Here is a 57,671-nt window from a genome sequence, read left to right as displayed (position 1 = left end):
ATCACATTAATTTTAATTTGTCCTGGATATTCAAGTTCTTCCTCGACACTCTTAGCTAAATTATGTGCTAATTCAATTGTCCCAGCATCATCAATTTTATCTGGTTTAACAATAATTCTAATTTCTCTACCAGCTTGAATGGCATATGACTTTTCTACACCTTCATGTGAATTTGCAATTTCCTCTAACTTTTCCAATCTCTTAATATATGCTTCCAATGTTTCTCTTCTAGCCCCTGGCCTAGCCGCTGATATTGCATCTGCTGCTTGAACTAGCACGGCTTCTAAAGATTGCATTTCTACATCTGAATGATGCGCTGCTATTGCATTTATTACTAATGGTGATTCGTGATACTTTTTAGCTAGATCTCCACCGATTAAAGCGTGAGGCCCCTCTTGCTCTTGATCAACAGCTTTACCAATATCATGTAGCAATCCTGCCCTTTTAGCTAAAGTAACATCTAAACCTAGCTCTGAAGCCATTAAACCAGCTAAGTATGAAACTTCTATGGAATGTTTTAAAACATTTTGCCCATAACTTGTTCTATACTTTAATCTACCAAGAAGTCTTATAATTTCTGGGTGTAGTCCATGTACACTAGTTTCAAGGGCTGCTTGTTCCCCTTCTTCTTTTATACTATTCTCTACATCCTTAGTTGCTTTTTCAACCATCTCTTCGATTCTTGCTGGATGTATTCTGCCATCCACTATTAACTTTTCTAGTGCCATTCTTGCAACTTCTCTTCTAATTGGATCGAAGCTAGAAAGAATGACTGCTTCTGGAGTATCATCTATAATTAAATCCACCCCTGTTAAAGTTTCTAAGGTTCTAATGTTTCTTCCTTCTCTACCTATTATTCTACCCTTCATCTCATCATTCGGTAGTGCAACAACGTGTACAGTTGTTTCAGACACATGATCAGCAGCACATCTTTGGATCGCAGTTGTAATTATTTCCCTTGATCTTTTGTCTGCTTCTTCCTTTGCCTTACTTTCAATATCTTTTATCATTAAAGCAGCATCATGTGTAATTTCTTTTCTAATTTCATCTAAAAGAATTTCACGAGCTTCTTCACCAGAAAGGGCCGATACTCTCTCAAGTTCTGCTCTTCTTTCCTCATAAAGTTTCTGTACCTTTGCTTCTACTTGATCTATTTCAAGCATTCTTTCATTGATTGTTTCGTCTTTCTTTTCAAGAAGTTCACTTTTTTTATCAAGTGATTCTTCCTTTTGGATTACTCTTCTTTCAAGCCTTTGAATCTCACTTCTTCTTTCACGAGATTCCTTATCAAAATCATTTCTCAATTTATGAAGTTCTTCTTTTGCCTCAAGGATTGATTCTTTTTTAGCTGATTCTGCATCCTTTTTAGCTCTAATTAAAACCTCTTCTGCTTCTTTTTCAAGCGATTCAATTTTAGCTTTTGAAACGTTTTGAATCGTTTTATAAACCACTATTCCTAATATTAATAAAATTATTACATCTATTAATATCATTACCGCTAGTTCCACATAAACACCTCCCAATTTATTATTTTCTCATTATATACTAACAAGAAAGTATAGTAGGTGTCATATTCTTCTCACTGCATTTTGGAATATGATAAACCAGTATTCCTTTTTATTCTATATTAAAAATAAAATTATGTCAAGTTTGCTCATATAATGGTTATATCATGCATTATACTATATAATACTTAATTTTAAATATAGCTATATAATGCGAATTAACACAAATGTAGTTATATTCTTCATTGCATTTATTAGTATATTAATGCAATAATATTATATTTCTTTTTACGTCCATAATTTCTATTTTTTTATATCCTTAGTATCAGTTTTAGCTGTATCATTTTTAATTTCATTAGTTTTCTCATCTTTAGTTTTGTTTAATATATTTTCTTTAACTAATTCTGCTAATGGAAGATTATATTTCTCTCTAATTTGATTTTCTATATCTAATGCTACTTCTGGATTTTCTTTCAAATATATCTTAGCATTTTCTCTGCCTTGCCCTAATCTTATATCACCATATGAAAACCAAGCTCCACTTTTTTGAACTATTTCTTCTTTGACTCCAACATCTACTATATTACCATTTCTAGAAATCCCTTCATTGTACATAATATCAAATTCTGCTTGCTTAAATGGTGGTGCCACTTTATTTTTTGTCACCTTTATTCTTGTTCTATTACCAATAATAGCATCACCTTGTTTTATAGAATCAATTCTTCTAATATCAAGTCTTACTGATGCATAAAACTTTAATGCTCTTCCTCCAGTTGTTGTTTCTGGTGAACCAAACATAACTCCAACCTTTTCTCTTAACTGATTAATAAATATAGCAACACAATTAGTCTTATTTATTGTTCCTGCAAGTTTTCTCAAAGCTTGTGACATAAGTCTTGCTTGAAGACCAATATGTGAATCACCCATTTCACCTTCGATTTCAGCCTTAGGAACTAATGCTGCAACAGAATCTACTACTAAAACGTCTATTGCTCCTGAACGAACTAAAGCTTCTGCTATTTCAAGACCTTGTTCTCCTGTATCAGGTTGAGAAATTATTAAACTTTCTACATCAACACCAAGTTTTTGAGCATAACTAGGATCTAAAGCATGTTCTGCATCAATATATCCTACTGCTCCGCCTTTTTTTTGTGATTCAGCAGCTATTTGAAGCGCAACTGTAGTTTTACCTGAACTTTCAGGTCCATAAATTTCAATGATTCTTCCCTTAGGAACTCCGCCAATTCCTAAAGCTATATCTAAATCTAAACAACCTGTTGATATGGCTTCCATATTTGTAGTGCTATGATCGCCAAGCATCATTACTGATCCCTTTCCAAATTGTTTTTCTATATGACTCATTGCACTTTCAATTGCTTTTAATTTTTCTGAATCTATATTTCTCATAATACTAAACTCCTCCTGTCGAACTTATGTTCTGTATTTATTATAAATTAATTATAAACTGTAGTCAATAATTAATTCTAATAAAAATCCCTTCTTTAATTTATTCAAAGAAGGAATCTTTTTATTTATATCCACTTTTTTCAATTTCCAAACATAAAACTTTTATTTATCAATTGAAACAGCTTCTTTATTCTTTTTAAAGTAATCATATCCTGATATTAACGTTACAACAACTGCAACCATAAGCATTATATTTGGTGCTATTCTGAAAAATTCTTTCACATAATAATTATTTATTACAAAAATTTTTAATAATTTTGCATCATGTATATTTATTTTTAATAATAATAAAATTATTGCTATTATTTGTATAACAGTTTTAATTTTTCCCCACCAGCTAGCTGCTATAACTCTTCCTTGTGCTGCTGCTATTGATCTTAATCCAGAAACAGCAAATTCTCGTGCAAGTATAACTACAGCTGCCCATCCTGGTACTACCTGTAATTCAACTAAAGAAATTAAAGCTGCAGTAACTAACAATTTATCCGCTAAAGGATCCATAAACTTTCCAAAGTTAGTTATTTGATTTCTACTTCTAGCAACATATCCATCTAATTTATCAGTTAATGATGCTAAAATAAATATAAATGTAGCTATAAAACTTCCATAAGGTATATCTTTCACAGCTATAAAAACTAAAAAAACAGGAACTAAAAATATCCTACCTAAGGTTAACTTATTTGCAAGATTCATAATCGACAACTCCCACTAAATCATAATCCATATTTTTAACTATTTTGACCTTTATAAATTCACCAATTTTTATATTCTTCGATGATTTAAACAACACATTTGCATCTATCTCTGGAGCCATTTCATAGCTTCTTCCATAATAATACTCTCCATTATATCCCTCAACAAGAATATAATATAACTTTCCGATTTTCAATTTATTTATCTCTTCTGAAACATCTTTTTGAATCAACATTAATTCTTCTGCTCTTTTCTTCTTAATGTCTTCTTCGATTTGCCCGTCCATTTTGGCAGCTGAAGTATCTTCTTCTTGAGAATATGTGAATACCCCTACTTTATCAAGCTTATATTCCTTAAGGAAGTCAATAATTTCATTAAAATCCTCTCTTGTTTCTTTTGGGAATCCAACTATAAAAGTAGTTCTTAAAACAATATCTGAAATTTTCTCTCTTAATTTTTTTATTTTATTTATTATATCTTGTTTACTAGTTCTTCTTCCCATAAGTTTAAGAATCTTATCACTTATATGTTGAATTGGCAAATCTAAGTATTTTACAACTTTATCATTACTTGCAATTTCATCAATAAGTTCATCATATATTTCTTCTGGATAACAATAAAGTACTCTAATCCACTTAATCCCATCAATTTTAGCTAATTCTTTTATTAATAAATGGAGACTTTTCTTTCCATATATATCACTACCATACAAAGTAGTATCTTGAGCTATAAGTATTATTTCCTTAGCTCCGTTTTCACTTAAATCTTTTGCTTCATTTATAATGTTTTCCATTTTTCTGCTTCTAAATTTTCCTCTTATTTTAGGAATTATACAATATGTACAAAAATTGTTACAACCCTCTGCAATTCTAATATATGCACTTTCTTTTTGAGTTGTAAGAATTCTCTTTCCTTCATTAATATTTTCATCTGAATAATTTAGAAGTTCTAATGCTTTTTTATTTCCTTCTATAAAATCTGTTATAAACTCGTTTATTTTATTATAGTCATTTACTCCAAGCATTATATCTATCTCAGGTATCAATTTACCTAGTTCTTCTCCATATCTTTGAGTAAGACATCCCGTTGCAATAAGAAGTTTACATTTATAATTAATTTTATAGTTTGCCATTTCTAATATTGTATCAATAGATTCCTGCTTTGCACTTTCTATAAATCCACACGTATTTACAATAATTATATCTGCAATTTTAGGATCACTTGTTATTTCATACTCATTACTCATCTTTCCTAGTATTATTTCTGAATCAACTCTGTTTTTATCACATCCTAAACTAACCATTCCTACTTTATACTTATTTGAAGTATAATTTACTTTTTCTGATATGTTTGCTGTTTCCATTTTTATTTCACTCAAGTCTTTATATCCTCCTGTGTTTTAATAGTTTTAATTATAACAAATAGAAACTATATTTTACAAGCTACTACCTAATTATATATATTACTATACTGACTTAAAATCCTTTAATAATCTCATTTTAATACTATATGAAAGAAAAAGTTAACATAAAATTAAATTTTATTTAATAATTTAGTTCAATTTCTAATAAGAAAATTTAAACTTTGCGCATATTTTATTCATCATTATTTTCATCTGAAAGTTGTTGCCTTGTAATAAGTATTTGCCTTGGTCTGCTTCCATCCTTTTCTGAAATTATACCTCTTTCCTCTAATTGATCCATAATTCTAGAAGCCCTATTAAATCCTATTCTAAATTTTCTTTGAATGAATGAAGTTGATGCTTGACCATACTCTACTACTGCATTTATTACTTCATTAAGTAATTCATCTATATCATAACTCTTTTCACTTGAATCTGATGATTTTGAATCTGTTGCACTATTAATATGATCAATTATATCTTCTTCATAATTAGTATCACCCTGTTCACTCTTAATAAATGAAACTACGTGTTCAACTTCTTCCTCAGATATAAAACATCCTTGTACTCTAAGTGGCTTACTTTCTCCTACAGGATAATATAACATATCCCCTTTTCCAAGAAGTTTTTCTGCACCTGATCCATCTAAAATAGTTCTAGAATCTATTTGAGATGATACTGCAAAAGATATTCTAGATGGTATATTAGCTTTAATTACTCCTGTTATTACATCTACAGATGGTCTTTGAGTTGCTATAACTAAATGCATACCAGCCGCTCTTGCCATTTGAGCTAATCTTCCAATATAATCTTCTACATCATTTGGACACACCATCATAAGGTCAGCAAGCTCATCTACAATTATAACTATATAAGGAAGCTTTTGTTCTATAACTCCTTTATTAAATAATTCATTATAAGACTCCATATTTCTAACTCCACAGTCTGCAAAAAGCTTATATCTATTTGTCATTTCATTTACTGCCCAATTCAAAGCTGCTGCAGCCTTTTTAGGATCTGTAACAACTGGAATCAAAAGGTGTGGTATTCCATTATAAACATTTAATTCAACAACCTTAGGATCAACCATAAGAAGCTTAACTTCATCAGGATTATATTTATATAATAAACTTATTATAAGTGAATTTATACATACACTTTTACCTGAACCTGTTGCCCCTGCAATTAGCGTGTGTGGCATTTTATTTAAATCTCCTACCACACATTTACCTGAAATATCTTTTCCTAATGCAAAAGCCAATTTTTTCTTAGAATTAATAAATTCATCATTTTCTAACACTTCTCTTAAAAATACTGGTGTTTGTTTTCCATTTGGTACTTCTATGCCAACTGCTGCTTTTCCTGGAATCGGAGCTTCTATTCTTATTCCTGAAGCTGCAAGTCCGAGTGCTATATCATCTGATAAATTTACTATCTTACTAACTTTAACTCCCGGACTTGGTTGAAGTTCAAATCTTGTAACAGATGGACCTTTAGTTACTTGAGTCACTTTTGCATCAACCCCAAAGTTAGATAATATTTCTTCAAGTTTATTTGCATTTTCTATTAACTCTTTTTTATCACTACTATTTAGCTTTGTATTAGCATTTAATTTTAATAATCCTAAGTTTGGATGTTTATATTCTTTTAATTCCTTGCATTCAGAAATTTGCTCTTGTATTTCTTTATTAACCACATTTTTAACATCATTATCTAAATTTTCTTTTTTTCGAGCATGATTTTGCACATTTTTACCTAAGAAATTATCTATATGAATATCTGATGAAATTTCAGATTTTAATTGTGGTGAGGCTTCTTCCTCTTCCCTTTCATTTGAATCCTTCATAAAATCTAAAATCTTTATTTTTTTATTAACTCCTGATAAAAAAGCTTCTTTTTCATTATGTCTCTTTTGTTCATTTTCATTTTTTTCTACTATGTTTATAAAATTTTCACGAGTTTTTCTCTCTTCATTTTTTTCTTTTACCTTTTTATTTCTATTTTTTCTATTATTTCTTATTTTTTCTCCTTTATTATATGCCTTTATACCTAAATCATATAATGTAATATCAAATATTAAAATAACAGCTATTATTGAAAAAGCAAGAAGTATAATATATGTTCCTAAAACCCCTACAATTTTATAAAGTGGATAACATATAAGATATGATATTATTCCTCCATGCATAGTTTTAGTATTATCACCAATTATTAATTTAATATTTTCAAAAAAATCACTTTGATTATCTAAGCTTTGAATATTTATAATTCCAAAGGTTAACATAATAATGACTACTAATATTGTCATCCCAAAAAATTTCTTATTAAATTTAATGTTTCCCCTTGTTTTTATATATTGAAAACCAAAATACATTAAATAAGCAGGTAACGCATTTGCACCTATTCCAATTACTACATATGATATTCTTTGTGCTAAAGATGATAATATTCCAGCTAATGAAGTATATATTGCTATTCCAAGTATTATACCTGTTGCAATATATACTATTCCTACTATATCAGGATTTATTGTAATTTCATCTTTTTTGCTTTTAGTCCTACCCAACTTAAATCACCTCATGTTTTTTATTCAATGTCTTATTTGCTCAAAAATTTAACAAATCTTTTTAAACTTGACAATACTACTATTTTACAACAATATGACTAAATTTAAAACTCAAATATTTTTTAATTTTTAAATCTATGTTTTAATCTTTGTCCTTTTAGGTAAATTATAAGTGAGTATACCAAAATATATCTAAATATAATTTAGAGAATTCTAGAAATCAAATCTCATCCAAACCTATATAATAAAATAATGCTATTCTGTATTATTTCTATATTCTTATAAATTAAATGAAGCTTACCATATTAATTTTTATATGGTAAGCTATTTTATTAATTAGTCCTTAGAGTATTCTCATTATTAATATTCTTATTTTCTATAAGTTCATTAAGTTTATCTAAAGCCTCATGTATTCCTCCAACTTCATCAATAAGTCCACAGTCTACTGCCTGCTTTCCAATTAGCATTGTTCCTACATCATTTAGCAATTCATCTGTTTGCAACATAAACTTTTCTAAAACTTCTTGTTTTATATTAGAGGTTCTTACTATAAATTCATTTACTCTCTCTTGCATTTTTTTAAAATATTCGAAGGTTTGCGATACGCCTATGACAAAACCATTCATTCTTACTGGATGAACTATCATTGTTGCAGATGGAGTTATAAATGAATAGTTTGAAGATGTTGCAAGAGGAACTCCTATTGAATGTCCGCCCCCAATCACTATGGATACAGTGGTTTTAGACATACTACTAATCATTTCAGATATTGCAAGTCCTGCCTCTACATCTCCCCCAACAGTATTTAATACTATAAGCAACCCCTTAACTTCTTTATTTTGTTCAATATCTATTAATTGTGGAATAATGTGCTCATATTTTGTTGCTTTTGTTTGTGGTGGAAGAACTGAATGTCCTTCAATTTGACCAATTATAGATAAAACTTGTATTCTTTTATTCGGATTTGCTAACGCTGTATTTCCAAGTTCCTTTACATCTTCTATTTTATCTTTTACTTCCGATTTATTACTTTCATTCTCTATATCTTCGCCATTAAAAATATTTTTATACATAAAATAATCCCTCCTATACTATTTTTATTTTGTACATTAAGAATTATTTTATTCATAACTAAGGCAGATGAAAAAAAATAATACACCAAAGATGTTATTTATATTTTTCATCATACAAGGAAATAAATTTGCTCATAGTGGACTATTCGAGCAACTTACTGATGCAGTATGACGTAAAACTGATAATCATACTGGATAATCATACTGGTCTATTATCTTTTTGAATGTGATTAAAGCTTAAAAGCCTTATGTAAAACATTTATTGCCTCTTTTTCATTTTTAGAGTGGACCAAGCACCAAATCGTCATATGTGAATCTGCTGTTTGCAATACTTCTATATTATTATCACTTAACGCCTTTATAATCCTTGCCATAACACCTGGTATCCCTTTCATTCTTGATCCTATAACAGCTACCTTACTGCAATCTTCTATTAAAGTATATTTTAATTTAGCATTATTTAAAATATCGTCTAAAACATTTCTATCTTTTTGATTTATAGTGAAAATTTGTTCACTTGGAAATATATTTATTAAATCTAAACTGATTTTATTTGCAGCAACTAAGTCTAAGACATTTTTATATTTAATATTTCCTGCATTTTCAGAAGCTTTAATAGAAACTTGAATTCTATTTTTTTGGCTAGTAATTCCAGTCATAATTCTATCCTTACCTTTATCACCAAAATTATTTATTAACGTTCCTTTAGAGTTACTCATAGTATTTTTAATTAGTATGGGAATATTACCTTCCATAGCAACTTCCACAGCTTTTGGGTGAATTACAGTAGCTCCTTTATCTGCCAATTGAAATACTTCATTATAACTTATGACATCAATTAAATTAGCATTTTCAACTATTCTTGGATCAGCTGTCATGATTCCATCTACATCAGTATATATTTCAATAGCTGAAGCTTTAAGTGCAACTCCTAAGATAGAAGCTGTAGTATCACTTCCACCTCTACCTAAGGTAGTCAAATATCCACTTTCACTAATTCCTTGAAATCCTGTTATTACTGGAACTCTTCCTTGAGATACTAATTCTAAAATCTTTTTTGGCTTAACTTCAGTGCAAGTAGCATCTGTAAAATTATTATCTGTAAATATTCCTGCTTGCCCACCAGTAAGTGGCATAGCATCAATCCCAGCACTATATAAATCACTACTCATAACAACTGAACTTATAGTTTCTCCACAACACATAAGTAAATCTTGAGCTAATTTATTTGTGTTTTTAAATTTATCATCTACTAAGGATAACAATGTATCTGTAGCATAAGGTTCACCCTTTCTTCCCATGGCAGACACCACTAGAACAGGACTATATCCTTCCTTAATAGCATTTTTAACTTTTTCAATTACTTGCTTTCTATTCTTATCAGTTGACACTGAAGTTCCTCCAAATTTTTGTACAACTATTTTCATTGCATTTCCTCCTAATTATAGTTTTACCTTTTTAATTACTTCATCATCTGCATCTAATATGATAGTTTTAGCTCCAATCTTTTTTACGCATTCCCATGGAATTTCCAAAAAATCTTTACTACTAAAAAAATTAAACTTCCCACCACTTAAATTAACAATTAAATATTTAAAATTTCCTTCTTCATCGATTATCAAATCATTATTTATTAAGTAGTCATATTTTTCCCCATCGTTGATATTTATAAGTTCATATCTTTCTATATCACTTAAATACTTAATTATATTTTCTTCACTCATAATAAAAACCTCCTTTTGTACTCATAAAATAATATGAGAAAAGGAGGGGTATTATTACAGTATTTTTATAACTTAAGCTTATTATAATCCGAATTATCATAAGCTTTAGCATTCTTTAAAATTATAGAGTCTAATTTATTATATTCAACATCCTGCCCAACATAAGCAGTATTTAGAACTCCTTTTTTAAAGCATTTATCTAATACATATTGAATGCTCTCTTTGTTTATATTATCTATCTTTTTAATAACTTCTTCTTGAGTTTTTATCTGATTTCTAAAAAGATATGCCTTTGCATTTGCAAACATTCTTGAACTAGTACTTTCTAGTCCTAAAATATAATTAGCTTTAATTTTTTCCTTATTTATTTCAAGTTGCTTATCAGTTATTCCAATTTTACTAAATAAAGCAATTTCCCTATCTATAACTTCTAATGCTTTTTCTCCATAATTTCTATTTAAACCTGAATATATATTCAATATACCAATCCCTTGAAACGGTTGCAAATATGATGTTATTGAATAACATAATCCTAATTCTTCTCTTACCTTTTGAAAAAGAATTGATGAAGCTCCACTTCCAAAAATATTATTAAGAAGTACTAATGCATAATTATTTTCGTCTCCATAGGGTAATCCTTCTAATCCTAAAGAAATATGAAGTTGTTCAATTTCTTTTTTCGCATATGCAGAATCAACTTGTATTATTGCTTTACCATATTGGGGTTTATACTCATTTTTGCTTTCCCAAGAACCAAAGTATTTATTAATTAAATCTTCAAGTTCTTTATCATCAAATTTACCACAAACTGATATCACAGAATTATAAGGAGTATATTTTTCATTAATAAATTTTAATATTTTTTCTCTAGTGAATGATTTTACTAAAGGTATTGTTCCAAGTATAGGATATCCGAGTGGTTCTTCTCCAAAGCAAACTTTAGAATGTACATCATCTAATACATCTTCTGGTGAATCCTCACTCATATTAATTTCTTCAATTACTACACCTTTTTCTTTTTCTATTTCTTCTGGATCAAATTTTGCATTTAATATTATGTCTGAAAGTACATCTAATGATAAATCTAAATGAGTATTTAATGCTTTAATATAATAACAAGTTGATTCTTTACTTGTAAAAGCATTAATTTGCCCCCCTACATTTTCTACTTCTTCCATAATTCCTTTTGAAGTTCTTTTATCAGTTCCCTTAAAAAACATATGCTCAATGAAATGGGATATTCCATTAACCTCTAAACTTTCATTTCTCGAACCGTTTTGAACCATAACTCCAACACTAATGGAATTTAAATGTTCTATTTTTTCTGTCACCACTCTTAATCCATTTTTAAGGGTATATGTATTATACATGTTTTATTTGCCCTCCTTCATAGTAAAAAAAGGCAATTAATTGCCCTTTATTTATCTTCTTTATTTTCTTGATCTTGTAATGCATCTTTTCTTGAAAGATTTATTCTACCTTGGCTATCAATTTCTGTAACCTTAACTAGAATTTCATCTCCAATAGATACTACATCTTCTACTTTGTTTACTCTTTCATTAGATAACTTAGAAATATGAACTAAGCCTTCTTTACCTGGTAAAATTTCAACAAATGCTCCAAAAGTAGTTATTTTCGTAACTTTTCCTAAATAAACTTCTCCAGACTTAAATTCTTTAGTTAAACCTTCAATTATTTTAATCGCTTCTGTAACGCCTTCATGATTAGGTGAACTTACAAATACAGTTCCATCTTCTTTTATGTCAATTTTAACACCTGTATCTTGTATTATCTTATTTATAATCTTACCACCGGCTCCGATTACATCTCTAATCTTATCTGGGTTTATGCTAATTGTTTCAGTCTTTGGTGCATATAACGAAACATCTTCTCTCGGAGTAGCCATACATTCATTTATTTTATCAATTATAGTAAGTCTTGCTTTTCTAGCGTCTCTAATAGCATTTTCTACTACATTAAAACTGAAACCTTGAAGCTTAGTATCAACTTGAATTGATGTTATACCTTCTGTTGTTCCGGCTACCTTAAAGTCCATATCTCCAAAGAAATCTTCTATTCCTTGAATATCAGTTATTACTGCTTCTTCTGATAAGTCTTCTGATGTTATTAATCCCATTGCAATACCAGCTGCTGGTCTTTTAATTGGTACACCTGCGTCTAATAATGCTAGTGTTGAACCACAAACTGATGCTTGTGAAGTTGAACCATTTGAGCTTAAAACTTCTGATACTAATCTAATTGTATATGGGAATTCTTCTTCTGACGGAATTAATGGTTCAAGAGCTCTTTCTGCTAATGCTCCATGACCAATTTCTCGTCTTCCAGGTCCTCTTAAAGGTTTTACTTCTCCAACACTATATCCTGGGAAGTTGTAATGATGCATATATCTTTTTGATTGTGCTTCATCTATTCCATCTAATATTTGAATTTCACTAATTGATCCAAGTGTTGCAACAGTCATTACTTGAGTTAATCCTCTTGTAAATAATCCTGTACCATGTGTTCTAGGTAAAATACCTACTTCACAACCTAAAGGTCTAATTTGATCAAATGCTCTTCCATCAGGTCTTCTCTTCTCCTTTAAAAGCATGTTTCTTACAACTTTCTTTTGCATTGTGTAAAGAACTTCTTTTATTTCACCTGATTTATCAGCATATTTTTCACTAAATTCTTCATTAACTTTTTTATTTACTTCATCTATAGCAGCATTTCTTTCATCTTTTTCCATGATATACATTGCTTCTTTAACCATATCTTGAGCAAATTCTTTAATATCTTTTTCAATTTCTGGATTTACAGCATATAGTACTGGTGAATCCTTTGTCTTTCCAAACTTAGCTACAGCTTCTTCTTGGAATGCAATAATCTTTTGACACTCATTAAAACCATATTTAATAGCATCAATCATAGTATCTTCTGGTATTTCGTCTCCACCAGCTTCAATCATCATTACTTTTTCTTTTGTAGCGCATACTGTTAGAAAAAGAGTACTTTGCTCACGACCTTTAGCATCTGGGTTTGTAACGAATTTGCCATTGATAATTCCTACTTGCACTGCTGCAGTTGGAATCGTATATGGGATACTTGAAAGGCATAATGCAAGTGATGCTGCATTAACAGCTAAGATTTCTGGTAAGTTATCCTTTTCAACTGATACTACTGTAGTTACTACTTGAACATCGTTTCTGTATCCTTTAGGAAATAGAGGTCTTAGAGTTCTATCAACAGCTCTTCCATTTAATATAGCTCTTTCTGATGGTCTTCCTTCTCTCTTGATAAATCCACCTGGAATTTTACCTACTGCATATAATCTTTCTTCATATTCAACACTTAGAGGAAAGAAATCTATTCCTTCTCTTGGTTTTTCTGATGCATTAACATTAGTTAAAATTACTGTATCTCCATAGCTAGTAAATGTTGCTGCATTTGATAACATACCTATTTTTCCGAATTCAACTTTCAATACTCTTCCAGCGATTTCAGTCGTTAGAACGTTATTCATAATTTCGACCTCCCTTTAGGTTCATCTATTTATTATAATTTTCCAAATATTTATATGTGTATATTGTTAAAATAATAGAGCGGAAAACTCCGCTCTAAAAATTATCTTCTTAATCCTAATTCTTTGATTAAAGTTCTGTATCTTTCGATATCTTGATCACTTAAATAGTTTAAAAGACCTCTTCTTTGACCAACCATCATTAATAGTCCTCTTCTTGAATGGTGATCTTTCTTATGAACTTTTAAATGTTCAGTTAAAGATTTGATTCTTTCAGTAAGTAATGCTACTTGAACTTCTGGAGAACCAGTATCTCCTTCACTTCTTCCAAACTTTTTGATTAATTCTAATTTTGTTGCCTTATCCATTATAAGTGCACCTCCGTGTATTATATTAATTATCCCCCAGTTCCAAGTAAAAAGATGGCACCTTTAAACTTAGAATTAGGTTCCTTGTGTTATTATATCAAAAGTAACTATTATTGTAAACTATATTCTCAAACTCGACATATAATTCTCATTTTTCGCAAAAGCTTTATCTTTTTCAAGCTGACCTTTTAGTTCTTCTACGCCATTAAATTTTTTTATATCTCGAATTTTTTCTATAAAGCTTATATCTATTTTTTCTCCATATATATCTTTGTTGAAGTCTAAAATATACGTTTCTACTGTTAAATACTTACCTTCTACTGTAGGATTTTTTCCAACAGAGGTAATTCCCTTATATATATTATTATTTACCTTTATGTTAGTATAATATACACCAACTTTAGGTAAAATGAAATTTTCATTATATTTTAAGTTTGCTGTAGGAAAACCTATGGTTCTTCCAAGCTTCTTTCCATGAATGATTTCTCCACTTAATGTATATGGTAAACTAAGCATTTTACTAGCATGTAAAACGTCTCCAGCTTCTAAAGATTTTCTTATTCTAGTACTGCTTATAACTTGATCCTTATATATACATGGCTCCATAACATATAATTCATATTCATATTCATTTTGTAGTTTTCGTAAAAATTCTACGTTGCCTAAGTTTTTGTATCCAAATTTATAATTAAAGCCTACAACAAAGCCTTTTACATTGTACTTAATAACCAAAAATTCCACAAATTCTCTAGGGGTCATTTTCATAAATTCAAAATTAAATTCCTGAAAACAAACTATATCTACTTTATGTGTTCTTAAAATTTCAGCCTTTCTATCATTATCCATTAAAAGTTTCGGTACATTTTCTTTATTTATAAGGGTTTTAGGATGATTTTTAAATGTAAAAACCATGCTTTTACCATTATTTTTTTTTGCGATTTCTACCACTTTGTATATTAAAGAAAGATGCCCAATATGAAGTCCATCAAAGCTTCCAAGAGCTATATAATTATTAGAATTTTGTATATATTTTAAATCTTTGTTTATAATAATCATGTTTTCACTCCCAAATTAATGCATCTTGTAAAAAATAATTACTCATCTGAAAGAAAATATCAAGCCAAAGATGTTTAAAGTAACAATTTTTCAATTTTAAAGCCTTCATCATCTTGTTTTCCAATACCTATGAAAATTTCTTCACTATCATAAACCCTATACAAAACGTTTTTTTCTTTCTTCTCATTTGTTAATCGCATGTCAAACACTTTAACTCCATTTACTAATAATTTAGTAAATGAACTGTTTACAGTGATTTTAGGATAAAATGAAAGAGCCTCTTCAATAGTTATTATATAATCTTGTATATTTTCTTTAGTTAAGTCTTCTATATTAACACTATTTTCTTGTTTAAAAATCGATGTTTCAGACCTATTTAACTCTGCCATAGTTCCGCCTACATTCAACTTTTCGCCGATATCATAACATAAACTTCTTATGTACGTTCCTTTTGAACAAGCTACTTTCATATATATATAAGGTAAATCAATTTTCAAGTTAGATATATTAAATATATTAATTCTTCTAGCTTCTCTTTCTATTTCAATACCTTGCCTAGCTAAGTCATAAAGCCGTACTCCATTTTTCTTAAGTGCAGAGTACATTGGTGGAACTTGGTCATATTCTCCAATAAAAGATAATACAACTTTAGAAATTTCATCTTCTGTAAGATGTTCTGTTCCCCTTGTTTCTACTACTTCACCTTCTAAATCGTATGTAGTTGTTTTTGTTCCAAGTAACAACTTAACATCATATACTTTTCTACTATTCATAATATAATCTATAGTTTTTGTGGCTTTTCCAATACAAACTGGAAGAACTCCAGTTGCTTCAGGATCTAAAGTACCAGTATGTCCAACTTTTTTTTCGCTAGCTAAAAATTTAATCTTTCTAACTACATCAAAAGAAGTCATTCCTTTATTTTTGAATACATTTAATACTCCATTTATATGTAAAGTTTCTTTTTCCTTTTTCATATATGAAGTTTTTATTTTCTCTTTCATATGTGCATCTCTTCTTTAAGTATCTTTAATAACTCTTCTTTTGCTATTGTAATATCTACGTCTTTTAGCATAACGCCAGCAGCTTTTATATGTCCACCACCGCCATACACTTCTGCAACTTTTCGTACATCCACATTATTTTTAGATCTCAAACTTCCTTTAACTCCATCTTTAACTTCTTTTAAAAGCATAGAAACTTCCACACCTTTAATTCCAAGCCCAACTGAAATTATATCTGAAGTATCAGTATTTAGTAAATTAAAACCTTCTAGCATTCCTTTTGGTATTTGAAGGACTGCTACCTTGTTATCTAAAACAAGCTCTATATTCGATAAAACACTTCCCATTAATTTTACTTTGTTAAAAGGCTTATTATCAAAAAGACTACTGTGAACTTTACTATTATTCACTCCAATTTCTATAAGTTTTGCTGCTATATCATGAGTTCTGCTTGTAACATTTGAATGTCTAAAAGAACCAGTATCTGTTACAATACCTGTATAAACTGCATTTCCAATAGCTACTCCTATATCAGTTTTATTATTAAAATTAATTCCAAGTTCCTTTATTAATAAATATGATATCTCACACGTAGCCGCTGCATTTATATCTACGTAATTAATAAATCCATAATTTTCATTAGAAATATGATGATCTATATTAATTATCTTTCCATTATAATTGCTTAGATCTGCAGAGATTCTATCTACATTACCACAATCTAATACTATTACCAAATCAGTATTATTTTTAGGTTCTGGTGTATTCCCATCGATCTCATTAGATAAAGAAAGGAAAGAGAAGTTATCAGAAATAACATCTCTTGATATAATGTAAGAATCCTTCCCTAAATATCTTAATGCATTAAGTAGTGATAATATACTCCCTATAGCATCTCCATCTGGAGATGTATGAAATGATAACCCAATTCTTTTTGATTTCAAAATTTCTTCTTTTATTGCCTTAAAATTCATTATTCTTTACTTATCCTTTGAATTAATTCATCCATATGCATACCATAATTTATAGAATCATCTAATTCAATAGTTATTTCTGGGGTGTGTCTTAAATTTATTTTTTGACCTATTGCTTTTCTCATAAAACCACTTGCACTTCTTAATGCTTCTAGATTACTTTTCTTTTCTTCCTCATCCTTTGAAAATATACTTACGTAAACCTTCGCGTATCTTAAATCTTTAGTAACTTTAACATCCGTAACTGAAATCATAGCTGTAAGTCTAGGATCTTTAATTTCATTTCGAATTAAAGTACTAATTTCTCTTTTAAATTCTTCGTTAATTCTTCCACCTCTATAATTAGCCATGTTTATTTCACCTCTTTTAAAGTTCTTTTCTCTTAATTGCTTCCATCATAAAGCATTCAATGATGTCGCCCTCTTTAATGTTATTGAACTTATCTACAGTTAAACCACATTCGTATCCAGCATTAACTTCTTTTGCATCATCTTTAAATCTCTTAAGTGATGATAATGTTGATTCACAAACTACTACTCCATCTCTTATAACCCTTGTTTCTGCATTTCTTTGAATCTTACCATTTAATACATAACAACCTGCTATTGTTCCAACATTGGAAATCTTATAAGTTTCTCTTATTTGTGCAGAACCTAATATAACTTCTTTATATATTGGATCAAGCATTCCTATCATAGCTGCTTTAACATCATCAATTGCATCATAGATAATTCTATAAGTTTTAACATCTACTCCATCTCTATCTGCTTGGAGTGCTGCATTATTATCAGGTCTTACGTTAAACCCTATAACTATTGCATTAGATGCAGTTGCAAGTGTTATATCTGTTTCAGTTATAGCTCCAACACCACCATGAATAACTCTTACTTTTACATCATCAGTAGAAAGTTTTTCTAAAGATTGCTTAATAGCTTCAACAGAACCTTGAACGTCTGCTTTTACTATTATAGCAAGTTCCTTAACTTTACCTTCTGTAATTTGATTATATAAATCTTCTAATGAAACTCTATGATTTGCAAGTAAAGTCTCTGCTTTTAAGTTGTCTTTTCTACTATCAGCCATATTTCTAGCAGTTTTTTCATCTTTTACTTGATTAAATCTATCTCCTGCTTCTGGCACTTCTGAAAGTCCTAGAATTTCTACTGGAATAGATGGACCTGCTGATTTAATATTTTTACCAGTATCATCAAACATAGCTCTTATTCTACCATATGTAGAACCAACTAAAATTGAATCTCCAACTTTTAAAGTTCCATTTTGAACTAATAAACTAGCAACTGCTCCTCTACCCTTATCAAGTTTAGCTTCAATTACAGTTCCTCTTGCTCTTCTATTTTCATTGGCTTTTAATTCAAGCATTTCTGCTGAAAGAAGAACCATTTCAAGTAATTTATCAATATTTAAATTTTGTTTTGCAGATACCTCTACAGATATAGTATCTCCACCCCAATCTTCTGTAAGCAAGCCTCTATCTGCTAATTCTTGTTTAACTCTATCGATATTTGCACCTGGCTTATCAATTTTGTTTATTGCAACTACGATTGGAACTCCTGCTGCTTTACAGTGGTCAATAGCTTCTTTAGTTTGCGGCATAATTCCATCGTCTGCTGCAACAACTAATATAACAATATCGGTAATTTGTGCTCCCCTAGCTCTCATTGCTGTAAATGCTTCATGGCCTGGAGTATCTAGGAAAGTTATTTCTTCTCCGTTCAATGTAATAGTATACGCACCTATATGTTGAGTTATACCACCTGCTTCTGAATCAGTAACCTTTGCTTTTCTTATACAGTCAAGTAGTGATGTTTTACCATGATCAACGTGACCCATAACAGTTACAATTGGTGGTCTCTTTTGAAGATTTTCTTCATCATCTTCTTCAATTTCCAAGACTTCTAATTCTTGAATTTCTTCTTTCTTTTCAACAAGAACTTCATACTCAGTACATACTTTTTCTGCTGTTTCAAAATCTATTTCTTGATTTATTCCAGCCATAACACCTTTGAAGATTAATGTTCTTATTACATCATTTGTAGGTTTATTTAACTTTTCAGCTAATTCCTTAACTGTTATGCTTTTACCTATTTCTATTACTTGAGTATCTTCCTTACTTTTCTTAGCCTCAACCTTTAAAGCTTCTTCTTCTTCTCTTTTAGTTTTTTTCTTTTTTTTGCTTACATTGTTAAGTTGATCAGCTAATTCATCTTCATATACGTCAACTATACTCTTTGAAGTTTCAGTTTTTTCTGCTAAATTCTCTTCTAATCTTTCTGCTAATAATTCCTTAATTAATATAGCATCCTCATCTTCAATTGTACTCATATGATTTTTTGCTTGTATATTAAATTCTTCCATTAATATAGTTATTAATTCCTTTGACTCTATGTTAAGTTCTTTTGCTAATTCATGCACTCTTATTTTTGACATGCAGCCACCCCCATATTATTATCTACTCATATATTTTTTCCTCCTCGTATAACGACAGCATTTTTTTTGCCATATCGTTATCTAGTATTCCGAGTAGCATAATTTCCTTACGCCCAATCGAAGTTCCTAGTTGCTCTTTCGAGAAATCTTCAATATATGGTATATTTTTTTCAATACAATGTTTTTTAAATTTATCTTTAGACTTATCTGATATATCATTAGATATTATAAACATATAAATTTTAGTCTTGTTTCTATAATCATCACATTTACTATATCCTTCAAGTAAATTTCCTGATTTCTTTGCAATACTTAGAAAGTTAAAAAATTTATTCATTAGTTACTTCATCCTTTAGTTTATCATAAATTTCTTCACTTATAGAAATTTCTAAATTTCTGCTAAGTTTTTTCGTTTTAAATGCTTTTTGTAAACATTCTATGTTTTTGCAAATATATGCGCCTCTACCTGATTTTTTACCAGTTAAATCAACACAAACTTCTCCGTCTGGAGTTTTTACTATTCTGACTAATTCTTTCTTTGGTTTCATTTCCATGCAACCAGTGCACATTCTTAAAGGAATTTTCTTAACCTTCATGAAAAGCACCTCACTATTCTTCTATTTTTTCAATTGAAGTTTCTGTGCCATCTAAATTATCAACTTCAATATCTTCTGAAAATTCCAGATCTTTTAAATCAGTAGTATTTTCATTTTCTATCTCTACTTCTGTATTTAAAATTCTTTCGTCTTCTGCATCTAAAGCTTCTTTTTGAGATTTACTCTTAATATCTATCTTCCAATTTGTAAGTTTAGCAGCAAGTCTTACATTTTGACCTTCTTTACCTATTGCAAGTGAAAGTTGATTATCATCAACAACAATCTTGCAAGATTTGTTTTCTTCATTAACAACTACACTTAAAACTTTTGCTGGACTTAAAGAATTTGCTATAAATTCTTCTGGATCTTTACTCCATTTTATTATATCTATCTTTTCATTTTTTAGTTCATTAACTATACTTTGTACTCTTACTCCCTTAGGTCCTACACAAGCTCCCATTGCGTCTACTTCTTCATCATTAGAGTATACAGCTATTTTACTTCTTGAACCTGCTTCTCTTGAAATATTTTTGATTTCAACTACTCCCTCAAAAATTTCTGGCACTTCAAGTTCAAATAATCTTTTAACTAATCCTGGATGCGTTCTTGAAACATGTATTTGAGGACCTTTTGTTCCATTCTTAACTTCAACTATATATAGTTTTAACCTTTCGTTGAATTTATATTCCTCATTTGGAATTTGTTCATTAGGACCTATTATACCTTCCAATTTTCCTAAATTAACAAAAACAATACCTTTATCTTTTCTTAAGATAATTCCTGTAATTATATCAAATTCCTTTTCCTTATATTCATCATATATTATGTTTCTTTCAGCCTCTTTAATTCTTTGTGTAACAACTTGCTTTGCAAGTTGAGCTGCAACTCTTCCAAAGTTTTTAGGAGTTACTTCTATGTTTATAATATCATCAACTTCATTTTTAGGACTTAATTCTTTTGCTTCCTCTAATGAAATTTCTGTCACATCATCATATACCTCATCTACTACTGTTTTTTGAGCATATACATGTATTTCTCCCGTTTCTCTATCCATATTTACTTTTACATTTTGTGCATTTGTATTAGCATTAGCATAATTTTTCTTATATGCTGCAACCATTGCATCTTGAATTGTTGTAAAAAGTAACTCTTCTGAAATTCCCTTTTCTTTAATTAATTCTTTAAGAGCACCTACAAACTCTTCATTCATTTTTTATACCCTCCTTGCTATATTTCCCCTTCTAAATTTGCAAATTTTATTTTATTTTTTAGAATTTTAACTTCTGTTTCTGCTTCAACTACTATGTAATCTTCTAAAACATCCTTTAATATTCCCTTTACACTTTTTGTTCCATCAATTGAGCTAGTAAGTTTAACTAATACTTCTCTTCCTATGAACCTTTTAAAATGCTCTTCTTTATATAAGCCTCTATTAAGGCCTGGCGAAGAAACTTCTAAGTAATATGCGTCTTCAATTGGATCTTTAATATCTAAAATTTCGCTAACTCTTCTTGAAACTGCTACACAATCATCTAATGATATTCTATCATCTTTTTTATCTATATATATTCTTAAATAAAATTCTCCATTTTCTTTTATATATTCTACATAATATAATTCATATAATAATTCTGAAATAATAGGTTTAACTAATTCTTCAATTTTTTCAATCAATACATCTTTTTTCATTTTTCTAACCCTCACTTTCATCTTTTAAAAATACATGATTTATACTTATCTTATGCATTTTTAAAATTTGTAATCAAAAACGCAACTATCTTAGATTAGTTGCGTTACAAACAGAAAGAGCGGGTAATTTTCCCACTCCTTTTTTCTAGCTATTAGAAATAAATCTATTTATATGATATCACAAATATTTTTACAATACAAGGGATACTAAAAATTTTAGTTAACTCTTAACTGTATTAAAATAGTGATAATTGATTTGTCTCTGACATTCCGTCTAAACATCCATGAATGGTTAATCCTTCTATGGCTGTTTTTGAAATTCCTGCTCTTATTCTTAAATCTTCTTTTGAAATGAACTCTCCATTTTTTCTAGCTTCAACTATTCCTTTTCCAGCATTATCTGCAAGTCCTGGAATAGCATTTAAAGGTGGACGAAGTGCGTTGTCTTCAATTATGAATTTTGTAGCTTCTGATTTATATAAATCAACTCTTAAAATTTTTATTCCTCTCTTATAAGCCTCAAAACATAACTCAAGCACCGTAATAAGTCCCTTATCTTTTACACTTGCATTATTTCCAAGTTCATATAATTCTTGAAGTTTAGCGTGAACTGCACCTTCTCCAAGACATATTAAATTAGCATCAAAATCATCTGCTCTAACAGTAAAATAAGTTGCATAATAAGCCTCAGGATTATATACCTTATGATATGCTACTCTAACCGCCATCATAACATATGCAACAGCATGCCCTTTAGGGAACATGTATTTTATTTTTTTACATGATCCAATATACCACTCTGGAACATTATGTTCTTTCATTAACTTCTCATCATCTTCTGATAAGCCCTTACCCTTTCTTACCTTTTCCATTATAGTAAAGGCACTTTTAGGTGGTAATTCCTTATACATAAGATAAACCATTATATCATCTCTTGTAGCAATACAATCTTTTAATGTAGTAAAACCTTCTTTTATATAATATTGTGCATTATTAAGCCAAACGTCTGTACCATGAGAAAGTCCAGATATTCTAACTAAATCCGAAAAACTTTTAGGTTGCGTATCTACAAGCATTCCTCTAACAAATTTTGTTCCAAACTCTGGGAGCCCATAAGTTCCAACTTCGCATTCAAGTTCTTCTCTTGTAACCCCAAGTGCTTCTGGAGAAGTAAAAAGACTTATAACTTTTTCATCATTTAAAGGTATTGCTTTAGGGTCAACACCTGTTAAATCTTGCAACATTCTAAGTACTGTAGGATCATCATGACCTAATATATCTAACTTTAGAAGCCTTCCACTTATTGAGTGATAATCAAAATGAGTAGTTATTACATCTGTATCATTATCATCTGCTGGATGTTGAATTGGACAAAAGTTATAAATTTCATTATCTGAAGGCACAACCATAATTCCACCTGGATGTTGTCCTGTAGTCCTCTTTATCCCTGTACAGCCTAAAGTAAGTCTATCTATTTCTGCTTGAGATACTCGAAGATTTCTTTCATCTAAATACTTTTTCGCATATCCATATGCTGTTTTTTCAGCTACTGTACCAATAGTACCTGCTTTAAAAGTGTGCCCTTTACCAAAAAGAACTTCTGTATATCTATGAACAACACCTTGATATTCCCCAGAAAAATTAAGATCTATATCTGGTTCTTTATCTCCTTCAAATCCCAAGAAAGTTTCAAAAGGTATATCATGACCATCTTTTTTATATGGTATACCGCAATCAGGACAATCCTTATCAGGTAAATCAGCTCCCGAACTAACTGAACCATCCATAAAAAACTCTGATTTTTTACATTTCGTACAAACATAATGAGGTGGAAGTCCATTAACCTCTGTAATATCTGACATTGTAGCAACAAAAGAAGATCCAACAGAGCCTCTTGATCCAACTAAATATCCATCTTCTGTAGATTTAGCAACAAGTTTTTGAGCAATAAGATAAAGTACAGCATATCCATTATTTATTATAGAATTTAGTTCCTTATCTAATCTCTTTTGAACAACTTCTGGAAGAACATCTCCATATATAGAGTGAACTTTGTTTAAAGTCATATTTTTAATGTCTTCCTCTGCTCCTTCTATTTTAGGTGCATAAGTTTCATCTGGAATAGGCTTTAAAACATCAATAGCATCTGCTATTTTTTTAGGATTATCAATAACAACTTCTTTTGCTACCTCATGTCCCAAATAATCGAATTCCCTTATCATCTCTTCAGTCGTTCTAAAATAAAGTGGTGGTTGATTATCCGCATCCTTAAAACCTTGCCCTGCCATAAGTATTCTTCTAAACATTTCATCTTTAGGATCCATAAAATGTACATCACAAGTAGCAACTGTCATCTTATTATATTTTTTACCTAAATCATATATTCTTTTATTTATTGCTTTAAGCTCCTCTTCATCTTTAACCATACCTTTTTCAATTAGAAAATTATTATTGGCAATTGGTTGAATTTCCAAATAATCATAAAAATCTATTATTGGTTTTAGTTCTTCATCACTTCTACCATCTAAAATTGCTTTATAAACCTCACCAGCTTCACATGCAGACCCTATTATAAGACCTTCTCTCATTTCTGCAAGTAAACTTTTAGGGGTTCTTGGTCTTTTAAAGAAATTATTCAAATGGGCTTCTGAAATTAATTTATATAAATCTTTTAATCCTTCTTGGGTTTTAGCCAAGATAATTACATGATATGTTGGCTGCTTCTTGATATCAAACTTTGATAAAAATAATTCGTTTAATGACTTTAAATCTTCTACATTATACTCTTCTCTTAATTTTTCAAAGCACTTTAAAAGTATTTCTGCTGTAGATTTTGCATCATCTACTGCCCTATGATGATTTTCAAGAGAAATTCCTAAATGTTTTGCAACTATATTTAATTTAACTTTTTTTAGTTCAGGGTATAAAAATCTAGCAAGTTGAACTGTATCCATTATAGATAAATCAAAGTTTAAATTTAAATCTCTACAACTTTTCCTTATAAAACCTGTATCAAAGCCTGCATTATGTGCCACAATAACACTGTCTTTGCAAAACCCCATAAATTTCGGCAAAATTGTATCTATTGTCTCTGAGTCTCTTACCATATCGCCATTAATACCCGTAAGCTCAGTTATCTTATACGGAATATTTCTCTTAGGATTAACAAAATAACTAAAATTATCTATAACTTCTCCATTTTGAATCTTTACTGCTCCAATTTCTATAATCTCATCATTTACAGGTGAGAAACCTGTAGTTTCTAGATCAAATACTACAAAAGTATCATTTAAAGTATTTCCCTTTTCATTTAATACAACAGGAATTCCATTATCAACCAAATACCCCTCTACGCCATAAAGAACTTTTATACCAAATTTCTTAGCACAACTTTGAGCTTCTGGATAAGCTTGAACTCCACCATGATCTGTTATGGCAATTGCTTCATGTCCCCAAGATGCAGCTCTTTCAATTAGTCTTGCTGCCGAGGTCATACCATCCATTGTACTCATAGTAGTATGAAGATGAAGTTCTATTCTCTTTTCAGTTGCACCATCCATCTTTTGAATCTTTTTCATTCTAGATATATCTCTGCCCATGATTACAACTTCTCTTGCATAAGTATCATAGATAGCTTCTCCTCTGACCTTGCAATAAAAGCCCTTTTTAACTTCCTCTAATACTGCATCCTTCTCTTGAGGTTTTAAAAATAATTTAACAGAAATAGAACTTGTATAATCAGTAATACAAAATGTGAAAATAGTCTTTCCTGTTTTTGTTTCAATCATTTCAGTTTTAAACACTTCTCCAATTATAGCAGCATAACCACTTGTTTCATTTATCTCTTTTATCTCTGTAGTATCCATCTTTATAGAACGACCATACACAGTATTTTCATCTTTAGGCTCTCTTTTATAAGATTGATAATCAGTTTTCTTTTCCGCTTTAGGAGCTGCGTACTTGTCCTTGCCAGAATTATTGGATGAATTTTGACTGCCTGTTACTACTCTATTGTCCATAACATCCTTTATTATTTTAATATTTTCTTCTTTTTTATTAGCTTCATACTTTTCTTGAAGTACTAAATCTTCATTAAATTTAATTTGTACTTTTGCACTAATATTAAAAATATCTTTGATTGAACTTTCAATTAATAAATTTATCTTTTTATTAATTGCATGATTTATTAAGGTTTCATTACCTGAATATATATTAATAGTTTTTCCTTCAATTTGCTTGTTAGCTGAATATAAAATAGGTCTACATAATGGAAGATTTCTTGCTATTTCTTCTACAACATTGCTCCACTCTCTACCTATAATATCCTCTAAAGATGCATTGCTTACATCCTTATAACATAAAATTTCTATGTTCACATCAAAGCCCAAGCTTTTCAAAACTATTTTTTTAAATGTTTCTTCATCTTCTTGATTCAATGCTTCTATAGCTTTTAATATAATTTTAAGAGTTTGACTTTTTTTGTAAAATTGAAATCTTAAAATTTGAATTTCTTTTTCTTCCAAAGCTTCATTATTATTTATTTCTTTTCTAAGAATTTTTATAAATTCTTGACCCAAAGGTTGCTCCCCCCATTTTTTCAGTTAGCAGTCAATAATTAACGATGAACAGTTAAAATTAAAAGCTACAGGTTAATTAAAAATTTTCTAGTTCTATAATACATAATGCTTAAAGGGATTTACCCATTTTAATTCATGATAAATCCCTTAATTTAGAACTACGATTATATTTAAGTGAAAGTCCAAAAGTGAGAATAGAAAAATTATAATTAATTATAATTTTTCTATTTCTTCCATAAGAGCATCAACTAATTCTTCTTCTTTTACCTTCTTTATAACTTTGCCTTTTTTAAAAATAATTCCTTCACCTATGCCGCCAGCAATTCCAATGTCAGATTCTCTGGCTTCTCCTGGCCCATTTACCACGCATCCCATGACTGCAACCTTAATATCTTTTTTATAATTTTCCAATCTCTTTTCAACTTCTTCTGCAATCTTTATTAAATTTATTTGAGTTCTTCCACAAGTAGGACAAGATACGAAATCAACACCTTTTTTCTTTAATCCTAAGGCTTTTAAAATTTCAATTCCAACTTTTATTTCTTCTATAGGCTCAGTAGTTAAAGATACTCTTACAGTATCTCCTATCCCCTCTGCAAGAAGGGTTCCAATTCCTATACTTGATTTAATTGTTCCTCTTTGAATAGTTCCAGCTTCCGTTACTCCTAAATGAAGAGGATAGTCACATTTTTCTGCTATTAATCTATAGCAATCTATCATCATAGATACATTAGAAGACTTTATAGATATAACAATATCATGAAAATCTAAATCCTCTAAAATCTTAACATGTCTTAATGCACTTTTAACCAAGCCTTCTGCTGTTGGCATTCCATACTTCTCTAAAATATCTTTTTCTAAAGATCCAGAATTAACCCCAATTCTTATAGGTATTTGTTTTTCCACGCAAGCTTCTTTAAGAATTTTAATTCTATCTATGCTTCCTATATTTCCTGGATTTATTCTAAGAGCTGAAACCCCATTTTCAATTGCTTTTAAAGCTAACTTATAATCAAAATGTATATCTGCAACTACTGGAATAGGTGATTTCTTTGTTATTTCCTTTAAACCTTCCGCATCATCCATATCTAATACTGCACATCTTATAATATCGCATCCTACATCATATAATTTTTCTATTTGATTTAAGGTATCTTCTACATTTTTAGTACGAGTTGTAGTCATTGATTGTATCGTAATAGGAGCATCTCCCCCAACATATATGTTTCCAACTTTAACTTTTCTTGATTTTCTTCTTTCCATATGTATCTCTCCCCTAACTCTTCCTAAAAATATTGTATCTTTTTATTTATGTAAGTAGCTTACCCATATAAATAACATTATCCCATAGCTTAGTTCCACTAATACACCACCTCTTTAGACTGGTGCTAAGTGGAATTAAACTCCTGAACTAAGTGCCTCTTTATGGTATAAGTTCAACTAGGATTAATATAGGGAACAAACCCACCTGAATCAAGTTTCACTTTATATGAGTAAGCCTTATTTCATTCTCTAAAATTTTACTGGGAATAATATATCTTTTATAGTTACCAATATCATTAGTCCTATAAGTGCTGCAAAACCCACATAATTTAATACTCCAACTATCTTATCTGGAACTTTTCTTCTAGTTATTAATTCAATTAATAATATTACACACCAACCACCATCTAATGCTGGAAATGGTAATAAATTAAATACAGCCAAATTAACACTTAAAAAACCAACGAAATTGGCTAGATTCCAAATTCCTGCCTTAGCTGTTTCTGCTGAAATCTTCACTATTGTAAGTGGTCCTCCAACATCGGTCTTAAGATTAGCCTGACCTGTAAATATCATTTTAAGTCCTTTAAAAGTTTGAGACACTAATGATACTGTTTGATTTAAACTTTGCTTAACGCTAGTTCCAACCCCTGGATTCTCTACATTTTCGAAAACAACGCCTATTTTAAATTGACCTTCTTCATTAGTTCTTGGTGTAATAGCTATTTCCTTCTTCTCACCATTTCTATCTATTAAAAACTTTATTTGTTCTCCCTTTGATAGATATATATCAGTTAAAATATCATCATTTGAAAAAACTTTGGAATTACCTGTTTTTAAAATTTTATCACCTTTTAACAATCCTGCTTCATATGCAGGTGTTGCATTTTGTATTTCACTAATTATTGTTGTTCTATATCCAAAATTATGTATTATACATGTAAATATAACTATTGCTAATACATAATTCATAAATACGCCTGCAATTATTATGCTTATTCTTCTTAAAGGAGATTTAGCTGAAAAACTTCTTTCATCTTCAACATTCTCTTCTTCTCCCATCATTTTTACATATCCACCTATAGGAAAAATTCCCAAGGAGTACTTTGTTTCTTTTCCTTGTTTTGAGAAAATTTTTGGACCCATTCCAATGGAGAATTCTTCAACTCTTACACCATTTAGTTTTGCCAAGGTAAAATGACCCAGTTCATGAACGATTATTAAAATTCCAAAAGCTAATATAGCCATAATTATATACATATTTTAAAATTACCTCCTTAAAGTACTGCTTTCGATGTGACATATTCTTTAACTCTTTTATCCAAGTCAATAATGTTTTCTAATGTTAGTTCTTTTTTAACTTCATTCTTAAATACTTCCATGGACTTTTCTATTATATCTGAAATTTGCAGAAATTTTATTTTCTTATTTAAAAATAATTCTACTGCTACTTCATTAGCTCCATTTAAAATAGTTGGCATAAGCCCACCTATTTTCCCAGCTTTAATTGATAAGTTTAAAGCCTTAAACGTATCTAAGTCTGGTTTTTCAAAAGTTAATTTTGATATTTCATAAAAATCTATACTCTTTGCAATAAGCTTTTCTCTTTTTTCATAATTAAGAGCATATTGTATTGGTAATCTCATATCTTGTGCACCAAGTTGTGCTATTATACTTCCATCAGTATATTCTACCATAGAATGTACAATACTTTGTGGATGTACTATAACTTGTATATTATCATAATCACAATTAAAAAGCCAATGTGCTTCTATTACTTCAAGCCCTTTATTCATAAGAGTTGCAGAGTCAACAGAAATTTTTCTTCCCATATTCCATTTAGGATGTTTTAGTGCATCTTCAACTTTTATTTCTTGCAATCCTTCTATTGTTTTACCTCTAAAAGGACCTCCTGATGCAGTTAAAATTACTTTTCTTAAGGTATTTATATCATTTCCTCTTAAAGCCTGAAAAATAGCACTATGTTCTGAATCTACAGGAAGTATCTTTACATTATTTTCTTTAGCAGCTTTCATTACAATTTCCCCTGCAACAACCAAAGTTTCTTTATTGGCAAGGGCAATATCCTTTTTAGCTTCTATAGCTTTCATGGTAGGCTCTAGACCTATCATACCAACTACAGATGTCACTACTATGTCAATTTCATCTAAAGATGCTATTTTGTTAAGTCCTTCTATGCCCACTAAAACTTCAATTGATTTATTGTGTTCTCCGCAATAATTCTTTATTTCGGAAGCGCTCCTCAAGTCCATCATAGCTACATAAAAGGGGTTAAATTCTTCAATTATTTCAATAACCTTTTCTACAGAAGTATTGGCAGTTATTCCAATTAATTTTAATTCTCCATTTGATTTTCTAATCACATCTAGGGTTTGAGTTCCTATAGAACCAGTAGCCCCTAGTATAGAAATTTTTCTCATTCTTTTTCCTCCTAAAAGCAGATCCTGCTTAGCACCATCATATATCATCCGTGCTATAAATTATTTCTTTTGCTACAATACTATACATCGGTCCAACTAATATTCCTAAGATGCCAAAGACCTCAACTCCAATATATATAGATAATAATATAACAAGAGGATGAATATCTAATTTGTCACCTAAAAATTTAGCCTCTAATATTTCCCTAACAACTTGCACTAATATATATAAGCATATAAGTCCAAATGCACAAAGAAAATTCTTTATTACAATATTGTATATTATAATCGGAATAAATACAATTATAGTTCCAACGTATGGCAAAATATCTAAAATTCCACATATAACTCCAAGTGTAAAGAAATTGGGAATCTTAAGTATGGCAAATCCAATTATAATTTCTAGCATTGTCATTAGTACTAGTATCCCTTCTATTACAATCATTTGAATAAAATTTTCCTTTTGATTTGTAAATTTTAGCATTATTTCTTTAGGAAATAACATTGAAATTAATTCTAGCATTTTTTTATTATCTATTAATATAAAAAAAGTACATATATTACCTATAAAATAAGCTAGAATACTTTCTCCGGTACTTACTGCTCCTCTTCTTATATTTTGGTCATTAATTATAGAAACTACACTTTTCCCAATCTTAAAATCTTTCAAATCTATATTTAGAGCAATAGAAATATCTTGAATAAGCTTAGTTATCACATCTAAATTTGTTAAATATAGCTTTTTAACAACATCAATAATTTCACTCCCTAAATATATCCCTATAAGAAGTATAATAATATTAACAATTATTATACTTAAAGCACCTGAAATTTTATTTGGTATTTTAGCTTTAATCATGATTTTATATATAGGTGTGCAAATTATAACCATTATAATTATAGACAAAAAGGGTTCAAAATAATATTTTATCAGAAACGTCCCTATTACTACTAATATGAGAGATAACAAAAGTGAGAAAAGTTTTTTATATGTTTTAAAGATATTCTTCACCTCACTAACTTGAATGAGAGTATAACGCTCCAACTAAAAAGTTTTACTTTATAGTATATGCTTATTATGTTTACTTAAAAACTTCAAGTTTTAATTTACATAAAAAAAATCGCAAATTTATAAATTTGCGACTATATACTAAATTTTTATTATAAAAGTTAAGTAATAAAAAACAACCGTTGCTGAAAATATTATACTATCAAATCTATCTAATATTCCCCCATGTCCTGGAATTAAATTACCATAGTCTTTAATTGCTACATATCTCTTTATTGAAGAAGCAACTAAATCTCCTAATTGACCAAATATTCCGCACAAAGCACCCATTATAAAATAATTATATATTGGCATAATGTTTGTATACCTTTGTATTGTGATTCCAAAAATCCCCGTAAAAATTGTTGCACCTACAAGGCCACCTATTGAACCTTCTATGGTTTTTTTAGGAGATACTTTAGGTGAAAGTTTATGTTTTCCAAAAAATTTACCACTATAAAAAGCTGCTGTATCTGAAAGCCATGAACCAATAAATATAATCCAAATTAAAAATCCACCACATGATTTTGCATTAACTAAATATACAAAACTAAATAAAATTCCACAATATATAAATCCTAATAATGTTAATGAAACATCAATAAAAGTATATTCCAAATTTATAACTGGTAGTATTAATAATATAAACGAGGCTACAACAAGAACATACATCATGTGTTCAAAATTATTATTCAAAAGATAATATATTACCAAAAGAATAAAGCCAGCACTTTTTATTGGTTTAAAATTTTTCTCTTTTAACGCATTATAAAATTCCCAAAGTGCGAGTATAGATAATGCAAATATAAAGCCTTTTAGATAAATCCCTCCAAGGAATACAAATATTATAAACGGAGCAATCATCGCAGCACCTAAATACCTATTATTAGACTTCAAAATCTAACCACTCCTCTATTTAACTTTTCCAAAGCGCCTATCTCTATTTTGATAATCCGCTATGGCTCTTTTTAGATCTATTTCTTTAAAATCTGGCCAATTTATATCAGAATACCAAAATTCAGAGTAAGCACATTGCCATAACAAGAAATTACTAAGCCTTTGTTCTCCAGATGGCCTGATAATTAAATCTGGATCTGGTATACCTTTAGTATACAAGTATTTTTCTACCAATTCTTCACTAATTTCTTCTTCTTTTATTTTATTACTTTTTATATCTGAACTAATAAGCTTAATAGCTCTAACTATTTCATCTCTTCCACCATAGTTTAAAGCAAAGTTTAAGTTTATTTTTGTATTATTCTTAGTAGTTTCTATGGCTTCTTTCAAAGCTTTTTGACATTCTTCAGGTAATTTTGTAATATCTCCTAAAACATTCATTTTAACGCCATTTTTATGACATTCTTTTAACTCTTTCTTTAAATAAGTAACCAAAAGCTTCATTAATGTTCCAACTTCATCTTTTGGTCTTGACCAATTTTCAGTTGAAAAAGCATATAAAGTTAAATTCTTTACTCCAAGTCTTGTAGCTTCTTTTAAAATTATTCTGATAGTTTCAACGCCTGCCTTATGTCCCATGCTTCTAGGCAAATTTTGTTCTTTAGCCCATCGTCCATTCCCATCCATTATTATAGCTATATGATTTGGTATGTTATTCATATCCAATTCAAAATTTTCTTTATATTTCTTTTTTGATTTAAATATATTTAGCATGTTTTCCTCCCTATATATAAAAGAAATTCAGTTAACGTGTGCTCGCTGAGTAAGCATTCACACAATTTTTTTCATATGAGGCTAACACCATTTGGTTATTAGCTAAGTTCGAGTATCCAAATGTAAGATTGGGACTTTTACTTATCTACCCAAGGAAAAAACCTGCTTTCTTAGCAGGTTTTGAGTTTTAAACTGATAAGACTTCTTTTTCTTTTGTAGCAATTATAGTATCTATTTGCTTTACAACTGCATCAGTCTTTTTTTGAACCTCATCTTCAGCTTTTTTTATTTGATCTTCAGAGAAATCAGAATCCTTTTTTAGATCTTTAATCTTATCATTAGCAGTTTTTCTAATTGATCTTATAGCTACCTTAGCGTCTTCTCCTGTTTTCTTTACTTTCTTAACAAGAACTTTTCTAGTTTCTTCTGTTAATTCTGGTACTACTAATCTAATAATTGAACCATCACTTGAAGGATTTAAACCTAAGTCTGATTTTAAGATAGCTTTTTCTATATCCTTTAATAGAGGTTTTTCCCATGGTGTTATCATAAGTACTCTTGGTTCCGGAGCTGAAACATTTGCCACTTGGCTAAGTGGACACATACTTCCATAATAATCAACTTGAATTCTATCGAGCATTGTTGGGTTTGCTCTACCTGCCTTCATTGTTGATAGATCTGACTCTAATACAGATATTGTTTTTTTCATTTTTTCTTCTGCATTTTTAATGATTTCCTTAATCATGATTATCCTCCTATTTCTTCTTTACTAATGTACCTATACTTTCTCCATACATTGCTCTTTTAATATTTCCTGGCTCATCTAATCCAAATACAAGAATTGGAATTTCATTATCCATACATAATGAAGTTGCCGTAGAATCCATAACTTGTAATCCTTGTTCTAATACTTCTATATATGACAGTGTATCATATTTTTTAGCATCTGCATATTTATGAGGATCTTTATCATAAACCCCATCAACTTTTTTAGCTAAAAGAATTACATCTGCTTCAATTTCAGCAGCTCTTAGAGCAGCAGTAGTATCTGTTGAAAAATATGGATTTCCTGTACCAGCCGCAAAAATAACAACTCTACCCTTTTCTAGGTGTCTCATTGCTCTTCTTCTTATGAATGGTTCTGCAATTTCCTTCATTTCTATAGCAGTTTGCACTCTTGTTTTAACACCTACTTGCTCTAAAGAATCTTGAAGTGCTAATGCATTTATACAAGTTGCCATCATGCCCATGTAATCTGCAGTAGTTCTGTCCATGCCTTCTCCACTTCTTCCTCTCCAAATGTTTCCGCCACCAACTACAGTTCCTACTTCAACTCCCATATCAACTAATTCTTTAATTTCAAGAGCTATTCTTTTTGCTACATTAAAATCAAGTCCAAATCCGCTAGCTCCAGCTAATGCTTCTCCTGAAAGTTTTAAAATTACTCTCTTGTATTTACACTCTGCCATTTACAATTACCTCCTGAATATTTTAGAGATTATATTATCTATATTTACTTTATTCTTTAAAAAAAGAGAACACAAAGTGTTCTCTTTAGACTTCAACTATTTACCAATTTGTCTTGCAACTTCTTCAGCAAAGTCTACCTTTTCAACTTCGATTCCTTCTCCTCTTTCGTATCTTACGAATCTAGTTACTGTAATTGGAGAACCAACCTCTTTAGATTTCTCTTCTAAGAACTTAGTAATTGACTTATCGCCATCTTTAACCCATGGTTGTTCTAAAAGACAAACTTCTTTAAAGTACTTTTGAATTCTTCCCATAACCATTTTTTCAACGATATTTTCTGGTTTTCCTTCATTTAAAGCTTGAACTCTGTAGATTTCTTTTTCTTTTTCCATAGATGTTGTATCAACAGAATCTTTGTTTAAGAATAATGGGTTTGCAGCAGCAATTTGCATACAAACTTCTTTAGCAACTTCATCTACAACTTCTGAATCTTTGTCACAAGCAACTTCTACTAAAACTCCAATTCTTCCGCCACCATGAATATAACTCTTAACTATTCCATTTTCAATAGAGAATTTAGTGAATCTTCTTACTGACATGTTTTCACCAAGTTTTGCTATTAAAGCTTTTAAACTTTCTGAAACAACAGTTTCTCCTTCAATCTTTTCATTAAGAATTTCTTCTACTGTTGTAACTGAAGTTTCAACTACTATTTTAGCTAACTTATCAGCAAAAGCAACAAATTCTTCATTTAAAGCAACGAAATCTGTTTCACAGTTAAATTCAAGAACTGCTCCAGTCTTCTTATCATCTGCAATATATGTCTTAACTATACCTTCTGCAGCAACTCTACCTGATTTTTTAGATGCATCCGCAAGTCCTTTTTCTCTTAAAAATTCAACAGCTTTTTCAATATTTCCATCTGTTTCAACTAAAGCCCTTTTACAATCCATCATTTTAGAACCAGTCATTTCTCTTAGTTCTTTAACTAATTGTGCACTTATATTTGCCATAATCTAAATTCCTCCTAAATATAAAGTAATCCTTATAACCAATAAAAGGGCAGGTAAGTTGAACTTACTTACCCTTTTTATTTAAATTATTCAGCTAATTGTTCGCCTTGTCTTCCTTCCATAATAGCATCAGCCATTTTAGCAGTTATTAATTTAACAGCTCTAATAGCATCGTCATTACCTGGAATTACATAATCAACTTCTTCTGGATCACAGTTAGTATCTACAATTGCAACTACTGGTATTCCTAAAATCTTAGCTTCTAAAATAGCATTCTTTTCTTTTCTTGGATCAACGATAAACATTGCTCCAACATTTTCAACGTCTAAGTTTCTAATACCACCAAGATTAGTTGTAAGTTTTTCCATTTGTCCTTTAAGTTTTATAACTTCTTTCTTAGGAAGAACATCAAAAGTTCCATCTTCTTGCATTTTTTCGATTTGTTCTAATTTTCTTATTCTACCTTTGATAGTTGAAAAGTTTGTTAACATTCCACCTAACCATCTGTTATTTACGAAATGCATGTTACTTCTTATAGCTTCGTCTTGAATTGCTTCTTGAGCTTGCTTCTTAGTTCCAACAAAAAGTATATCTTTTCCTTCTTCAGAAACTTGCTTAATAAAGTTATAAGCTTCTTCAGCTTTCTTAACTGTTTTTTGAAGATCTATAATATAGATTCCGTTTCTTTCTGTGAAGATATAAGGAGCCATCTTAGGGTTCCATCTTCTTGTTTGGTGACCGAAATGTACACCTGCTTCTAATAATTGTTTCATTGATATTACTGACATTTTGTTACCTCCTTGGTTTTTACCGCCACTATCTTTAGCTTATAAATTCCCCTTAACTTAAGGGCACCTAATCTACAAATTGGATAGTGTGTGTATTTCTTATCTTAAGTAGTATATCATAAGGTATTTACCGTATCAACAAAAATTTTTCAATTTAGACATAAAAAATAGCTATAGTATAATTTCTTACCTATAGCCATTTAATTTATTTAATCTTTTTTAATTCTTCTGTTAATTTTTCATTTAATATTCTAATGTAAGTTCCCTTCATACCAAGAGACCTAGATTCAATAACTCCAGCACTTTCAAATTTCCTCAATGCATTTACTATAACGCTTCTAGTTATTCCTACTTTATCTGCTATCTTTGAAGCTACCAATAATCCTTCGCTTCCATTTAGCTCTTCAAATATATGTTCAACAGCTTCTAATTCAGAATAGGAAAGAGTTCCTATAGCCAATTGGACAACTGCTTTTTTTCTTGTTTCTTCTGCAATTTCATCTTGCATAGCTCTAAGCATTTCCATACCTACAATAGTTGCACTATATTCTACTAATACCAAATCTTCATCTACGAAGACGTTACCAAATCTGGCTAATATTAATGTTCCTATTCTTTCTCTGCTTCCTATAATTGGAGCTATTGTTGATAGTTTATCTACCTTTTTGCACTTTCCAATTTCTTGAAATACACATCTACCTTCATTTGGAAGATTTGCCAAGGTCTCATTAACTTGCAAAAGTGACTTATTATAATCCTCCGGAAATTTTTTATCTTCTATCACCTTTTTTTTCATAGCTTCACATTCAAAATCTTTACCAAAAGTATATCCAAGTACTTTTCCTTTTTTACTTATTATATATGCATTGCAATCAAGAACTTCACTTAATAATGTACATATATCTTGAAATGCTACAGGTTCTGTACCAGTTTTCTGCAGAATTTTATTTAACATCCTAGTTTTACTTAATAATGATGACATATTCTTATCCTCCTTGGCAACTGCATAACAATTTTATTTAAGCATTTGAAAAATAACTATTAAAATATGCCTTAAATAAAAACAATAAAATTGTTAGAAAATTCTTAATTTATTGAATTTTTTTACAAGTTGCTATTAAGACTAGTTTATCATATAAAACTCTGCTTTTCAACACTCTTTTTATAGCATTCGACAAAATAACATTTCTTATTTATTAAATTATTAGTAATATTTATTTCTATTCGTCTTCTCCTGTATCTTTTTTCAACTCTTTTTTATAATTACATTCACGGCTTGAACACTGTATATACTTTCCTTTTGTTTTTGAATATTTCAATACCATATAAGAATTACAATCAGGGCATTTTTCTTTCACTGGCTCATACCAGCTTACAAACTTACATTCTGGATACCCCATACACCCAAAGAACTTCTTTCCTTTTTTGCTTTTCTTAGCTACAATAGTTTTTCCACACTCTGGACATGGTACGTCCAATTCTTCAACTATAGGTTTAGCATTTTTACATTCTGGATATCCCGGGCATGCTAAAAATTCACCAAACCTACCCCTTTTAATAACCATCATTTGCCCGCATTTTTCACATTTTACATCACTAACTTTATCTTCAATTACAACTTTTGATATTTCTTTTTCAGCTTTCTCAATTGCAATTTTTAATGGTTCAAAAAATTCTCCAACTATTTTAGTCCAATTTTCATTTCCTTCTTCTACATTATCAAGTTTCTTTTCCATATCTGCTGTAAAATCCGCATCTACTATTTGTTTAAAATAATCACTTACAATGTTATTTACTATATCCCCAAGCTCTGTTGGTACTAAGTTTTTCTTCTCACGAATAACATAAGTTCTTCCAAGCAAAGTTGAAATAGTTGGTACATAAGTACTAGGTCTACCTATACCCTTTTCTTCTAATAATTTAACAAAAGATGCTTCAGTATATCGAGGTAGCGGTTGAGTAAAGTGTTGAGTCCCTTTAAGTGAATCTGTTTTAAGTCCTTCATTTTCCTCTAGTTCTGGTAATAGTACTGAATTTTCATCGTCCTCATTAGAATATTCATATATTTTCATAAAACCATCAAAAGAAATCACCGAACCAGATGCTTTAAATTTATAATCTCCATTTAATATATCTATTGAATTTGTATTTAATTCACATGATGCCATTTGACTTGCTAAAAACCTGTTCCATATTAATGAATATAATTTAAATTGTTCTGCATTCAAGTTTTCCTTTGCAATTTGTGGTGTAATTTCTACATAAGTAGGTCTTATTGCTTCATGGGCATCTTGAATATTCTTTTTGCCTTTATATATTCTTGGAGAACTTGGCACATATTTTTCTCCATAAGTATTTTCAATAAATTCTTTAGTTTTTCCTTGTGCTTCTTCTGAAATTCTTACGGAATCAGTTCTCATATATGTTATTAATCCTACTGTTCCATAGCCTTTTATTTCTACCCCTTCGTAAAGACCTTGTGCTATAGACATAGTTCTTTTAGTCATAAAATTTAATTTTTTATTTGCATCTTGTTGAAGTGTACTTGTTGTAAAAGGTGGAAGAGGATTTCTACTTTTCTTCCCCTTCTTTATATTTTTTACAACAAAATTTCCAACTTCAATTTCTTTTATAATTTTATTAGCTGTTTCTTCATTGTCAATTTCAATCTTTTTACCTTTATATGTTGAAAGTCTCACTGGAAACTTCTTTTTTTCTTTTTTTAATGTACAGTCTATAGACCAGTATTCTTTAGGTATAAAATCGTTTATTTCCTTTTCTCTATCGCATATTAATTTTAAAGCTGCCGACTGTACTCTTCCTGCACTAAGCCCCCATTTTACATTTCTCCATAAAATTGGACTTATTTCATAACCAACAAGTCTATCTAATATTCTTCTTGCTTGTTGTGCATCTACTAAATCTAAGTCAATCTTTCTAGCTTCTTTTATAGACGCCTTAACAGCAGTTTTTGTAACTTCATTAAATACAATTCTACATGTTTCATCTTCTGAAATTTTTAGAATGTTAGCTAAATGCCATGAAATAGCTTCCCCTTCTCTATCAGGGTCAGTAGCTAGATAAACTTTATCTGCTTTTTTAGCAGCTTTTCTTAATTTATCTATTAGTTCTCCCTTTCCTCTAATAGTTATATATTTAGGAGTATAGTTATTGTCTATATCAACACCCAATCTACTCTTAGGCAAATCTCTTACATGCCCCATTGATGCTTCTACAATATAATTTTTGCCCAGATATTTGCCGATTGTTTTTGCTTTGGCCGGCGACTCAACAATTACAAGTTTTTGACCCATAGTACAACTTCATAAAATTTATGAAGTATTCACCCCCCTATACATTTTAAATTGTTCTCACATAGTAATTTCCAGGCAAACAAATAATTTCACTTTTTATCTGCATCTCAAATAATAGTGCATATAAAGCCCCTCTATCAACAGATGTATTTTTAAAAATATCATCTATATGAACTGGTGAATCTGTTATTAACTCTAGTATTTCGCTTTTTTCTGGTGTAAATTTCATAGGTTTAATGTTAACATGTTCTAAACTAAGTAGAACCCTTAAATCTTCTACACCTGTACAAATGCTAGCCCCATCCCTAAGTAATTTATTAGAGCCACTTGCTCCACTATACAATATTGAACCAGGTACAGCAATAACGGTTTTATGTTGTTGTTGCGCAAGTCTAGCTGTTATTAATGATCCACTTTTTTCTGATGCTTCTATTACTATTACACTTTCACTAAGCCCACTTATTATTCTATTTCTCCTAGGAAAATTTTCTCCTATTGGTGGTGTACCAAGTAAAAATTCAGAAATTACTACGCCGCTTTCTGCTATTTTTGAAAACAAATCTTTGTTTTCATATGGATAAGTTATGTCTATTCCACATCCTAATACTGATATGTTATGTCCATCATTTTCCAAAGCAGTTTTATGTGCAATAGAATCTATTCCTCTTGCACCTCCGCTTATAAGCGTTATATTATTAGTAATAAGCTCCTTTGTCAAGAGTTTTGTTACAGTTAATCCATAATTTGAGCATTTTCTAGCCCCTACAACTCCTATCGATTTCTTGTTTATAATATCTATATTTCCCCTATAGAACAGAAAATATGGTGAATCTAAAATCCCACTCAATTTCTCTCTATATAAAGGATTAGCGTATGTAATATACCCTATTCCTTTTTTAGACAATGTTTCTTTGATATTTAATACTTCATAGTTTAAATCTTCTTTTTGAAAATTTTTTAATTTTTTATAGATTATTTTATTTTCTTTTAATATATCTTCAAAATTATTATATACATTTTCCGCAGTTTTATATATATCTATTAACTTTCTTTTTCGATAGTTTGATAAATTAACAAGTATTAACCATAAATCATAATCCATTTATCTGTATCCCCTTTTATATAATTTCTCCATTAATATTTTTTCTATAACTAAAAGCTTCTAAAACGTGCCCTTCTAAAATGTCCTTTTTATTTTCTATATCTGCTATTGTTCTTGATAATTTTATTACTTTCCCATATCCTCTTAAAGATACACTAGATGTATTATAATAATGCTTTAGAATTTCTGTACATTTTTTATTAACTCTACATATTTCAAAAATATCTTTTCCTTTTATATCAGAATTATATTTATATGTTGTATTTTTAAATCTTTGCATTTGAATTTCCCTAGCTCTAAAAACATTTTCCCTCATTATCTTTGAATCATATGAATCCTTTTCATTCTTTATTTCATCATAATTCAATCTAGGTACATAATTTACAATATCAATTCTATCTAATAAAGCACTTGAGAATTTTTTAGAGTATTTCTTAATTCTAGTATTAAAATAGTACTTATCATCATTACCATCTTTATCTTCATTATTTTCAACAGGATTAAATGCTCCAATTAATAGAAAATCTGCTGGCATCTGATAGCTTCCACTAATTCTATTTAAATTTACACATTTCTCTTCAAGTGGCTCTCTTAAAGATTCTAAAACATCTTTTTTAAATTCTAAAATTTCATCTAAAAATAATATTCCGTTATGTGCAAGTGTTATTTCTCCTGGCTTTATTTCCTTTCCTCCACCAATTAAAGCAGCCCTTGTAGTTGTATGATGTGGAGCTCTAAAGGGCCTGTTAATGTGTGAAGTCTTTTTTATAAGACCACATGCACTATAAATTTTTGCAATTTCTATTAATTCTTCTTGAGATAAAGAAGGTAAAATTGATATTAAAGCTTTTGCAAGCATTGTTTTACCACATCCTGGTTCTCCATAGAGAATAATATTATGATTTCCAGCTGCAGCTATTTCTAGTGCTCTTTTAGATGAATACTGACCTATAATACTACCATAATCTAGTGAATCATGACTTTCTTTACTTTTAATTTCGTTATCTGTTTCATAAGGAAGTACGTCTTCATATGTAATATACGAAATTACTTCTTTTAAAGTTTTCAAGGGATAATACTCTCCACCTTCAAAATAGTAACTTTCTTCTAAATTTTCATGAGGAAAAATAAACTTATTAATCTTTTCCTTAGCACCTTCAATTATTATAGGTATAGTTCCTTTTACGCCTTTAAGTTCACCAAATAATGATAACTCTCCAAATACTATGCAATCATTCATACTTTTTCTGCATATTTGATTAGACTCCATAAGAATTCCAAGTGCAATAGGCAAATCTAAAAGAGAACCTATTTTCCTTACATCTGCTGGAGCCAAATTAATAGTAATTCTGCCAAGCGGAAACTCAAAACCACAATTTGTAATTGCTGCTCTAACTCTCTCTTTAGCTTCTTTTACTGAGGTATCAGGGAGTCCAACTATATTGAATACTGGCAACCCCTTAGATATATCTACCTCAACATTTATTAAAAAACCTTCTAAGCCATTGTGCGTTGCACTAATTATTTTTACTGCCATATAAATCACCCATTAAGGATTATAGACACGCATTTAAATATTAATCCTAAAAAATAAATTTGTTTAACTTAATTTTAATTTGTTAATAATCTTAAATACATGAAATTAAACTAATACTAATCTAAAGATGGAGTGATTTAGTGAAAAAATTAAATAAAGAGATAGGTAATTATTGTGAGAATTTAGCTAAAGAATATTTACAGAAAAATAAATATCATATATTAGATTGTAATTTCAGAAATTTCTTAGGTGAGATAGATATTATATGTATTCAAGATAAGTTATTAATAATTGTTGAAGTTAAAGGTAGATATAATTATGACTATGGTTTACCTAAAGAATCAATCAATTTTTCAAAACAGAAGTCAATAATAAAAGTTACTAACTCTTATATTTATTATAAAAAATTAGTTGATCTTAATGTAAGATTTGATGTTATAGAAGTTTACTTAAATCCCCAAACTACACTTTTAAAGATAAATCATATAAAAGATGCTTTTAGACTATAAGTAGAGAACCCAAAAGTGAGATAAGTGAGCATCTATGATTTAGTGTGAATTACGTGCTTAGCGGCGTATTTGAGTCAAGTTTCCTTTAAAAGATAAAGACTCTATAAGAATACTACTTATTGCAATGTTCTTATAGAGTTTTACTTAAACTCGACTTACATTTGTTCATTTACTAAAATTACAGCAACTATAATAATTTTGTTAAAAAGCTATTTCTATGTATATCACATTTTCCATACATTTTTAAAGCTTCTATATGTTTTGAAGTACCATATCCGACATTATTTTCAAAATCATAGTTCGGATATTTTTCAGCATATTCTTTCATAAGATTATCTCTATATACCTTTGCAACAATTGATGCTGCAGCAATACATGCACTTTTGGTATCTCCCTTTATAATCGACTTATTTTCTATGTCAATATTCTTAACTAAATATCCGTCAGATAGTATTAAGTCTGGCTTTATACTGAGTGAATTACAACTTTCTAAAAACACTTTATTATTAGAAAAAGCTATACCTTTTTCATCTATTTCCTCATTTGAAGACATTGCTATGTGATAACTCAGTGCCTTTTCTTTTATAATTTCTGAAAGTTCTTCTCGGTTAGATTTTTTTACTTTTTTAGAATCATTTAAGTATAGAATTAAATCTTTATCAAAAACATTTAAATCCAACATGACGCAGCAGGCAACAATTGGACCTGCAAGAGGCCCTCTCCCTACTTCATCTACGCCTGCCACATATCTATAATTTCCAAAAGATTTATCAAAATCATACATTGATTTAACTCTTTGGACTTCATTTAAATATAAATATAATTCTCTTTGAGTTTTATTTTTAAGAGACAATACGTTCTTTCTCTTGTCATCTTTTAACCAATCTATAATTTTTGTACTATCACCATTTTTATATAAATCGACTATTGAAATTTTATTTATTTCTTCTTTAATTTCTGCAAATGACAAAGATTTTATATCTTTATTGATTATCATTAGTTTTTTTCTTCTCCTGATTGATTATTATCAATTTCATCTTCTTTTGGGAATTCTAGAGAAATATTCCCCATTTTCCCACCTCTAAACTCATCAAGTAAAATAACAGCTATTCTATTATAGTCAATTTGCCCTCCTGAAATTAGAGTTCCTCTCTTTTTCCCTATAGCATCTAAAGTATCTACTGGATTTTCAAAAACTTCAGCTAACTTATATCTTTCTTTTAATTTAGACGCATAACTCTTTTGTAGTCTCTCTACAAGCTTTAAGGCTAATTCTTCTATATCCATTATTTCATCCTTTATAGCTCCTGTAAAAGCTAAATTTAAAGCTGTTTCATCATCTTCAAATCTAGGCCATAATACTCCTGGAGTATCTAGAAGTTCAATTCCTATACCTGTTTTTATCCATTGTTTGCTCTTAGTAACACCTGGTCTGTCACCTGTTTTAGCTATATTATTTCTTGCCATTTTATTTATAAAGGTTGATTTCCCTACATTTGGTATTCCAACAACCATAACTCTTGTTGTTATATTAACCATACCTCTTAATTTTAATCTATCATGCTTTTCTTTTAAAAGAGTAAGTAACATAGGTTTTATATTTTTGAGTCCATCACCTTTTAAACAGTTTACTTCTAATACTCTAACATCTTCTTTAGTTAAATATTTAATCCATTCTTTAGTCACAGCCCCATCAGTTAAATCACTTTTATTCAAAAGTATAATTCTAGGTTTTCCTTCTAACAATTTTTCAATATCTGGATTAGCTGAGCTTCTTGGAATTCTAGCATCTCTTATTTCAATAACAGCATCAACTAATGTTAAGTTTTCTTTAATTTCTCTTTGAGTTTTTTTCATATGTCCTGGGAACCAATTAATTGCCATATAGATTCCTCCTTAAATTTATTTGGAAGTATAAAAAAAGGACTGAAACAGCCCCTTTTAATACTATCTAGTTAATAATTCTTTAACTTTAGCAGCTTTACCAACTCTATCTCTTAAATAGTAAAGTTTAGCTCTTCTTACTTTACCTTTTCTTGAGATTTCGATCTTCTCAATGATTGGTGTATTCATTGGGAATGTTCTTTCAACTCCAGTTCCTAAAGCAACTCTTCTTACAGTGAAAGTTTCTCTTAATCCACCATTTTGTTTCTTAATTACAGTACCTTCGAACATTTGTATTCTTTCTCTTGTACCTTCTTTAACCTTAACATAAACTTTTACGTTGTCTCCAACTCTAAAGTTTGGTAGGTCAGTTCTGATTTGTTCAGCTTCAATAGCTCTTATTATTTCGTTCATTGTGCATTCCCTCCTTAAAGATAATTTGACGTTCTTAACATAATATATACTGACAGAGGAACGCCCGTACTAGCACAAATTCAATAATATCACATATTTTTTTATTTTTCAACAAAAATTATATATTTTATTTATCATTATTATTCTTTAAAATCTTAATATCTTCTTTAGTCAAAGTAATGTTTTCATATAAATCAGGTCTATTTTTTCTGGTTATCTTAAGAGACTTAAGTCGTCTCCATTTTCTTATATTTTCATGATGACCAGATAATAATACTTCTGGCACCTTATCGCCTTCAAAATCTTCTGGTCTAGTATATTGAGGATATTCTAATAACCCATTATAAAAAGACTCTTCCATGAAGCTTTCTTCTTTTCCAAGAACACCTGGAATAAGTCTTAAAATGCAATCTATAACTGGAATTGCAGCCATTTCTCCTCCAGTTAAAACAAAATCACCAAGTGAAATTTCCATATCTATATGTTTATAAACTCTCTCATCTATTCCTTCATAATGCCCACATAGAAATATGAGATTCTCTTCTTTAGAAAGTTCTTTTGCAAGTTCTTGATTAAAAGTCTTTCCTCTAGGCCCTAGAAATATTACCTTACCCTTATTATTTTCCTTTGCATTCCTAATAGTATCCACTATCGGTTGAGGTGCCATAACCATACCTGGTCCACCACCATAAGGATAATCATCAACTTTTTTATGTTTATTTAAAGTATAATCTCGTATATTTAATAAATTCAAATTAACTAAATTATTTTCTCTCGCTCTGCCTATAATACTATGGTCAAAAATAGAAAACATTTCAGGAAATAGTGTCAATATACTAATCCTCATCTTGCCATTCACCTACTGGTTTAATAAGGATTTTTTTTAGGTTTATATCAACACTAAGTACTATATCTCTAAGAACTGGTATCAATAATTCTTTAGGTTCTTGAATCCAATATACATCATTATTAGGAGTGCTTATTACATCAAAAATTCTTCCAAGTTCTTTTTCATTAGTATCGTATACTGTACATTCTTTTAAATCTGAAACATAATAAGTATCTGCTGGAAGTTCAGGTTCATTGTCACGTGGTACTTCAATATATTTGTCTTTATACGTTTCAGCATCATTCATAGAGTCTATTCCTTCTATTTTTAATATAACCCTGTCCTTTTGAAATTTGACTCCTAAGATATTTTTTTCTACTCCACCTACTAAAACAGTTTTTAGACGTTTAAACTTATTAACATCTTCTGTTAAAGGATAAACTTTAACCTCACCTTTAATTCCGTGAGTATTTATTATCTGACCAATTTTAAATAATTTATCCAATCTTTTCACCTCTATTTTATATATTTAATTTTTAATGTATTAAAAGAATTAACGTATAATGTCTAAAATATACATTAATTTAATTTTCAGATACCTAAAAAGAGTTAGGTTAACCCTAACTCTTAATTTTTAGATGATTTCTACTATAACTCGTTTATTCTGTTTAACTGCTACAGCTTTTATAACTGTTCTTATAGCCTTTGCAATTCTTCCTTGCTTACCTATAATCTTCCCTATATCTTCTGGTGCCACTGTTAATTTTAGTATTATGGATTGCTCCTCATTTACTTCATTAACAGTAACTGCAGTTGGATTATCAACAAGGGATTTAGCCATAAATTCAACTAATTCCTTCATAAACGTCCACAATTAGTATGTACTAATTACGGAATTCACCTCCAAAAATTACTTAGTAAGACCTGCATTAGTGAAAAGTCTTTTAACTACGTCTGTTGGTTGTGCTCCACTAGATAACCATTTATTAGCTTTTTCTTCGTTTACTTTAACTTCAACTGGTTCAGTTAAAGGATTGTAGTATCCAATTTCTTCGATGAATTTACCATCTCTTGGTGATCTTGAATCTGCAACAACTATTCTATAGAAAGGAGCTTTCTTAGCACCCATTCTTCTTAATCTAATTTTTACTGCCATTTTTAATTTCACCTCCTTCAAAGGTAATTATATATTTTAGGTATCACATAAAATGCTTAACCAAATATGTCTTTTTTCTAGAATGGTAGCTTACCAAATAAGCCGCCGCCCTTCTTTGATTGCTTTGTGAATGACTTCATTTGCTTCATTTGCTTTTTCATCATTTCATAGCCTTTCATGAGCTTATTAACTTCTTGGACACTTGTACCAGATCCCTTAGCTATTCTGTTTTTTCTTGATGCAGATTTCACTATAAGATTTGGATTTTTTCTTTCTTTAGCTGTCATAGATTGAATGACTGCCTTACTTTTATCAAGTGCTTCTGTTCCTTTATCAAAGTCAACTCCTTGAAGCTCCTTTGAATTCATGCCAGGTATCATTTCTAAAATTTTATTTAAAGGTCCAAGCTTCTTCATTTGTTCCATTGCCATTAGATAATCATCAAAGTTAAATTCTTGATTTAACATTCTTTTACCTAAATCTGCAGCTTCCTTTTCATCAATAGCTTCTTGAGCCTTTTCAATAAGTGATAATACATCACCCATTCCAAGTATTCTTGATGCCATTCTATCAGGATGGAACACTTCAAGATCATTCATCTTTTCACCAATACCAGCATATTTAATTGGTTTATCAACTATGCTTTTGATTGAAAGTGCAGCTCCACCTCTAGTATCACCATCTAACTTTGTTAAAATAACTCCGCTTAAATCTAAATCATTATTAAAGCTTTCTGCTACATTAACAGCATCTTGACCAGTCATTGAATCAACAACTAATAATATTTCTGATGGTTTTACATTTTCTTTTATATTTTTTAATTCCTGCATTAATTCTTCATCAATGTGAAGTCTACCTGCAGTATCAATAATAACTACATTATTTCCATTGTCTTTTGCATGAGCTATTCCATTCTTTGCAATTTCAACTGGATTAACTTTATCACCCATTGAGAATACTGGAATTTCAATTTGCTTTCCTACAATCTCTAATTGTTTTATAGCTGCTGGTCTATAAATATCACATGCTACTAGTAATGGTTTCTTATTATCTTTTCTAAGGTTTAATGCAAGCTTACCACACATAGTAGTTTTACCTGCTCCTTGTAGTCCAACTAACATTATAACTGTAAGACCTGAACTACTGTAGTTAAGTTTACTCTCACTTCCACCCATAAGATTAGTAAGTTCTTCATTAACTATTTTTATTACATGTTGTCCTGGTGTTAAACTTTGTAGTACTTCATCTCCAACGCACTTAGCACTGACTGATGCAATAAATTGTTTAACAACTTTATAGTTAACATCTGCTTCTAACAAGGCAAGCTTTACTTCTCTCATGGCTTCTTTTATGTCTTTTTCAGATAACTTTCCTTTACCTTTTAATTTCCTGAAAGTTTCCTGTAGTTTTTCACCTAATCCTTCGAAAGCCATGTTTACATCCTCCTTATAAATTTTCTAGCTTTTCTTTATATTTTATAATATCCTCATTATCTATGGAATAATTATTTTTTAAATGTTCTAAAAAATTTATAATTTCTTTTTCGCGTTTTATGCTCTTTTGAAGTAAGTTAAGCTTACGTTCATAGGAGAGAAGCTGTTTATAACATCTTTTGATTAAATCATGAATAGCTTGTCGACTTGTTTTATTAAGTTCTGCTATTTCAGATAAAGATAAATCATCATTATAATACCACTGCATAATTTCACTTTGCTTATCAGTTAGTAATGGACCATAAAAATCCATAAGCAACGAAATCTCAACTCTATCTTCCATTTAATCACCTTACCTACAAAAAAGATTTTAACAGGATTATTTATATGTGTCAAGTACTTTTACTTAACACATGCAGAAAATTCATATTTCACAGTTTATAATACTATATCAATGCTTCTGCAAACTCTTCTGCATCAAATTTTTGAAGATCATCAACACCTTCTCCAACACCTATATATCTAACTGGAATATTCAAACTTTGTTTTATCGATAAAACTACTCCACCTTTTGCAGTCCCATCTAATTTAGTTAATATTATTCCATCAATAGGACAAGCCTCCATAAATTGCTTAGCTTGAATTACAGCATTTTGTCCTGTGGTTGCATCTAAAACAAGTAATGTTTCTTTTTTATACCCACCTAATTCTTTATCTATTATTCTATTTATCTTTTCAAGTTCATTCATTAAATTCTTTTTATTATGAAGTCTTCCTGCTGTGTCACATATTAATAAATCAACATTTCTAGCTTTAGCTGCCTGTATTGCATCAAAAACTACTGCAGCTGGGTCTGAACCTTCTTGATGTTTTATTATATCAACTTGAGCTCGACTGCTCCAAACTTCAAGTTGATCTATAGCTGCTGCTCTAAATGTATCTGCTGCAGCTAATAATACCTTTTTGCCTTCTTCTTTATTTTTAGCAGCAAGTTTACCAATAGACGTAGTTTTACCTACACCATTAACCCCAATTACAAGCATTACTTTTTTGCCTTCTTCATCATCTTCATAAGAACCTTCAAGTAACATATTTTTTATAACTTCCTTTAACGCAGGATTAACTTCTTTAGGATCATTTATTTTTTCTTTACGTATCTTGTTTCTTAATCTTTCTATAATATCTACTGTAGTTTCCATGCCTACATCTGATATAATTAATATTTCTTCTAATTCTTCATATAAATCTTCATCTATAGTTATTGCTAAATTTAAAACTTCATTTATTTTATCAGTTAATCCATCCCTAGTCTTTGTTAATCCCTCTTTTAGTTTATTAAATAAATTTCCAAACAAATTCATTTCCTCCTAATTAAAATTTTCTGATAAGTCTACTGATACCACTTTAGATATTCCTTTTTCCTCCATAGTTACACCATATATAATATCACTAACTTCCATAGTACCTTTTCTATGAGTTATAATTATAAATTGAGTATTTTTAGAAAACACTTTTAAAAATTCTGCATACCTATACACATTTGCATCATCTAGTGCTGCTTCTATTTCATCTAGTATACAAAATGGTGTTGGCTTCATTTTTAAAATTCCAAAAAGCAATGCTATTGCCGATAAAACTTTTTCTCCACCTGACATCAGATTAATATTTTGAAGTTTTTTACCTGGAGGCTCTACATTTATATCAATATTAGCTGTAAGTTCATCACCTTCGCCTAAAATAAGCTCTGCACTTCCACCTTTAAATAACTCTTTAAAAGTCTGATTAAAGTTATAATTTAAAATTTTAAAGTTCTCTCTAAATAAAATTTTCATTTCACTAGTCATCTCTTCAATAACAGAATTTAATTCTTTTTTAGCATTCTCTAAATCCTCTGCTTGGGATGACATAAACTCATATTTATCCTTTATTTCTTCATATTCTTCTATAGCAGCTAAATTTACTACTCCAAGTTTTGTTATTTTACTCTTTGTAGTATATATTTCTTGTTTTAAAGCTTCTTCATGAATTACTGGTTCGCATATATCTAGTGCTTCTGCATATGTTAATTCTAATTCCTCATTAAGCTTTTTATAAGTATGTTCCTTATCCGCTTCTTTTTTAGCCTTAATTATTTCTCTTTTATTAACTTCCATTTCTCTCAAGCTAATTTCATCTAAAATTCCACTTATTACATTATCTTTCTCTTTAAATTCATGTTTTAGTTTTTCTTTCACTAAGTCTTCATCTTTGAAATTTAATTCTAATTTAGTAATGCTGATTGTATTATCTTCTATATTTTTATTTTTAACTTTTATATTTAAATTTAAACTTTCAATACTGTTTTTATTTTCAGCATTTTCTTTATTTAAAAATTCATTCTTAACAGCTAAATCATAAATTTCTTTTTCCATTCTTGAAAACTCATTTTTTTTATTTTCAATAGCTTCATCTAAAGTTGCCTTATTTATTTTCATTTCTGTAAGCTTATTATCATTATCATTTACCTCTTGTGCTTTTACGCTTATTAATTCTTCTAAGTTTATGCTTTTACTTTTATTAAATGTATTTTCATTTTCAATGGATTTAATTTCATTTTCTTTAATTTTGAGCTTTTTAAATATAAGTTCTTTTTCATTGACTATTCTTTTAAGTTCTTCTTTAAATACTTCTAAATTTCTTTTTAATTTATCAGTATCATTTTGTAATCCTTGAATTTCACTTTCTTTTTTAGTCAATTCAATATTTTTTTCATGAACTTCATCTCTTTTATTTAATATATTTTCATCTAAACTTTTGATTTCTTCTTTAAGTCCTTGAACTAATTTCATTAATTCTTCATAATGTTCTTTCTTATGGTATATATCTTTTGTTAATTCTTCAATTTCTCTTTTTCTACCTAGAACATTAGAATTTTTTCCTTTTATGCTACCACCAGTTAAAGATCCCCCTGGATTTAACACTTCACCATCTAAAGTAACAATTTTATAATTATATTTTCCAGTACGTGCAATACTAAGGGCGCAATCCATATTAGTACAAATTATTGTTCTTCCAAGAACATAATTCATTATATTATCATACTCTTTATCGTAGGAAATTATGTCACTTCCGATGCCAATATAGCCATTAGATTCAGTAATGTTTTTATCTAATTCTAATTTTCTACCTCTTATTATATTTAAAGGCAAAAAGGTTGCTCTTCCTAAATTGTTTTTTTTCAAATATCCAATAAGAACTTTAGCTATTGCTTCATTTTTTGTTATTACATTAGATATTGCAGCTCCTAATGCAATTTCTATAGCCGTTTCATAATTTTTTTCAACCGTAAAAACTTCACCTAAAACTTTAGTATCACTAACAGGAGTAATTTTTTCCTTATGAATTGACTCCATTAATGACTTTACAGACCTGTTATACCCTTCATAATGCTTCTCTAAACTTTCTAACATAGCCTTATTTGCATCAAGTTTAGTTAAAATTCTATTCAATTCTCTAAACTCATTTTCCTTTTTACTCAAATTGGTAGATATTGAACTTATTTTTTTCTTATCTTCTACTATTTGTAAATTTGATAACTTTATCTTGTCTTTCTTATTTTTAATGTCATTACTTAAGCCTTTATAAGTTGCTAAATTAATTACTATATTATGCTCTAAAGATGATATAGATGAATTTAATGTTTCTGTTTTTTCTTCTGTAAGTGAAATATCTTTATTTAATATAGTAATATCACTTTTTATATCCGAATTATTTCTTAAAAGTTCAAATTCTCCTTCTTTTAAAGCTTTAATCTCTTCTTCAATACTTTTAAGCTCTTTAGAACTTTTTATATTGTCTTCTTCTAGTTTTTCAATATCTTGATTTTTTAACTTTTGTTCTTCTAAACTTTTAGTTAATTCTTCTTCTAATATTATCTTAATCTTATTTATTTGACTTATTTTAGCTTCGACATCACTTAATTCATAGTTATTTCTATTAATTTTCTCTTCAAAACTCTTAATTCTTTCATTGTAAATCTCAATGTTTTTTTCATCTTCACTAACTATTTCTTTTAAATTATAATATCGCTCTTTTTCTTCCAGGTTTTTCCTATCTATTTCCTCTATCTCATATTCTAAAGACCTAAGTTTTTCTTTATCACTAGCTATCTCTTTTCGTTTATCTTCAATCCCCTTAATTTTCAATTCTAAATCTTCATTAAAGCCTTTTAATTCATCTTCCATATTCTTTATAGAATGGACTATAAGTGATACTTCTTTTTTCTTTAAATCCTTAGATAATTCATTAAACTCTAATGCCTTTTCTCTTTCAATTCTTAAAGGCTCAATTCTCTCTTCATAAGTTGATAAAATATCATTTATTCTAACTAAATTATCATCAGTATTACTTAACTTTTTTTCAGCTTCTTCTTTTCTATTCTTAAATTTTACAATACCTGCCGCTTCTTCTAAAAGGGATCTTCTATCTTCTGGCTTACCACTTAAAACGGCTTCTATTTTACCTTGTCCAATTAATGAATATCCTTCTTTACCTATTCCTGTATCCACAAAAAGATTTGTTACATCTTTAAGTCTGCATTTTGAATTATTTATTAAATATTCAGATTCTCCTGATCTGAATATTCTTCTAGATACTGTCACCTCATTATATGCTGTTGCTAATTGCTCCTCACTATTATCGAGAGTTAACGAAACTTGTGCAAGCCCAACAGCCTTTCTAAACTGAGTTCCAGAAAATATTACATCTTCCATCTTTCCGCCTCGGAGTACCTTAACACTTTGTTCTCCAAGTACCCATCTTACAGCATCAGAAATATTACTCTTTCCACTTCCATTAGGTCCTACAACAGCCGTTACACCCTTTTTAAATTTTAATTCCGTTTTATCAGCAAAGGACTTAAATCCTCTTATTTCCAGAGATTTTAAAAACATGTGCATACTCCTTACAAATGAAATATAGTAGGTATGAATCCTATAACAAAAATTATTACAATAAAAATAGCCATAGCAACTGTCATTCTATTTCTAGTCTTTTTTTTCATAACTAAACACTCCTCATTACAATTTAGTTTATAATAAAGATTAATAAATATCAATACAACATATTAAGTATAATATTAAAAGCGAGAGTCTCCCCTCGCTAATATATTATATCTAATTTTTCATCTTTTAAACAGAGTTTTATATGTCCTCGTTCTATTTTATTATCTTGTTTTACACTAATAACTTTCTTAATTTCTTTAAACTTATTAAAATATAATTTCTTATTTGCATAAAGCTTACTTAAATCTTTAGAGTTAATATGAATTACTACATTTTCTTCTTCCTTCATATTTTCTAAAATCATATCTACTAATAAGCTGCCTTCAACTAATTCTCTAAAGGAAGGATGAAATGGACCCGCTACAATATCTCCACCTTCATTTATACTTTCTGTTGGTTGAAGTCCTATTCGTATTACATTAATTTTATTTTTTCTATACATACCATACATAACTTTACTTATATTCACGGCTTCTTCTAAAGAATATGGAACATACGCATTACATTTATACATTTTTTCCATAGGTGTATCTTTTATAACTAAAGCTGGATATATTCTGCAAATGTCTGGATTCATATTAATTGATGCTTTAGTAGTGTTTATATCCTTTTCAAATGTATCTCCTGGAAGTCCTGGCATTATTTGATGTCCTAAAACAAATTCATATTCCTTAATTAGTTTAGATGCATTTATAACATCCTGTACACTATGTCCTCTTCCAGCTTTTTTTAGTACCTCTTCATCTAATGACTGAACACCAAGTTCTATTATATTAACTCCATACTCTTTAAGATAAGTTAATATATAATCATTTATATAATCCGGTCTTGTAGAAAGTCTTATTTTATCTATAAGTTTTTTATCTTTAAACTCTTTAGCTATTTCTAATAGTTCTCTTTGTTTTTCTTCTCTTATGCCTGTAAATGTTCCGCCGAAAAACGAAACCTCAATAGTTGCACTCTTATTTTGTATTGTTTCTAAATATTCATTTATTGTATTCCTTACAGTTTGAGCTGTAACACCATCATGAACTCCAGTTATTCTATCTTGATTACAAAACACACAATTATGAGGGCATCCTTCATGTGGTACAAATATAGGGATTATATAATAATTCTTACTCATTTATACCTTCCAATATGTCTAACGCTTGTTTAGCTGCATTTTGTTCTGATTCTTTTTTACTATAGCCTGAACCTTCACCCATAAGTTTTTTATCAATAATTACATTGGTAAAAAATTTTCTTCTATGAGGTGGCCCTTCATACCTTGTTAATTCATATTGAATTACTATCTCTCCATCTTTTTGAAGAAGTTCTTGAAGTTTTGTCTTAAAGTCCAATACTATTTCATTATTTATAGCCTTTTTTATCACGTCTTCAAAATGAAGTAATATAAAATCTCTTACAAATCCAATACCTTTATCTAAATAAACAGCTGCCAATACTGCTTCAACTGCATCCGCTTGTATTGAAATTCTTTCTCTTCCCCCTGTAATTTCTTCACCTTTACTCATTCTAATATAAGACCCCAGATTTATTTTTTTTGCAATTTCATAAAGAGAATTTTCACAAACTATCAAACTTCTTATTTTAGTTAATTCTCCTTCACTTTTATGCTTAAAATTATTAAAAAGATATTCAGTAATACAAAGTTGCAATACTGAATCGCCTAAAAATTCAAGTCTTTCATTATATTCAGCATCTTTAAATTGATTTCCAAAAGAACTGTGTGTAAGCGCTGTTTTTAGCAACGTCGGATTATTAAAACAAACTCCTAAGTTTTCTTCTATTTCTTTAAGTGTATATCTATTCATGTATTCCACTCCTTGAAGTTTATTCTTCAACTTGCTAAAACATTTTCTTAATTTATGTTTACTATAACAAATTCAAGAATAAACTAATTAATAAGAAAATATAAAATCCCGCAAAGGTGCGGGATTATTTTATTCTTCGTGATGAGCTTTTACGTAATTAACAACATCTCCAACTATTTTAAAGTTTTCAACATCTTCATCAGGTATTTCCATATCTAGTTCATCTTCTAGAGCCATAATAAGTTCAACTATATCTAATGAGTCAGCATTTAAATCTTCAATAAATGATGCTTCCATAACAATGCTTTCTGCATCGACACTTAACTTATCCGCTATAATTGCTTGTATTTTTTCAAACATTAATTTCACCTCCCAAGTTCTACATTTAGATAATAGTATATATTGCTTAAATCGTCAATATTAGTTTCAATAATATTTAATTAATTTTCTAAAGAAAATTCATTTTTTATATCATTTAACACATCATTTTCATAAAAAACTTTAGTTTGCTTAATAGCGTTTTTGAATGCTTTTGCATCTGAACTACCGTGAGCTTTTATGCAAATTCCATCCACACCTAAAAATGGTGCTCCTCCATATTCTTTATAATCAAACTTTTTCATTATATTTTTTAATACGGGTTTTAATAGAACCACACCTAATTTAGATATAATTGATGATTTAAATACTTCATCCTTTATTATCCCTAAAATACTTGAGACGGAGCCTTCATACATTTTTAAAGCTGTATTTCCTACAAAACCATCACTTACTAAAACATTAGTATCACCTGTAGGTATTTCTCTAGGTTCTATATTTCCTTTAAAATTAAGAGAACTTTCTTCTTTTAAAAGTTTAAATGTAGCTTTTGTAAGCTCATTTCCTTTTTCTTCTTCTTCTCCAATATTTATAAGTCCTATACTAGGATTTTTTACATTAAAAATTTTTTGATAGTATATTTTCCCCATTTTTGCAAATTGAACCAAAAATGCTGGTTTGCAATCAACATTAGCCCCAACATCTACTATCATAAAATTCCCACGTCTACCAATCATTATGGGTGCAAGTGCTGGTCTTTCAACACCATTAATTCTACCTACTATAAGTGTACATCCTGCTAGAAACGTACCTGTACTCCCCCCAGATATTACACCCTCACAAGTTCCGTCTTTAACCAAATTTAATGCCTTAACTATACTAGCATCTTTTTTTTTTCTTAAGGCCATCACAGGATGTTCACTAGGCAAAATCACTTCTTTAGCATCAACAACAGTAACTTTCTCTTTAGGATAAGTATATTTAGCTAATTCTGAATTTATAATTTCTATTGGCCCAGTAATATATAACTCAATGTCATCATATTCTTTTAAAGCTTGAATTGCACCACCTATTACAGCTACTGGTGCATTATCTCCACCCATACCATCTATAGCTATCTTCATATAATAATCTCCCTTCATTTTATCTATATAGATAACAAAGTAGTTTTTGTTGAACATTGACAATTGCTCTTTATATTATTTTGTATAAAATAAAAGAAAGTCATAAAGACTTTCTTTTATTTTTCAGAAGCTACAACTTCCTTACCTTTGTAAAAACCACAGTTCTTACATACTCTATGAGCAAGTTTCATTTCGTGGCATTGTGGACATTCAACTATGCCAGGTAAACTAGCTTTAAAAGTTTGAGCTCTTCTTGATCTTGTACTTGCTTTCCCCATTTTTCTTGCTGGATTTCCCATACTTACACCTCCTTATTGTCAAACAAACCTTTTAGGGCTTCAAAGCGTATATCTATGTCTTCTTTATGACAAGAACATGCATTATAATTTAAATTACATCCACATTCTTGGCAAAGCCCTTTGCAGTCGTCTTTGCAAACTCTTTTAATAGGTAGTGTTGAAATTATACTAGTTTCAACAACCTCTGTGATGTCTAAAACATCATCCATTACAACAATAGCTTCACCATCTTCTGTGCTTCTATTAGTTGTAAACCTTTCTTCTATATCAATATCTATTGGATAGATAAAGGTATCTAAGCATCTTGAACATATCATTTCTAAATTAGCTTCAATTTTAGCACTTAATATTAAAATATCACTATCTGACGAAATCACGCCAATAACTTCACAAGAACCTATTGGTTTAATTATATCCCCTTCAAAGTTAAATTGTGGCATCTCAAATGTGTAATTAAAATTTTTGCTTCTATCTTTACCTGAAATAATATCTGAAATTTGTACTTTCATAAATCTACAGGGTATATTATATAATAAA

Annotated in this window: 54 protein-coding genes (1 of these 54 only partly in view); 1 reads left to right on the top strand and 53 read right to left on the bottom strand. The window is 29.4% G+C overall.

The window, feature by feature from the left end:
• The 35 genes from rny to LLF98_RS04100 all read right to left on the bottom strand — a co-directional run.
• Positions 1 to 1,508 carry the 5' portion of a ribonuclease Y gene (gene rny, locus LLF98_RS04270; RefSeq protein ID WP_291701186.1) on the bottom strand. The gene continues 34 nt to the left of window position 1, outside the view, so the window shows 1,508 of its 1,542 coding nt (coding positions 1-1,508); its start codon is at positions 1,506 to 1,508; its stop codon lies beyond the left edge, outside the window.
• Positions 1,509 to 1,808: 300 nt separating this feature from the next.
• Entirely contained in the window at positions 1,809 to 2,912 is a 1,104-nt protein-coding gene (gene recA, locus LLF98_RS04265) for a recombinase RecA (protein WP_291701184.1), read from the bottom strand.
• Between the two features lie 162 nt (positions 2,913 to 3,074).
• Positions 3,075 to 3,665 carry a CDP-diacylglycerol--glycerol-3-phosphate 3-phosphatidyltransferase gene (gene pgsA / locus LLF98_RS04260; protein ID WP_291701182.1) on the bottom strand — a complete coding sequence of 197 codons (591 nt, stop codon included), beginning with the start codon at positions 3,663 to 3,665 and terminating at the stop codon, positions 3,075 to 3,077.
• Positions 3,649 to 5,028, bottom strand: coding sequence for a 30S ribosomal protein S12 methylthiotransferase RimO (gene rimO, locus LLF98_RS04255; RefSeq protein ID WP_291701232.1), 1,380 nt, complete (start codon positions 5,026 to 5,028; stop codon positions 3,649 to 3,651). The genes pgsA and rimO overlap by 17 nt, the downstream gene beginning before the upstream one ends.
• A 232-nt stretch (positions 5,029 to 5,260) precedes the next feature.
• Positions 5,261 to 7,633, bottom strand: coding sequence for a DNA translocase FtsK (locus LLF98_RS04250; RefSeq protein WP_291701180.1), 2,373 nt, complete (start codon positions 7,631 to 7,633; stop codon positions 5,261 to 5,263).
• 332 nt (positions 7,634 to 7,965) lie between these two features.
• Positions 7,966 to 8,706, bottom strand: coding sequence for an ATP-dependent Clp protease proteolytic subunit (locus LLF98_RS04245; protein WP_291701178.1), 741 nt, complete (start codon positions 8,704 to 8,706; stop codon positions 7,966 to 7,968).
• A 230-nt stretch (positions 8,707 to 8,936) separates the two neighbouring features.
• Complete coding sequence (gene dapG / locus LLF98_RS04240; RefSeq protein ID WP_291701176.1) at positions 8,937 to 10,133, bottom strand: aspartate kinase; 1,197 nt, start codon at positions 10,131 to 10,133, stop codon at positions 8,937 to 8,939.
• Positions 10,134 to 10,148: 15 nt separating this feature from the next.
• On the bottom strand, positions 10,149 to 10,430 hold the full coding sequence (locus LLF98_RS04235) for a YlmC/YmxH family sporulation protein (RefSeq protein ID WP_291701174.1): 282 nt from the start codon (positions 10,428 to 10,430) through the stop codon (positions 10,149 to 10,151).
• A gap of 65 nt (positions 10,431 to 10,495) precedes the next feature.
• Entirely contained in the window at positions 10,496 to 11,800 is a 1,305-nt protein-coding gene (locus LLF98_RS04230) for a pitrilysin family protein (protein WP_291701172.1), read from the bottom strand.
• A 47-nt stretch (positions 11,801 to 11,847) separates the two neighbouring features.
• The gene (locus LLF98_RS04225; RefSeq protein WP_291701170.1) at positions 11,848 to 13,953 is read right to left on the bottom strand and encodes a polyribonucleotide nucleotidyltransferase; all 2,106 of its coding nucleotides are present in this window, start codon (positions 13,951 to 13,953) and stop codon (positions 11,848 to 11,850) included.
• 101 nt (positions 13,954 to 14,054) lie between these two features.
• The gene (gene rpsO, locus LLF98_RS04220; protein WP_077849691.1) at positions 14,055 to 14,318 is read right to left on the bottom strand and encodes a 30S ribosomal protein S15; all 264 of its coding nucleotides are present in this window, start codon (positions 14,316 to 14,318) and stop codon (positions 14,055 to 14,057) included.
• Positions 14,319 to 14,438: 120 nt separating this feature from the next.
• Positions 14,439 to 15,374, bottom strand: a complete 936-nt coding sequence (locus tag LLF98_RS04215) for a bifunctional riboflavin kinase/FAD synthetase (protein WP_291701165.1) — start codon at positions 15,372 to 15,374, stop codon at positions 14,439 to 14,441.
• Positions 15,375 to 15,448: 74 nt separating this feature from the next.
• On the bottom strand, positions 15,449 to 16,324 hold the full coding sequence (gene truB / locus LLF98_RS04210; protein ID WP_291701230.1) for a tRNA pseudouridine(55) synthase TruB: 876 nt from the start codon (positions 16,322 to 16,324) through the stop codon (positions 15,449 to 15,451).
• Positions 16,325 to 16,374: 50 nt separating this feature from the next.
• Positions 16,375 to 17,352 carry a bifunctional oligoribonuclease/PAP phosphatase NrnA gene (locus LLF98_RS04205; protein WP_291701163.1) on the bottom strand — a complete coding sequence of 326 codons (978 nt, stop codon included), beginning with the start codon at positions 17,350 to 17,352 and terminating at the stop codon, positions 16,375 to 16,377.
• On the bottom strand, positions 17,352 to 17,702 hold the full coding sequence (gene rbfA / locus LLF98_RS04200; protein WP_291701161.1) for a 30S ribosome-binding factor RbfA: 351 nt from the start codon (positions 17,700 to 17,702) through the stop codon (positions 17,352 to 17,354). The genes LLF98_RS04205 and rbfA overlap by 1 nt, the downstream gene beginning before the upstream one ends.
• Positions 17,703 to 17,718: 16 nt before the next feature.
• Positions 17,719 to 19,800 carry a translation initiation factor IF-2 gene (gene infB / locus LLF98_RS04195; RefSeq protein ID WP_291701159.1) on the bottom strand — a complete coding sequence of 694 codons (2,082 nt, stop codon included), beginning with the start codon at positions 19,798 to 19,800 and terminating at the stop codon, positions 17,719 to 17,721.
• Between the two features lie 22 nt (positions 19,801 to 19,822).
• Positions 19,823 to 20,137 (bottom strand): ribosomal L7Ae/L30e/S12e/Gadd45 family protein, encoded by a 315-nt coding sequence (locus LLF98_RS04190; protein ID WP_291701157.1) that lies wholly within the window; start codon positions 20,135 to 20,137, stop codon positions 19,823 to 19,825.
• The gene (locus LLF98_RS04185; protein ID WP_291701155.1) at positions 20,130 to 20,396 is read right to left on the bottom strand and encodes a YlxR family protein; all 267 of its coding nucleotides are present in this window, start codon (positions 20,394 to 20,396) and stop codon (positions 20,130 to 20,132) included. Before LLF98_RS04185 ends, LLF98_RS04190 begins: the two co-directional genes overlap by 8 nt.
• Before the next feature lie 13 nt (positions 20,397 to 20,409).
• On the bottom strand, positions 20,410 to 21,606 hold the full coding sequence (gene nusA / locus LLF98_RS04180) for a transcription termination factor NusA (RefSeq protein WP_291701153.1): 1,197 nt from the start codon (positions 21,604 to 21,606) through the stop codon (positions 20,410 to 20,412).
• A 17-nt stretch (positions 21,607 to 21,623) separates the two neighbouring features.
• On the bottom strand, positions 21,624 to 22,085 hold the full coding sequence (gene rimP / locus LLF98_RS04175; RefSeq protein ID WP_291701151.1) for a ribosome maturation factor RimP: 462 nt from the start codon (positions 22,083 to 22,085) through the stop codon (positions 21,624 to 21,626).
• Positions 22,086 to 22,321: 236 nt separating this feature from the next.
• On the bottom strand, positions 22,322 to 26,662 hold the full coding sequence (locus LLF98_RS04170) for a PolC-type DNA polymerase III (RefSeq protein ID WP_291701149.1): 4,341 nt from the start codon (positions 26,660 to 26,662) through the stop codon (positions 22,322 to 22,324).
• A 213-nt stretch (positions 26,663 to 26,875) separates the two neighbouring features.
• On the bottom strand, positions 26,876 to 27,925 hold the full coding sequence (gene ispG / locus LLF98_RS04165) for a flavodoxin-dependent (E)-4-hydroxy-3-methylbut-2-enyl-diphosphate synthase (protein WP_291701148.1): 1,050 nt from the start codon (positions 27,923 to 27,925) through the stop codon (positions 26,876 to 26,878).
• Positions 27,926 to 28,174: 249 nt separating this feature from the next.
• Positions 28,175 to 29,185: a M50 family metallopeptidase gene (locus LLF98_RS04160; RefSeq protein ID WP_291701146.1), complete on the bottom strand. Its 1,011-nt coding sequence runs from the start codon at positions 29,183 to 29,185 to the stop codon at positions 28,175 to 28,177.
• Between the two features lie 17 nt (positions 29,186 to 29,202).
• Complete coding sequence (dxr, locus tag LLF98_RS04155) at positions 29,203 to 30,366, bottom strand: 1-deoxy-D-xylulose-5-phosphate reductoisomerase (RefSeq protein WP_291701144.1); 1,164 nt, start codon at positions 30,364 to 30,366, stop codon at positions 29,203 to 29,205.
• A 37-nt stretch (positions 30,367 to 30,403) separates the two neighbouring features.
• Positions 30,404 to 31,378, bottom strand: a complete 975-nt coding sequence (locus LLF98_RS04150) for an AI-2E family transporter (protein WP_291701142.1) — start codon at positions 31,376 to 31,378, stop codon at positions 30,404 to 30,406.
• 138 nt (positions 31,379 to 31,516) lie between these two features.
• Positions 31,517 to 32,311, bottom strand: a complete 795-nt coding sequence (locus LLF98_RS04145) for a phosphatidate cytidylyltransferase (protein ID WP_291701140.1) — start codon at positions 32,309 to 32,311, stop codon at positions 31,517 to 31,519.
• A gap of 15 nt (positions 32,312 to 32,326) precedes the next feature.
• A complete protein-coding gene (locus LLF98_RS04140) occupies positions 32,327 to 33,085 on the bottom strand; it encodes an isoprenyl transferase (RefSeq protein WP_291701138.1) in 759 nt (252 codons plus the stop codon).
• A gap of 187 nt (positions 33,086 to 33,272) precedes the next feature.
• Complete coding sequence (gene frr / locus LLF98_RS04135) at positions 33,273 to 33,830, bottom strand: ribosome recycling factor (RefSeq protein ID WP_291701135.1); 558 nt, start codon at positions 33,828 to 33,830, stop codon at positions 33,273 to 33,275.
• 10 nt (positions 33,831 to 33,840) lie between these two features.
• Positions 33,841 to 34,554, bottom strand: a complete 714-nt coding sequence (gene pyrH, locus LLF98_RS04130; protein ID WP_291701133.1) for a UMP kinase — start codon at positions 34,552 to 34,554, stop codon at positions 33,841 to 33,843.
• A 96-nt stretch (positions 34,555 to 34,650) separates the two neighbouring features.
• Positions 34,651 to 35,568, bottom strand: coding sequence for a translation elongation factor Ts (gene tsf / locus LLF98_RS04125; RefSeq protein WP_291701130.1), 918 nt, complete (start codon positions 35,566 to 35,568; stop codon positions 34,651 to 34,653).
• Positions 35,569 to 35,654: 86 nt separating this feature from the next.
• The gene (gene rpsB, locus LLF98_RS04120; protein ID WP_291701128.1) at positions 35,655 to 36,356 is read right to left on the bottom strand and encodes a 30S ribosomal protein S2; all 702 of its coding nucleotides are present in this window, start codon (positions 36,354 to 36,356) and stop codon (positions 35,655 to 35,657) included.
• A 205-nt stretch (positions 36,357 to 36,561) separates the two neighbouring features.
• Entirely contained in the window at positions 36,562 to 37,338 is a 777-nt protein-coding gene (gene codY / locus LLF98_RS04115; RefSeq protein ID WP_291701125.1) for a GTP-sensing pleiotropic transcriptional regulator CodY, read from the bottom strand.
• 238 nt (positions 37,339 to 37,576) lie between these two features.
• Positions 37,577 to 39,670 (bottom strand): type I DNA topoisomerase, encoded by a 2,094-nt coding sequence (gene topA, locus LLF98_RS04110; RefSeq protein WP_291701123.1) that lies wholly within the window; start codon positions 39,668 to 39,670, stop codon positions 37,577 to 37,579.
• A gap of 46 nt (positions 39,671 to 39,716) precedes the next feature.
• Positions 39,717 to 40,772 (bottom strand): DNA-processing protein DprA, encoded by a 1,056-nt coding sequence (dprA, locus tag LLF98_RS04105; protein ID WP_291701121.1) that lies wholly within the window; start codon positions 40,770 to 40,772, stop codon positions 39,717 to 39,719.
• 16 nt (positions 40,773 to 40,788) lie between these two features.
• A complete protein-coding gene (locus LLF98_RS04100) occupies positions 40,789 to 42,309 on the bottom strand; it encodes a YifB family Mg chelatase-like AAA ATPase (RefSeq protein ID WP_291701119.1) in 1,521 nt (506 codons plus the stop codon).
• Positions 42,310 to 42,449: 140 nt separating this feature from the next.
• On the opposite strand from LLF98_RS04100, the gene LLF98_RS04095 reads away from it, so the two are divergent.
• Positions 42,450 to 42,818, top strand: coding sequence for a YraN family protein (locus tag LLF98_RS04095; protein ID WP_291701117.1), 369 nt, complete (start codon positions 42,450 to 42,452; stop codon positions 42,816 to 42,818).
• Positions 42,819 to 43,005: 187 nt separating this feature from the next.
• On the opposite strand, the gene LLF98_RS04090 is transcribed toward LLF98_RS04095, so the two are convergent.
• The 18 genes from LLF98_RS04090 to LLF98_RS04005 form a co-directional block, all read right to left on the bottom strand.
• Positions 43,006 to 43,815 (bottom strand): ribonuclease HII, encoded by an 810-nt coding sequence (locus LLF98_RS04090; protein WP_291701115.1) that lies wholly within the window; start codon positions 43,813 to 43,815, stop codon positions 43,006 to 43,008.
• The gene (gene ylqF / locus LLF98_RS04085) at positions 43,815 to 44,702 is read right to left on the bottom strand and encodes a ribosome biogenesis GTPase YlqF (protein ID WP_291701112.1); all 888 of its coding nucleotides are present in this window, start codon (positions 44,700 to 44,702) and stop codon (positions 43,815 to 43,817) included. Before ylqF ends, LLF98_RS04090 begins: the two co-directional genes overlap by 1 nt.
• Before the next feature lie 63 nt (positions 44,703 to 44,765).
• Positions 44,766 to 45,116 (bottom strand): 50S ribosomal protein L19, encoded by a 351-nt coding sequence (gene rplS, locus LLF98_RS04080; RefSeq protein ID WP_291701110.1) that lies wholly within the window; start codon positions 45,114 to 45,116, stop codon positions 44,766 to 44,768.
• Between the two features lie 127 nt (positions 45,117 to 45,243).
• Positions 45,244 to 45,963 (bottom strand): tRNA (guanosine(37)-N1)-methyltransferase TrmD, encoded by a 720-nt coding sequence (gene trmD / locus LLF98_RS04075; protein ID WP_291701108.1) that lies wholly within the window; start codon positions 45,961 to 45,963, stop codon positions 45,244 to 45,246.
• Complete coding sequence (gene rimM, locus LLF98_RS04070; protein ID WP_291701106.1) at positions 45,953 to 46,450, bottom strand: ribosome maturation factor RimM; 498 nt, start codon at positions 46,448 to 46,450, stop codon at positions 45,953 to 45,955. The genes trmD and rimM overlap by 11 nt, the downstream gene beginning before the upstream one ends.
• A 129-nt stretch (positions 46,451 to 46,579) precedes the next feature.
• Positions 46,580 to 46,807 (bottom strand): KH domain-containing protein, encoded by a 228-nt coding sequence (locus LLF98_RS04065; protein WP_291701104.1) that lies wholly within the window; start codon positions 46,805 to 46,807, stop codon positions 46,580 to 46,582.
• A gap of 48 nt (positions 46,808 to 46,855) precedes the next feature.
• On the bottom strand, positions 46,856 to 47,101 hold the full coding sequence (rpsP, locus tag LLF98_RS04060; protein ID WP_291701102.1) for a 30S ribosomal protein S16: 246 nt from the start codon (positions 47,099 to 47,101) through the stop codon (positions 46,856 to 46,858).
• Between the two features lie 77 nt (positions 47,102 to 47,178).
• A complete protein-coding gene (ffh, locus tag LLF98_RS04055) occupies positions 47,179 to 48,534 on the bottom strand; it encodes a signal recognition particle protein (protein WP_291701100.1) in 1,356 nt (451 codons plus the stop codon).
• 13 nt (positions 48,535 to 48,547) lie between these two features.
• On the bottom strand, positions 48,548 to 48,877 hold the full coding sequence (locus LLF98_RS04050; protein WP_291701098.1) for a putative DNA-binding protein: 330 nt from the start codon (positions 48,875 to 48,877) through the stop codon (positions 48,548 to 48,550).
• A 103-nt stretch (positions 48,878 to 48,980) separates the two neighbouring features.
• Positions 48,981 to 49,889 carry a signal recognition particle-docking protein FtsY gene (gene ftsY, locus LLF98_RS04045; protein WP_291701097.1) on the bottom strand — a complete coding sequence of 303 codons (909 nt, stop codon included), beginning with the start codon at positions 49,887 to 49,889 and terminating at the stop codon, positions 48,981 to 48,983.
• A gap of 12 nt (positions 49,890 to 49,901) precedes the next feature.
• The gene (smc, locus tag LLF98_RS04040) at positions 49,902 to 53,465 is read right to left on the bottom strand and encodes a chromosome segregation protein SMC (RefSeq protein WP_291701095.1); all 3,564 of its coding nucleotides are present in this window, start codon (positions 53,463 to 53,465) and stop codon (positions 49,902 to 49,904) included.
• A gap of 11 nt (positions 53,466 to 53,476) precedes the next feature.
• Complete coding sequence (locus LLF98_RS04035; protein ID WP_291701093.1) at positions 53,477 to 53,575, bottom strand: DUF4044 domain-containing protein; 99 nt, start codon at positions 53,573 to 53,575, stop codon at positions 53,477 to 53,479.
• A 98-nt stretch (positions 53,576 to 53,673) separates the two neighbouring features.
• Positions 53,674 to 54,702, bottom strand: coding sequence for a radical SAM protein (locus LLF98_RS04030; RefSeq protein WP_291701091.1), 1,029 nt, complete (start codon positions 54,700 to 54,702; stop codon positions 53,674 to 53,676).
• Positions 54,695 to 55,393: a ribonuclease III gene (rnc, locus tag LLF98_RS04025; RefSeq protein WP_291701090.1), complete on the bottom strand. Its 699-nt coding sequence runs from the start codon at positions 55,391 to 55,393 to the stop codon at positions 54,695 to 54,697. Before rnc ends, LLF98_RS04030 begins: the two co-directional genes overlap by 8 nt.
• Positions 55,394 to 55,522: 129 nt before the next feature.
• Entirely contained in the window at positions 55,523 to 55,753 is a 231-nt protein-coding gene (gene acpP / locus LLF98_RS04020) for an acyl carrier protein (RefSeq protein WP_291701088.1), read from the bottom strand.
• Positions 55,754 to 55,833: 80 nt separating this feature from the next.
• Positions 55,834 to 56,835, bottom strand: a complete 1,002-nt coding sequence (gene plsX / locus LLF98_RS04015; protein ID WP_291701086.1) for a phosphate acyltransferase PlsX — start codon at positions 56,833 to 56,835, stop codon at positions 55,834 to 55,836.
• A gap of 116 nt (positions 56,836 to 56,951) precedes the next feature.
• On the bottom strand, positions 56,952 to 57,134 hold the full coding sequence (gene rpmF, locus LLF98_RS04010) for a 50S ribosomal protein L32 (RefSeq protein WP_291701084.1): 183 nt from the start codon (positions 57,132 to 57,134) through the stop codon (positions 56,952 to 56,954).
• Between the two features lie 2 nt (positions 57,135 to 57,136).
• Positions 57,137 to 57,643 (bottom strand): DUF177 domain-containing protein, encoded by a 507-nt coding sequence (locus LLF98_RS04005; protein ID WP_291701082.1) that lies wholly within the window; start codon positions 57,641 to 57,643, stop codon positions 57,137 to 57,139.
• Positions 57,644 to 57,671 lie beyond the last annotated feature (28 nt).

The organism is Clostridium sp. (genome assembly GCF_021372645.1).
Classification (GTDB): domain Bacteria; phylum Bacillota; class Clostridia; order Clostridiales; family Clostridiaceae; genus Clostridium.
This window is presented reverse-complemented; position numbering and strand designations above follow the sequence as displayed.

Excerpts from the sequence above, each read along its gene's own strand:
- recA (WP_291701184.1), bottom strand. The coding sequence starts at position 2,912 with ATGAGAAATATAGATTCAGAAAAATTAAAAGCAATTGAAAGTGCAATG.
- pgsA (WP_291701182.1), bottom strand. The coding sequence starts at position 3,665 with ATGAATCTTGCAAATAAGTTAACCTTAGGTAGGATATTTTTAGTTCCT.
- rimO (WP_291701232.1), bottom strand. The coding sequence starts at position 5,028 with ATGGAAACAGCAAACATATCAGAAAAAGTAAATTATACTTCAAATAAG.
- LLF98_RS04245 (WP_291701178.1), bottom strand. The coding sequence starts at position 8,706 with ATGTATAAAAATATTTTTAATGGCGAAGATATAGAGAATGAAAGTAAT.
- dapG (WP_291701176.1), bottom strand. The coding sequence starts at position 10,133 with ATGAAAATAGTTGTACAAAAATTTGGAGGAACTTCAGTGTCAACTGAT.
- LLF98_RS04235 (WP_291701174.1), bottom strand. The coding sequence starts at position 10,430 with ATGAGTGAAGAAAATATAATTAAGTATTTAAGTGATATAGAAAGATAT.
- LLF98_RS04230 (WP_291701172.1), bottom strand. The coding sequence starts at position 11,800 with ATGTATAATACATATACCCTTAAAAATGGATTAAGAGTGGTGACAGAA.
- LLF98_RS04225 (WP_291701170.1), bottom strand. The coding sequence starts at position 13,953 with ATGAATAACGTTCTAACGACTGAAATCGCTGGAAGAGTATTGAAAGTT.
- rpsO (WP_077849691.1), bottom strand. The coding sequence starts at position 14,318 with ATGGATAAGGCAACAAAATTAGAATTAATCAAAAAGTTTGGAAGAAGT.
- LLF98_RS04215 (WP_291701165.1), bottom strand. The coding sequence starts at position 15,374 with ATGATTATTATAAACAAAGATTTAAAATATATACAAAATTCTAATAAT.
- LLF98_RS04205 (WP_291701163.1), bottom strand. The coding sequence starts at position 17,352 with ATGAATTTTAAGGCAATAAAAGAAGAAATTTTGAAATCAAAAAGAATT.
- rbfA (WP_291701161.1), bottom strand. The coding sequence starts at position 17,702 with ATGGCTAATTATAGAGGTGGAAGAATTAACGAAGAATTTAAAAGAGAA.
- infB (WP_291701159.1), bottom strand. The coding sequence starts at position 19,800 with ATGTCAAAAATAAGAGTGCATGAATTAGCAAAAGAACTTAACATAGAG.
- LLF98_RS04190 (WP_291701157.1), bottom strand. The coding sequence starts at position 20,137 with ATGAATAAATTTTTTAACTTTCTAAGTATTGCAAAGAAATCAGGAAAT.
- LLF98_RS04185 (WP_291701155.1), bottom strand. The coding sequence starts at position 20,396 with ATGAAGGTTAAGAAAATTCCTTTAAGAATGTGCACTGGTTGCATGGAA.
- nusA (WP_291701153.1), bottom strand. The coding sequence starts at position 21,606 with ATGAATGAAGAGTTTGTAGGTGCTCTTAAAGAATTAATTAAAGAAAAG.
- rimP (WP_291701151.1), bottom strand. The coding sequence starts at position 22,085 with ATGAAAAAAGATGTATTGATTGAAAAAATTGAAGAATTAGTTAAACCT.
- ispG (WP_291701148.1), bottom strand. The coding sequence starts at position 27,925 with ATGGAAAGAAGAAAATCAAGAAAAGTTAAAGTTGGAAACATATATGTT.
- LLF98_RS04160 (WP_291701146.1), bottom strand. The coding sequence starts at position 29,185 with ATGTATATAATTATGGCTATATTAGCTTTTGGAATTTTAATAATCGTT.
- dxr (WP_291701144.1), bottom strand. The coding sequence starts at position 30,366 with ATGAGAAAAATTTCTATACTAGGGGCTACTGGTTCTATAGGAACTCAA.
- LLF98_RS04140 (WP_291701138.1), bottom strand. The coding sequence starts at position 33,085 with ATGCTAAATATATTTAAATCAAAAAAGAAATATAAAGAAAATTTTGAA.
- frr (WP_291701135.1), bottom strand. The coding sequence starts at position 33,830 with ATGATTAAGGAAATCATTAAAAATGCAGAAGAAAAAATGAAAAAAACA.
- pyrH (WP_291701133.1), bottom strand. The coding sequence starts at position 34,554 with ATGGCAGAGTGTAAATACAAGAGAGTAATTTTAAAACTTTCAGGAGAA.
- tsf (WP_291701130.1), bottom strand. The coding sequence starts at position 35,568 with ATGGCAAATATAAGTGCACAATTAGTTAAAGAACTAAGAGAAATGACT.
- rpsB (WP_291701128.1), bottom strand. The coding sequence starts at position 36,356 with ATGTCAGTAATATCAATGAAACAATTATTAGAAGCAGGTGTACATTTC.
- codY (WP_291701125.1), bottom strand. The coding sequence starts at position 37,338 with ATGTCATCATTATTAAGTAAAACTAGGATGTTAAATAAAATTCTGCAG.
- topA (WP_291701123.1), bottom strand. The coding sequence starts at position 39,670 with ATGGGTCAAAAACTTGTAATTGTTGAGTCGCCGGCCAAAGCAAAAACA.
- dprA (WP_291701121.1), bottom strand. The coding sequence starts at position 40,772 with ATGGATTATGATTTATGGTTAATACTTGTTAATTTATCAAACTATCGA.
- LLF98_RS04100 (WP_291701119.1), bottom strand. The coding sequence starts at position 42,309 with ATGGCAGTAAAAATAATTAGTGCAACGCACAATGGCTTAGAAGGTTTT.
- LLF98_RS04090 (WP_291701115.1), bottom strand. The coding sequence starts at position 43,815 with ATGATAATCAATAAAGATATAAAATCTTTGTCATTTGCAGAAATTAAA.
- ylqF (WP_291701112.1), bottom strand. The coding sequence starts at position 44,702 with ATGGCAATTAATTGGTTCCCAGGACATATGAAAAAAACTCAAAGAGAA.
- rplS (WP_291701110.1), bottom strand. The coding sequence starts at position 45,116 with ATGAACGAAATAATAAGAGCTATTGAAGCTGAACAAATCAGAACTGAC.
- trmD (WP_291701108.1), bottom strand. The coding sequence starts at position 45,963 with ATGAGGATTAGTATATTGACACTATTTCCTGAAATGTTTTCTATTTTT.
- LLF98_RS04065 (WP_291701104.1), bottom strand. The coding sequence starts at position 46,807 with ATGAAGGAATTAGTTGAATTTATGGCTAAATCCCTTGTTGATAATCCA.
- rpsP (WP_291701102.1), bottom strand. The coding sequence starts at position 47,101 with ATGGCAGTAAAAATTAGATTAAGAAGAATGGGTGCTAAGAAAGCTCCT.
- ffh (WP_291701100.1), bottom strand. The coding sequence starts at position 48,534 with ATGGCTTTCGAAGGATTAGGTGAAAAACTACAGGAAACTTTCAGGAAA.
- LLF98_RS04050 (WP_291701098.1), bottom strand. The coding sequence starts at position 48,877 with ATGGAAGATAGAGTTGAGATTTCGTTGCTTATGGATTTTTATGGTCCA.
- smc (WP_291701095.1), bottom strand. The coding sequence starts at position 53,465 with ATGTTTTTAAAATCTCTGGAAATAAGAGGATTTAAGTCCTTTGCTGAT.
- LLF98_RS04035 (WP_291701093.1), bottom strand. The coding sequence starts at position 53,575 with ATGAAAAAAAAGACTAGAAATAGAATGACAGTTGCTATGGCTATTTTT.
- LLF98_RS04030 (WP_291701091.1), bottom strand. The coding sequence starts at position 54,702 with ATGAGTAAGAATTATTATATAATCCCTATATTTGTACCACATGAAGGA.
- rnc (WP_291701090.1), bottom strand. The coding sequence starts at position 55,393 with ATGAATAGATATACACTTAAAGAAATAGAAGAAAACTTAGGAGTTTGT.
- acpP (WP_291701088.1), bottom strand. The coding sequence starts at position 55,753 with ATGTTTGAAAAAATACAAGCAATTATAGCGGATAAGTTAAGTGTCGAT.
- plsX (WP_291701086.1), bottom strand. The coding sequence starts at position 56,835 with ATGAAGATAGCTATAGATGGTATGGGTGGAGATAATGCACCAGTAGCT.
- rpmF (WP_291701084.1), bottom strand. The coding sequence starts at position 57,134 with ATGGGAAATCCAGCAAGAAAAATGGGGAAAGCAAGTACAAGATCAAGA.
- LLF98_RS04005 (WP_291701082.1), bottom strand. The coding sequence starts at position 57,643 with ATGAAAGTACAAATTTCAGATATTATTTCAGGTAAAGATAGAAGCAAA.